The following is a 56,043-nucleotide window of genomic DNA, read 5'->3' as shown; positions in this document are numbered from 1 at the left end:
ACGAGCGCCGGAGACGAGCTCGAGGCGCACCTGGGGCAGGACAACACGAAGGACGTCACCTCGCAGGCGTGGCGCACCGCGCTCGACCCTGAGGGGGAGTGGATGCCCGCGGTGCTGTCGGCCGCCGACCGCCGCCTCACCGAGATCCGCCACCACGTGCCCGATGCCGGCGGGCTCGTGCTCGCGACCGATCAGACGGTGGCGCGGGCCTACGCGAAGATCCTGCATTCGCTCACGGGCCAGCGGCCCACGGTCGTGCTCTCCGACGACGCCACCGCATCCGAGCGCATCGAGAAGTTCAGCGCGTCCGATGATCGCTGGATGGTCGCCGTGCGCATGGTGTCCGAGGGCGTCGACGTGCCGCGGCTCGCGGTCGGGGTCTACGCCACGTCGTCGTCGACCCCGCTGTTCTTCGCGCAGGCCATCGGCCGGTTCGTGCGCGCGCGTCGCCGGGGCGAGGCCGCGAGCGTTTTCGTGCCGAACGTCCCGGTGCTGATGAAGCTCGCCAACGAGCTCGAGAAGCAGCGCGACCACGCGCTCGACCGGCAGTCGAAGGACGATGACGGCCTCGATGACTCGCTGCTGGAGAGTGCGAACCGCGAGGATGATGCGTCGGACGCGCTCACCCAGGAGTTCAGCTATCAGGCGATCTCCTCGCTCGCGCACTTCGACCGGGTCGTCTTCGACGGCAAGGAGTTCGGCCAGCTCGCCGAGCCCGGCACTCCCGAGGAGGAGGAGTTCATCGGGATCCCGGGTCTGCTCGAGCCGGAGCACGTGCACGAGCTGCTCATGCAGCGGCAGTCGCGCCAGTCACGGCTGCGCGAGGCGCGGGAGGCGCAGGCTCCGACAGCGACGACGACGCTGCCCGAGCCCCTGCACCGCACCCTGCGCGAGCAGCGGCAGCTGCTGAACAGCCTCGTCGGCGTCTACGCGCGGCAGACCGGGGAGCCGCACGGATCCGTCCATGCCGAGCTGCGCCGACTGTGCGGAGGACCGGCGGTCGCGCAGGCGACCGTCACCCAGCTGCAGTCGCGCATCGACCTGCTCCGGCGTCGCGTCCGCTCCTGAGCACCGCGCGCGACAGCGCCCGGATCCGGTCCGCGTGACGCGCCCGGGACCGGCCGGTTCGGATCCCCGAAATGCTGTCAATCCGCGTCTCAGCAGGGGGCGGAGCACCACGCATGGATAGCGTGGAACGGTTGCTCCGAACACGAAGGACGCTGATGAACACCCCCGCTCCCGTGCCCGCCGAACCCACCGCGGCCGACCGCCGCCGCTGGGCGCGGTACCTCGTCGACGAGCGCGCCGAGGCGCACGTCTACCAGCAGCTCGCCGCACGGCGCGACGGGGAGGAGCGGGAGATCCTGCTCGAGCTCGCGGCCGCGGAGGGACGCCACGAGGCGCACTGGCTCCAGTTGCTCGGCGGAGAGCCGGCACGGCTGCCTCGGCCGGGTCTGCGCACGAGGGTGCTGGGCTGGATGGCGGGCCGGTTCGGATCCATCTTCGTGCTGGCGCTCGCGCAGAGCGCGGAAGCGCGATCGCCGTACGACTCCGAGGCCTACGCGACGCCCGCCATGCGCGCCGACGAGAAGGTGCACTTCGAAGTGGTCCGCGGCCTCGCGGCGCGGGGTCGCCGCCAGCTGTCCGGATCGTTCCGCGCCGCCGTGTTCGGCGCGAACGACGGACTCGTGAGCAACCTCGCGCTCGTGCTCGGCATCGGCGCCACCGGGGCGAGCAGCGGCTTCGTCCTGTTCAGCGGATTCGCGGGACTGCTCGCCGGCGCGCTGTCGATGGGCGCGGGGGAGTTCGTCTCGGTGCGCTCCCAGCGCGAACTGCTGGAGGCCACCGAGGAGAACGGGCACGGGGCGGCGACCGCGAGCGACCTGGACCTGGACGAGAACGAGCTGGCCCTGGTCTACCGCGCCCGCGGCATGGACACGGAGGAGTCGCTGGAGCGCGCCCGCCGGGTCGTGAGCGCGGCGAAGGCCGGGATGGCCCAGCGCGCGACGGGTCCGCTCCGGGTGGTCGACGACGGCGGGGACGAGCACGAGATCATCGGCAACGCATGGCCGGCGGCGATCTCGAGCTTCCTGCTGTTCGCCTCCGGCGCGATCGTGCCGGTGCTCCCGTGGATCTTCGGCATGCAGGGCACGCCGGCCGTGCTCGTGGCGCTCGCCCTCGTCGGCATCGCTCTGCTGAGCACCGGAGCCACGGTCGGAGTGCTCTCCGGTGGTCCTCCGCTGCGCCGGGGCCTGCGGCAGCTGGCCATCGGCTTCGGGGCCGCCGCGGTCACCTACGTCCTCGGACTGCTGTTCGGCGTCAGCGCCGGCTGAGCCGCCTGCGACGGGCCGCTGTCAACCCCCTGGTGGCCTCCGTGGCAGGGGGTCCAGGCCGGCCGGACGACGACAGGAGGCGCGGTGATGAGCGACAGGGAGAACGGCGAGGAGCGGGACGAGCCGACGGAACGGCCGGACGAGCCGACGACGGAGGAGCTGCGGGAGCCGAGCACGGAGAAGGATCCCGGGGAGGAGCCGAAGGCTCCGCACAGCGGCGATGACGGCGAGCCGGAGCCGAGCCATCGGGCCGAGGGCATCGGGGTCATCGCTCCGGACGGGCCCGACGCCGACGAGGCGCCGGCCTGACCCCCGGGCAGGGACTCGGAGCGGTGCCGACGCGGACACGACGAAGGCCCCGGATCTTCCGATCCGGGGCCTTCATACCAGCGTGCGCGAGGGGGGACTTGAACCCCCACGCCCTATTCGGGCACTAGCACCTCAAGCTAGCGCGTCTACCTATTCCGCCACCCGCGCTGGTGTTTTCGGCTGTTCCCAACCGAGGAATGACACTATCACGTTCCGCAGGCGCCCTCGAACCAGGATGCACGTCGGGCGCGTCGAGCGGGTTCGATAGCCTTGTCCCATGCCCCAGCCGGATGCCGAGATCCCTGAGGTCGCGCGGATCGCCGCCGACCTCATCCGCTTCGACACCTCCAACTTCGGCGGCGGCGACGCGAAGGGCGAACGCGAGGCGGCCGAGTACGTCGGCGCCTATCTGGAGTCGCTCGGACTGGAGCCGGAGTACTACGAGCCGATCCCGCGTCGCACGAACGTCATGGCGCGGGTGCCGGGCCGCGATGCGAGCAAGCCCGCGCTCGTCGTGCACGGTCATCTGGATGTGGTGCCCGCGATGGCGGGCGACTGGAGCGTGGATCCGTTCGCCGGGCTCATCCAGGACGGCATGCTCTGGGGCCGCGGTGCCGTGGACATGAAGAACATGAACGCGATGATCCTCACGTCGATCGCCGAGATCCTGCGAGCGGGGGAACAGCCGGAACGCGACCTGATCCTGGTGTTCTTCGCGGACGAGGAGAACGGGGGCGTGGAGGGGTCGGCCCTGGTCGTGCAGAACCGTCCGGAGTGGTTCGCCGGGGCGACCGAGGCGATCAGCGAGGTCGGCGGGTACTCGATCCCCGTCGGCGATCGGCGCGCCTACCTGCTGCAGGTGGGGGAGAAGGCGCTGCTGTGGATCCGCCTGGTCGCGAAGGGGCGGGCCGGGCACGGCAGCCGCTTCCACCCGGACAACGCCGTGACCAAGCTCGCCGAGGCGGTCGCGGCCATCGGACGCACCCCGTGGCCCATCCATCTGACCGCCACGACCCGCGACTTCCTCGATCGGATGAGCGCGCTCTCCGGTCTTCCGGTCGATGATCCGGATGCCCTGGCCGCGACGGCGGGTCCTGCCGAGGCGTTCCTGCGCTCGACTCTGCGCACCACGACGAATCCGACCGTGCTGCAGGCCGGCTACAAGCACAACGTCATCCCGGAGCGCGCGGAGGCGCTCATCGACGTGCGCGTGATCCCGGGGATGGAGGACGAGGTGCTCGATCAGCTCCGCGCCCTCGTCGGCGAGGACATCGAGCTCGAGATGGTCGTGCAGGACATCGGGATGGAGACGCCGTTCGCCGGCGACCTCGTCGACGCGATGGTGGCGGCCCTGGAGCGGCACGATCCTGGCGTGCCCGTGATCCCGTACCTGCTCGGTGCGGGCACCGACAACAAGGCGCTCGCCTTCCTCGGCATCACGGGCTACGGCTTCGCGCCGCTGAGGCTGCCCGCCGACCTCGACTTCACCGGGATGTTCCACGGGGTCGACGAGCGGGTCCCGATCGACGCGCTGGTCTTCGGGCAGCGCGTGCTGACCGACCTTCTGCGCACCTACTGACCGCACCGCGCGAACCCCGCGGACGACGCGAAAGCGACCCATGCATCTTCTCGAAGCCATCTTCCTGGGGATCGTGCAGGGACTCACCGAGTTCCTGCCGATCTCGTCCAGCGCCCACCTGCGCATCGTGGGCGCGTTCCTGCCGAGCGCGCAGGACCCCGGGGCGGCCTTCACGGCCATCACGCAGATCGGCACGGAGGCGGCCGTCGTCGTGTTCTTCTGGCGCGACATCGTCCGCATCGTGAGCCGCTGGTGGGCGGCGCTGCTCGGTCGCATCCCGCGCAACGACCCGGACGCGCGGATGGGCTGGCTGATCATCATCGGCAGCATCCCGATCGTCGTCCTCGGGCTCGCGTTCAAGGACCAGATCGAGACGGTGTTCCGCTCGCTGTGGATCGTCGCGATCATGCTCATCGTGTTCGGCGTGCTGCTCGGCGTCGCGGACGCGATCGGCGCCCGCCGGCGCACCCTCAAAGATCTGACGCTGGGGCACGGCGTCATCTACGGGCTCGCGCAGTCGCTGGCTCTGATCCCGGGGGTCTCCCGTTCCGGCGGCACGATCACCGCCGGACTCCTGCTCGGATACGAGCGCGAGGCGGCCGCCCGTTACGCGTTCCTGCTCGCGATCCCCGCGGTGTTCGGATCCGGGATCTACCAGGCGGTGAAGAGCATCGGCGAGCCGAGCGTGTTCTCGGCGGGGGAGACGCTTGCGGCGACGGGGATCGCGTTCGTCGTGGGACTCGGCGTCATCGCGTTCTTCATGCGCTGGATCTCGCAGCGCAGCTTCCTGCCGTTCGTCGTGTACCGGATCCTGCTCGGCATCGTGCTCATCATCCTGCTCGCGATGGGCGTGATCAAGCCCTGAGCGCGCCTCGGCCGTGAGGGGGCGCAGGCGCTTCGACGGGGCCCGGCGGCCGACGACTCTCGGAGAACGGGCTCAGCGCTTGTGCTCGCCCGGGCCCTCGCCGTTGCGGCGGAAGAATCGCTCGAAGGCCTGCGCGATGGCCTCGCCGGACGCATCCGGTGAATCCCAGGTGTCGCGCTTGGCCTCGAGCTGCGCGATGTAGGCGGCCATCTCCTCGTCCTCGGCTGCGGCCGCGTCGATCGTGGCCTCCCACATGGCCGCCTCGGTGGCGAGCGTGCCCCGGGGCACGTCCACTCCGGTCACCTCGTGCAGCCGGTCCAGCAGCGCGAGCGTGGCCTTGGGCGAGGCGCTGCCGGTCTGCACGTAGTGCGGGACGTTGGCCCACAGCGAGAGCGCAGGAATGCCGGCCTGCTCCGCCGCATGGTCGAGCGCGGAGAGGATGCCGATCGGGCCCTCGTAGGTCGAGCGCTCGATGCCGAGCGCGTCACGGACCTCGGCGTTCTCGCTCGAGGCGAAGATCGAGATCGGGCGCGTGTGCGGCACGTCGGAGAGCATCGCGCCGAGGGTGACGAAGCCCGTGATGTCCTCGCTCAGCGCCGCGTCGATGAACTCGGCGCTGAACGCCTGCCAGGCGCGGGCGGGCTCGGTTCCGGTGAGCAGCCAGAGGCGCGGCTCGCCATCGCCGGCGGTGCCGGTCGGACGCTGCATCCGGGCCGAAGGCCAGCGCAGGCTGCGATTGCCGTCCTGGTCGCGCTCGAGCGTCGGGCGAGCCCACTGGTAGTCGAAGTACAGCTCGGGGTCCACGGCGTGCACGAGATCGAACGTGCCGTCGTCGATCTGCTCGGCCGCTGCCGACGCGGCCTCGCCCGCGTCGTTCCAGCCGTCGAAGGCGGCGACGAGGATCCGGGATCCGAGTACCTGCACGGTGCTCCTTCCTGCGGCGGCCGGTGCCGCGTGTTCCGTCCAGGCTAGTCCCGCAGCCGGGCGCGAGGCGGCACGCCGGTACGATGGGGGAGTGAATCAGCATCCTCGCGCGGTCCTCTGGGACATGGACGGAACCCTTGTCGACACCGAGCCGTACTGGATGGACGCGGAGACCGACCTCATCGAGTCGTTCGGCGGCACCTGGTCCCACGAGCAGGCGCTCCAGCTCGTCGGCAACGGTCTGATCGACAGCGCGATCATCCTCCAGGGCGCCGGGGTGAAGATGGGCGCCCAGGAGATCGTGGACGAGCTCACCGAGCGCGTGCGCGTGCGTCTGCAGCAGGACGGCGTGCCGTTCCGGCCCGGCGCGAGGGAGCTGCTGCGCGAGCTCCGTGCGGCGGGCGTCCCCACGGCGCTCGTCACCATGTCCCTGCGCCGGATGGCCGAGGACATCGTCTCGCTCATCGGCTTCGATGCCTTCGACGTGGTCGTGGGCGGCGACGACGTCGAGCGGCCCAAGCCCTTCCCGGATCCGTATCTGCAGGCGGCGGATGCGCTCGGCATCGACATCGCGGATGCCGTCGCGCTGGAGGACTCGCCCACCGGACTGCAGTCGGCCCTCTCCGCGCGCGCCGTGGCGATCGGCGTCCCGCACATCGTGGAGCTGGACGGTCTCGGCGCCGATGCCCTCTGGAAGACGCTCTCGGGTCGCGGCGTCGACGACGTCGCCGCGGAGTTCGCGCGAGCGCGCTCCATCCGAACGGAGGCATCGCTGTGACCGCGCAGCGGCCGAGCGGCCCGTTCCGCGAGGGCGACCGGGTTCAGCTGACCGGTCCCAAGGGGCGGATGCACACCATCACCCTGCGCGAGGACGGCGAGCTGCACACGCACCACGGGGTGCTGCGTCACCGTGATCTCATCGGGCTGCCCGACGGGTCCGTGGTGGAGAACAGCTCGGGCAACGAGTATCTGGCCCTGCGTCCGCTGCTGCGCGACTTCGTCATGTCGATGCCGCGCGGTGCCGCCATCGTGTATCCGAAGGATGCGGCGCAGATCGTGACCCAGGCCGATGTCTTCCCCGGTGCGACGGTGGTCGAGGCGGGCGTCGGATCCGGCGCGCTGTCCCTGTCGCTGCTGCGTGCCATCGGCCCGAGCGGCCGCCTGGTCTCCTTCGAGCGGAGGGACGACTTCGCCGAGGTCGCGAGCGCCAACGTGGAGACGTTCCTCGGTGAGCTCCCCGAGTCCTGGCGGATCGTCGTGGGCGACCTGCAGGAGCAGCTTCCCGGCGAGTTCGCGTCCGGCACGGTCGATCGGGTGGTGCTGGACATGCTCGCGCCGTGGGAGTGCATCGACGCCGTCGCCGAGGCTCTGGCGCCCGGCGGCGTCGTGCTCTGCTACGTCGCGACGGCCACGCAGCTCTCCCGGGTCGCGGAGTACGTCCGCGGGACGGGCCTGTTCACCGAGCCCGAGGCGTCGGAGACCATGGTGCGGGGCTGGCACGTCGAGGGACTCGCCGTGCGTCCGGACCATCGGATGGTGGCGCACACGGGTTTCCTGATCACCGCGCGACGGCTCGCTCCGGGGGCGATCCCGCCCGATGTGAAGCGCCGCGCGGCGAAGAAGCCCAGCTACGGCGACGAGGACGTGGAGCTGTGGACCCCGGGTGCCGTGGGCGACCGCGAGATCACCGACAAGAACCTCCGCAAGCGCGTCCGCGAGGCCCAGCGGGCCGCCGGAGGCGCCCGTCTCGCCGCCGCGGGCGACGCGGGTGCGGAAGAGGCCGAGGACGGGGATCCGTCCGCATAGACTGGAGCGCGTGCGTAAGACTGCCGCTGCTCTGATCACCCTCGGCCTCGCCGCCCTCGCGCTGGCCGGCTGCTCCGCCGGACCCTCGTTCGCGGGGCAGGCCTGCTCGTCGAAGGCGACCTCGTCCGTGCTCACCAACTCCGTGACGGTGAAGGGGGACTTCGGAAAGGCCCCCGAGGTGAGCTTCGCGACGCCGACGAAGGTGCAGAAGTCGAGCGTCGACGATCTGATCACCGGAACCGGATCCGCGATCACGGAGAAGAACCAGCCGATCGTCATCGACGTCGCCCTGTACGACGCGAAGACGGGGCAGTCTCTCGGCAGCACCAGCTTCGACGGCTCGACCCAGGTCGCCGACATCAACACGTGGGACGGTCAGCTCAAGACGATCGGCGATGCGCTGGGCTGCGCGACCGCGGGCTCCCGCCTGCTGGTCGGCTTCCCCGCGGGCACGGTCGCCGAGGGCGGAGCGGTCGCGGTGGTCGATGTGCAGAAGGTGTTCCTCCCGCACGCCGAGGGATCGCTGGTGTACAACGACGCGCTCGGGCTTCCGACGGTCGTTCGCGCGCCCGACGGGCGCCCCGGCATCATCATCCCCGACGCGAAGAAGCCCGCCAAGCAGGTCACGCAGACCCTCATCCGCGGCACCGGTGCGAAGGTGACCAAGGACGACGTCCTGCGGGTGCAGCTGACGAGCGTGGACTGGGACACCCGGAAGGTGCTCAAGTCGACGTGGGACGCGCAGTCCGTGGCCATCTCGGCGACCGGGCTGGAGGGCCAGACCGTCGGATCCCAGGTGCTCCTGGTGATCCCGCCCGCTGACGCGAACCAGAGCACCGGCGCGGACGGCAACGGCACCCAGGCGATCGTCGTGGACATCCTCGGCGTCGACACCTCCGCATCCTTGTCCTCGGGGCAGTAGATGGCGGCACGGATCCCCGCGGAGGAGCGCCTGACGAACCTCGTCGTGGCGCTCATGGCGACGGAGATCGGCCTGACGAAGCAGCAGATCCTGGCGTCGGTCTCCGGCTACCGGCAGCGCTCGGAGGGCAGGGCCGACGCGCTGGACAAGATGTTCGAGCGCGACAAGGACGAGCTGCGCGCCCTCGGCATCCCTATCGAGACGCTCGGCGACCACGCGGACCCGAACGATCTCCGCGAGGCCCGATATCGCATTCCGAAGGCGGAATACGACCTTCCGGTCGACATCGAGTTCACCCCTGCGGAGCTCGCGGTGCTGCGTCTGGCCGGGAGCGTCTGGAGCGAGGAGTCGCTGTCCGCCGATGCGCAGGCCGGCGTGCGGAAGATCCGCGCGCTGGGCATCGACGTGGATGAGCCCATCATCGGATTCGCGCCGCGCATCACAGCGCGCGATGCCGCTTTCGCGCCGCTGCAGGGCGCGATCGAGCGCAGTGTCGCCGTCTCCTTCGACTATCTGAAGCCGGGGGAGGAGTCGCCTCGCCGGCGCCGCGTGCAGCCGCTCGCCCTCGTCGAGTACGAGGCGCGCTGGCACGTGTTCGGACGCGACATCGACGCCGACGGCGATCGGATGTTCCTGCTGACCCGCATCGTGGGTGACGTGACGGTCAGCGCGGACACGTTCCCCGCGGAGCTGCGCGAGGGGGCGGGCGAGCGGGCGCTGTCGAGCCTGGGCGCCGTCGCCGCGGCGCATTCGGCGCTGCTCGAGCTCACTCCGGGCACCGAAGCGGCTCTGCGCCTCGGACGGCGCGCCGAACCCGCCGTGCAGGGGATCCGGGTGCCCTACGTCGACCTGCACATCCTGGCGGACGAGCTCGCCTCCTACGGTCCGGAGGTGCGCGTGGTCGAACCCGAGGAGCTCCGCGACGCGGTCGTCGCTCGTCTGCGTGCCGCCGCGGCGACGCACATCGACACGAAGGGCGGCGCGTGATGGCACAGCGCAAGCCGTTGCTGAGCTCCGACCGGGTGCGCGCGTATCTGACGCTCGTGCCGTATCTGCTCGAGCGCGGCGAGGTCTCCCTCGCCGAGGCCGCGGCGGAGTTCGACATGTCCGAGGCGCAGATGCGGGCGATGGTCGAGAAGCTCACGGTCATCGGCCTTCCCGGCGACGAGGGCTACTGGCAGGCGCCGCAGGAGCTCTTCGACATCAACTGGGACCTCCTCGACGAGCAGGGGATCATCGAGATCACCAACGACGTGGGGCTGCGCCGGGTGCCCAAGTTCACCGCCCGCGAGGCGGCGGCCCTCGTCGCGGGGCTCCAGCTGGCATCGGCCGTGCCGGGTGTCGCCTCCTCGGCGGTCGTGCAGGGACTCATCGCCAAGCTCTCGCGCGGTGCGGCGGGTCTTCCGGCCGAGGTCATCGTCGCGCCGGGACCGGTCGACGCGGTCCGCACCGTCGTCGCCACCGCGCTCAAGGAGCACGTCGCCGTCGCGTTCACCTATCGAGCCCCGGACTCCGCGCCCACGACCAGGACGGTCGACCCGGTCACGGTGCTCATCACGAACGGGCAGTGGTATCTGCAGGGCTGGTGCCACCTCCGGCGCGCGATGCGCACCTTCCATCTCGATCGCGTGAGCGAGCCGCGTCTCACCGACATCCCGATCACCCACGGCGACGAACCCGTTCCCGAGCTGTTCGCCGGTGACGGGGACAGCGACAAGGCGGTGATCCGCTTCCCGGCGCGCCTGGCGCCGCTGCTGCGCGATTACCTGCGTCGCGCTGACGCGGTGGTCGAAGGCGATACGATGACGGCGACCCTGCATGTCGGCGACCCCCTCAGCCTCAAGAGACTGGCGGCCCGCTTCGGCGGCGCGGTCGAGATCCTCGAGCCGTCCGGCGCACGCTGCGCGGCCAGGGAATGGGCCACGGCGGCTCTTGCGCTGTACCCCGAACAAACCACCCCGCAGTCACGGTAGACTGTGCGGAACACCCGAACCATCAAGGGAGATCATCATGTTCGCCGGACTCAACGGATGGCATCTGGTCATCATCCTCGCCGTCATCCTGCTGTTGTTCGGCGCGGCGAAGCTTCCTGCGCTCGCGAAGAGCATGGGCCAGTCCGCCCGTGTCTTCAAGGGCGAGATGAAGGCCATGAAGGACGAGGACGCGGCCAGCGACGCCGCAGCCGCCGCGCCGCAGGCGCCGGCGACCACCGCGCTGCCGACGCCCGTTCAGAACGCCTCTGCTGACACCACCGCCGTCACCCCGCCGCACGACGCCGGTACTCAGCGCTGACAGGCGTGACCGACGTGTCACCCGCGACGAAGGGCCGCAAGCCGCGTCGCGATAGCACCATGCCCCTCGCGGGGCATCTGATCGAGTTGCGCCGACGGCTCGTCATCGCCGCCGGCGCACTCGTGCTCGGCATGGTGATCGCGTTCTTCATCACGGATCCGATCCTGCACTTCGTGACCGGCCCCATCCGGCAGGTCGCAGAGGAGCGCGGCAAGGACCTCGTCGGGTTCACGTTCTCCTCGGTGACGGCGCCGTTCGACCTCCGCATGCGGATGGCGTTCTCGATCGGCATCTTCCTCTCCGCGCCGGTCTGGCTGTGGCAGATCTGGGCCTTCATCATGCCGGGTCTGACGAAGAAGGAGATCCGCTACACGATCGGTTTCGTCGCGTCCGCGGTGCCGCTCTTCTTCGCCGGGTGCTACGTCGGCGTGCTCGTGATGCCGCACATCATCGAGCTGATGGCGGGGTTCACGCCCGAGGGCGCCCAGAACCTCTACAACGCGCAGGACTACTACGACTTCGTGTTCAAGCTGATGATCGTCATCGGCGTCTCGTTCATCATCCCCGTCTTCCTCGTGGCGCTGAACTTCGCCGGGATCATGTCGGGACGGGCGATCCTGAAAGCCTGGCGGATCGCGATCCTCATCGCGTGCCTGTTCGCGGCGCTCGCGACCCCGGCGGCGGATGTGGTCAGCATGCTCATGCTGGCCGGAATCCTGATCGTGCTCTACTTCGCCGCGGCCTGCCTCTCGCTGCTCTTCGACCGGCGCAAGCACAAGCGCCAGCAGGAGTTCCTCGAGGAGCCCACGGTATGACGTCGCCGGCGGACCGATACGCCTCCGCCCGCGCCGCTCAGGACCATCCCGCGACCGCTGCCTTCGCGGCCATGCAGCGCTTCCAGCTGGATCCCTTCCAGATCGAGGGCTGTCATGCGCTGGAGCGCGGCAGCAGCGTGCTCGTCGCCGCGCCCACGGGGGCGGGCAAGACGATCGTCGGGGAGTTCGCGATCCATCTGGCGATGTCGACGCCGTCCGACAAGGCGTTCTACACGACGCCCATGAAGGCGCTGTCGAACCAGAAGTTCCGCGAGCTCGTCGACGTGTACGGCGCGGATCAGGTGGGGCTGCTCACCGGCGACGTCAACATCAACGGTTCCGCGCGCATCGTGGTGATGACCACCGAGGTGCTGCGCAACATGATCTACGCGGACTCGCGCGCTCTCGACGACCTCCGCTACGTGATCATGGACGAGGTGCACTACCTCGCCGACCGGTTCCGGGGCGCGGTCTGGGAAGAGGTCATCATCCACCTCCCGCGGAGCGTGCGACTCGTGGCCCTGAGCGCCACGGTCTCCAACGCCGAGGAGTTCGGAGACTGGCTCGACACGGTCCGCGGCGGCACCGAGGTCATCGTCTCCGAGACCCGGCCGGTGCCGTTGGAGCAGCACGTGCTCGTGCGCGACGACTTGCTGCCGCTGTTCGACGATCGCGCGGGCATCGCCACGGCCCAGGTCAATCAGGAGCTGCTGCGGATCCGCTCCTTCGGCGGCGCCAACTACGAGCGCAACCGCGACGCCCAGCAGTACCGGAGCGCGCGCCATGCGGGCGCGCAGGGCCGGCGGCCGCAGCGGGGCGGCAGACGTCCCGTGCGCTCGGCGAACGTGCGCCGCATCGAGCGGCTCGACCGGCCGCAGGTCGTGGATCTGCTCGATCGCGCCAACCTCCTCCCCGCCATCTTCTTCATCTTCAGCCGCGTGGGCTGCGACTCCGCCGTCACGCAGGTGCGCCGTTCCGGCCTGCGGCTGACGACCGCGGAGGAGCGGCATGAGATCCGTGCCATCGTCGAGGACCGCGTGCGCACGCTGCGCGACGAGGACCTCGCGGTGCTCGGGTACTGGGAATGGCTCGACAACCTCGAGCGGGGAGTGGCGGCGCACCACGCCGGGCTGCTTCCGGCGTTCAAGGAGATCGTCGAGGAGCTCTTCCAGCAGCGTCTGCTCAAGGTCGTGTTCGCCACGGAGACCCTGGCGCTCGGGATCAACATGCCGGCGCGCACCGTCGTGCTGGAGCGCATGGAGAAGTTCAACGGCGAGGCGCGGGTCGCGATCACCTCCGGCGAGTACACCCAGCTGACCGGTCGCGCGGGCCGGCGGGGGATCGACGTCGAGGGACACGCGGTCGTGCAGTGGACGGAGGGGATGGATCCGCAGGCGGTCGCCGCCCTCGCCTCCCGGCGCACCTACCCGCTGAACTCGAGCTTCCGCCCCACCTACAACATGGCGGTCAACCTGCTCGACCGGTTCGGGCGGGACAGGTCCCGCGAGGTGCTGGAATCGTCCTTCGCCCAGTTCCAGGCGGACCGCGCAGTCGTGGGGCTCGCCCGCAACGTGCGCGAGGCCGAGACATCGCTCGCGGGTTACCTCTCTTCCATGACCTGCGATCGCGGCGACTTCGCGGAGTACTCCGGCATCCGTCGCGAGCTCAGCGATCTGGAGAAGAAGAACCGCGCCGACCAGCAGGCGCCGCGTGCCGTGCGCGAGAAGCGTCTGCGGCAGATCGAGGGCCTCCGCCGCGCGATGCAGCGGCACGCGTGCCACCGCTGCCCGGACCGCGAGATGCACGCGCGCTGGGCGGAGCGCTACTGGAAGCTCAAGCGCGAGACCGACCGCATCCGCAGGCAGATCGAGAATCGCACCGGCACGGTCGCGCGCGTGTTCGATCGTGTCCTCGACGTGCTCGCCGAGGTGGGATACGTGGAGGGGCGCGGCGACGCCCTGACCCTCACGGACGCCGGGCGCACGATGCAGCGGATCTACGGCGAACGCGACCTCCTCGTGGCGGAGTCGCTGCGGCGAGGCCTCTGGGACGGCCTGGACGCGCCGTCGCTCGCGGCGATGGCCTGCGCCCTCGTCTACGAGCCGCGGCGCGACGACGGCTCCGTCGATCCGCGCGATCTGCCGCGCGGACGATTCCGCATCGCGTGGGAGCGCACGCAGGAGCTGTGGGCCGAGCTCGACGATCTCGAGCATGAGCACCGGCTGCCCGGATCCGACCGCCCCTCCGCAGGCCTCGCCGGGGCGATGCACTCCTGGGCCCGGGGAAGCTCGCTCGACGCGGTGCTGGAGGACGCCGACATGGCCGCCGGCGACTTCGTGCGCTGGGCGAAGCAGACCATCGATCTGCTGGATCAGCTGTCCATCGTCGCGCCGAACGCCGAGACGGCCCGCACCGCACGGACCGCTCTCGACGGCGTGCGCCGCGGCATCGTCGCCTACTCCTCGATGTGACCGGCGACCGCACCCGCATGACCGATCGCTCCGTTCCGCTGCGCGCCGTCCGCACCGCGCCTGTCCTGCCGCTCTGGGCCGCACTGATCTCGGCCGCCGCGGCGGGCGGACTGCTGACCCTGGCATTCCCCGCGATCTCGCTCTGGTTCGCCGCGTTCCCCGCCGTCGGTCTGCTGCTGGTCTCGCTCATCGGCCGCCGCGCGTGGTCGGCGCTGCTGGTGGGCCTCGTCTACGGTGCGGTGTTCTTCCTCATCCTGGTGTCGTGGACCGCGAGGTATCTGGGGCCGATCCCATGGCTCGCCCTCGCCCTGCTGGAGGCCGCTCTGACCGCTGCGGCGCTGGTGCCGATCACGTTGGCCTATCGCTGGATCCCGAGGCTGCCGCTGCCGTCGTACGCCCGCACGGCGCTGCTCGCGGTGACCGTGGCCGCGCTCTGGATCGGTCGGGAGCTCTTCGTCGGGAACTGGCCGTACGGCGGTTTCCCCTGGGCGCGGATCGCGTACACCCTCGCCGACACGGCCGCTGCTCGAGTGAGCAGCTGGATCGGCATCAGTGGACTGGGGTTCCTCATGGTGCTGCTGGTCGCTCTCGTCGTGGAGCTCGCGCGTGCGGGCTCTCGGCCGCGTGCGCTCGGCTTCGTCGCGCCGGTCGTCCTCGGGATCGTCCTCGTGGTGCTGCCGGCGTTCCCCACCACGGCGAACGGCTCGATGCGCATCGGCGCCGTGCAGGGGAACGGCCCGACCGGGTACTTCGACCAGCGTGAGCCGCTGTCGGTGCTGAACGCCCAGACCGAGGCGACGGCACCGCTCTACGGCAAGGGCATGGACCTGCTGGTGTGGCCCGAGGGCGGGCTGGACGGAGACCCGTTCCAGTACCCCGAGCTCGCGGCCGGACTCGACGAGGTCGCCGCCCGCGTGGGCGCCCCCGTCCTGGCGAACGCAGCCACGCAGAAGGGCGAGCTGTTCTACAACACCTCGTTCCTGTGGCCTCAGGGACCCCACCCCCCGCTCGCGCGCGAGGATGTCCAGACGCATGCGAAACGGCACCCGGTGCCGTTCGGCGAGTACGTGCCCGACCGCGGGTTCTTCAATGCGATCGTGCCCGATCTGATCGGTCTCATCGGCCGGGAGTACACGCCGGGCAGCGATGCACCCGTCGTGCGCGTCGGGAGCACGCCGGTGGGCCTCGCGATCTGCTTCGACGTCATCTACGACGAGTTGATCGCCGAGGGCATCCAGGGGGGCGCGCAGGTACTGGTGTTCCAGACGAACAACGCGGACTTCCGCGGCACGGTCGAGAACCTGCAACAGCTCGCCATCGCCCGCATGCGGGCGGTCGAGACGGGTCGCTCGGTCGTGAACATCTCGACGGTGGGAACCAGCCAGGTCATCCGCGCCGACGGATCCACGCAGGCATCGCTGAACGAGGATCGCCCCGGTGCGCTGCTCGAAGACGTCGAACTGCGCACCGGGGCGACGGCGGGTGTCGTGCTCGGGCCCTGGATCGAACAGGTCCTGCTCTGGGGCGGACTGCTCGTCGTCGTGGTCGCCGGCATCGGGAGCCGGCGGCGGGACAGGACTTAGGCGCCGATCCGCTCGCGGGTGGGATCCTCACCCGCGCCGCGGCGGGCGCGGATGAAGGCGAGGCGCTCCTCCAGGAGCTCCTCGAGCTCGGCACGGGTGCGGCGCTCCAGCAGCATGTCCCAGTGGGTGCGGCCGCCCTTGTCGCCGTTGTCCTCGACCTCGACGGACTTGCCGTCGACCTGCAGGCGTGCCTCTGCGCCGCACGCACGGCACTCCCACGTCGTGGGGGGCTCGGCGTCGGCCGCGAACATCAGGGTCGTCACGTGGCCGCAGGAGTCGCAGGTGTATGCGGTCTGCTGGCGTTCCATGAAGACGACGCCCTCTTCGCTCTGAAGGCTCTGGGCGCCGAGTCGGATTCCTCGAAGGCTGCGATCTGCCATTGTGTGGTCCTCTCGTCGCCCTCAGGTATAGCGGCCCGGGCTGTGCAGAAGATGCGAAGGGAGCAAACCATGAACGCTTTCACAGTCGATACCCAGCCCCGCGCCCGGAGGGCGTGCTGCCTGGCACCGGGTACGCAAGAATGCGGGACCGCGTGTCAGCTCGGACGTAGCGTCCTGATCGCGAGATCGGCGCGATCCGTCACGATGCCGTCGGCGCCGGCGGCGATCAGGGACCGCATCCGCTCCGGGTCGTTGATCGTCCAGATGTGCACTTCAGCCCCCGCATCGTGCACGGCGCGGACGAGGCCCGGGGTGAAGACCCGCAGCGCGCCGAACCTCTCGGGGATCTGCACCGCGTCGAGGCCGCGCAGGATCCGCCGGGACCACCGGGTCGCCCCTGCCGTCGAAGCGAGGCGCAACCGGGCGATCGCGGCGCGACCTCCCGAGGAGGCCGGGAGCAGCTCGGCACCCGTCGCACGGACCGCGTCCAGTGCCGCGAGACGGTTGCGATCGTCGAAGCTGGTCAGCAGCACGCGGTGCGCGTCGGCGGCCACAGCGCGTCCGACATCCGCGGCCGCAGCCCGCGCCTTCACGTCCACGTTGAAGCGCAGGGCCGGAAAGGCCTCGAGCGCCTCGCGGAGGGTGAGCAGGCCGCCGTGCGCGGCGAAGAGCGCGGCGAGCTCCTTCGTGGTGACCTCGGCGACCGGGCGCGGATCCCCGAGCAGTCTCTGCAGAGTCTCGTCGTGGAACAGCACCGCATCGCCGTCGGCCGTCGCCCGGCAGTCGGTCTCCACGTACACGGCTCCGGCCGCATCCGCGGCGGCGAGCGCCAGGGCGGAGTTGTCGAACACAGACGAGTCCTCGCCCACCAGACCGCGGTGAGCGAGGACTCGGGGCACGGGTGCGCCCTGGAAATAGGGGTGTGTCACGCGAAGCCGTCGGAGGCCGGGGGCACGGCGGCGGACGCGGCGGCCCGCGTCGTCGGGACGGCGGGAGAGGCCGGGGTGAACGGCGTGGATCCGCCCGATCCCGGCGTGAACGCCCCGCCGAAGTTCTTCAGAGCCTCCGTGAACTCGCTGGGGATGATCCACAGCTTGCTCGACGCGCTCTCGCTGATCTTCGGGAGCATCTGCAGGTACTGGTAGGCGAGCAGCTTGTCGTCGGGCTGCCCCTGGTGGATGGCGTTGAAGACGTTCTGGATCGCCTCGGCCTCACCCTCGGCGCGCAGCACCGCGGCCTGCTTCTCGCCCTCGGCGCGCAGGATGTCCGCCTGCCGCTGACCCTCGGCCTCGAGGATCTGAGACTGCTTCGTGCCCTCCGCGGTGAGGATCGCGGCGCGACGATCGCGCTCGGCGCGCATCTGCTTCTCCATCGAGTCCTGGATCGAGACGGGCGGGTCGATGGCCTTGAGCTCGACCCGGCCGACGCGGATTCCCCACTTCCCGGTGGCCTCGTCGAGCACGATGCGCAGCTGGCCGTTGATGTTGTCGCGGCTGGTCAGCGCCTCCTCGAGGTTCAGACCGCCGACGACGTTGCGCAGCGTGGTGGTGGTGAGCTGCTCGACGGCGCCGAGGTAGTTCGCGATCTCGTAGGTCGCGGCCCGCGCATCGGTCACCTGGAAGTAGACGACGGTGTCGATGGAGACCACGAGGTTGTCCTCGGTGATCACCGGCTGCGGCGGGAAGGAGACGACCTGCTCGCGCATGTCGATGAGCGGGCGCAGGCGGTCGATGAACGGCACCAGCAGGTTCAGACCCGGCATGAGGGTCTTGTGGTACCTGCCGAGGCGTTCGACGACGCCGGCCGTGGCCTGCGGGATGATCCTGACCGATCGCGCGATGGTCACCAGCACGAAGATGATGACGGCGATCGCCAGGATCCAGCCGATGGCGGTGGGGATGAAGGATGCGCTGTCCATGAAGGGCTGCTCCTGTTTCTCCTAGTCGTGGGCGGAACGGACGTATGCGGTGGCGCCCTCGATCCGCTCGACCCGCACCGGTGCGCCGGGGGAGAGGGGAGCGAGCACGGGCGAGTCGGACGCGAGTCGCGCGGTCCACGTGTCGCCGTTGCTGAGCTTGACCTGCCCCATGAGGGAGGTCACCTCCAGCAGCACCGTGCCGTGCAGGCCGATCAGCGCATCCACATTGGAACGGGTCTGATCCTCGCCGCGATGCAGGCGGCGCAGCAGCGGCGGGCGGAGCAGGAAGATGAGCAGCACCGCGGCGAGGGCCGCGATGATCACCTGCACCCACACGGGCCAGCCCGTGAGGGTCGAGAGCAGGCCGACGGCCGAGCCCAGTCCGAGCATGAGGTAGGTCATGTCGAGCGTGAAGATCTCGATGACGAAGAACAGGACCATGAGGACCAGCCAGCCGATCCACGCCCAGTCCTGGAACATCTGCAGGATCGTGTCCATACCGCCCCTTCTTTTTGCCAACCTATCACGGAGCCCGAAGGGCGCATCCGTGTCCCGCGCCGCGGAATCATGCGGATTGGTAGGGTGATTCCGTCCCATCCGCGCGCCCCGGCGCACGCCCTCCGAGGAGTTCCCGTGTCTCAGACCCTTCCCGCCGATTCGCTGACCGGCAAGGTCGCCCTCGTCACCGGATCCTCGCGCGGCATCGGCGCCGACACGATCCGCTACTTCGCCGAGGCCGGGGCCGACGTCGTCATCAACTTCCGCAACAAGGCCCCCCGCGCCGAGAAGCTCGCGGCGGAGGTCCGCGCCCTCGGCCGTCGCGCCCTCGTCGTCGGCGCCGATCTGACCGATCCCGACTCGGTCGCGGAGATGTTCGCGGCGGTGCAGGCGGAGTTCGGCGGTCTGGACGTCCTCGTCCTCAACGCGTCCGGCGGCATGGAGGCCAACATGGGCGAGGACTACGCCCTGCGCCTGAACCGCGATGCGCAGGTCAACGTGCTGGAGACGGCGCTCCCGGTGCTCCGCGAGGGCGGACGCATCGTCTTCGTCACGAGCCACCAGGCGCATTTCATCCGGACCACGCCGACGATGCCGGAGTACGAGCCGGTCGCTCTGTCGAAGCGCGCCGGAGAGGACGCCCTGCGCGAGCTGATCCCCGCGATCGAGGCGAAGGGCCTCGAGTTCGTGGTCGTGTCGGGCGACATGATCGAGGGCACCATCACGGCGACCCTTCTCGAGCGTGCGAACCCCGGCGCGATCTCGCAGCGCCGCGAGTCGGCGGGGCGTCTCTACAACGTGTCGGAGTTCGCCGCCGAGGTGGCGCAGGCGGCGATCGACCCGGTCCCGGCGGACCACACCCGCCTCATCGGCGACGTCAGCGGCTTCGGAGCGGAGTAGCCCGCAGACGCAGAAGGGGCCCGGACGCTTGCGCGCCGGGCCCCTTCTCGTATCCGGTCAGAGGCCGGCGGCCTCCGCGACGGCCTTCGCGTCCTTGGCGATCGTGATCGCACGCACGATCTGCGCGATGCCGAGCACGACGAGCGAGATGGCGAGGAACAGCCAGAAGAACGGGACGGCGGCGAGCCCGAGGCTGATCACCGCGATGCCGGCGACGATGCTGAGCAGGGAGTAGATGAGCGTCCAGGTCTTGGAGCCGTCCTGACCCATGAGGGTCAGGGAGACGACGCCATCGAAGATCCAGCTGACTCCGATGAAGATCACGGTCACGAGCGCGAACGCGATCGCTGCCGTCTGGATGTTCGTGAACGCGATGACGCCGGCGACGATGTAGAGGAGGCCGAGCACGATGTGACCGACGCGCGCCCATCCGGACTTGCCGGCACTGAAGATGCCGAGCCCGATGTACACGACACCGGCGACGATCAGGTAGGCGGCGATGATTCCGGTGAGGACGAAGGCGGTCTTGACCGGCCACACCAGCATGACGATGCCCGCGATCAGCGCGATCACACCGGACACGGCGAGGAAGACGCGAAGTGACTTCACCAGGCTCTTCGCTTCGGCAACTGCTTCGGACATGAGGGGACCCTTTCTGAGTAATCCCTGGGAATCGGGGATGGCCTCATTGTACCGCGGCCCGGGGGACCGGTCGGTGAACCCGCGCCGTCGTGCGAGGATCGGGGGATGAGCCCGACCGCCGACGAGGATCGCCTGCGCGACCTCGCCGCGCTCCGCTCGGTCCGGGACCGCATCGACCGCGAGTACGCGCGTCCTCTCGACGTGGAGGCCCTCGCTGCCGGAGTGCACATGTCGGCAGGCCACCTGAGCCGTCAGTTCAAGCTGGTCTACGGAGAGCCCCCGTACTCCTATCTCATGACCCGGCGGATCGAGCGGGCGATGGCGCTGCTGCGGCGCGGAGACGTCACGGTCACCGAGGCGTGTTTCGCCGTCGGGTTCCAGTCCCTCGGTACGTTCAGCACCCGGTTCAGCGAGCTCGTCGGGGTCTCGCCGAGCCGCTATCGCGCCGACCCGGGACTGGGACCGGGGATCCCCTCCTGGATCGAGAAGCAGGCGACGCGACCGATCAGGAATCGAGAAGCGTCCGCGGATCCGCCCGCGTAGCGTGAGCGGCATGGACATCACGATCAACGCCAGCTTCCTCCCGCACACCGATGCCGAGGAGTCCCTCCGCTTCTACAGAGACGTGCTCGGCTGGGAGCTGCGCAAGGACGTCGGCTACCAGCAGATGCGCTGGCTCACGGTCGGACCGGCGAATCAGCCCGACACCTCCATCGTGCTCACGCCTCCGGCGGTGGACCCCGGTATCAGCGAGGATGAGCGGCGCACCATCCTGGAGCTCATGGCGAAGGGCAGCTTCGGGGGTGTCGTGCTCGCCACCCAGAACGTGGACGCGGCGTTCGCGGAGATCGAGTCGCGCGGGGGAGACGTCGTGCAGGAGCCCATCGACCAGCCGTACGGGATCCGGGACTGCGCGTTCCGCGACCCCGCCGGCAACATGATCCGCCTCCAGCAGGTCGCGTGACCGCCGCGGTGCCCGCCGGAGCGTCGGCGGGCACCGCTAGTGTGTGACCCGCCCCTTTCCGTCCGCCGATGAGGAGGATCCCGCCGATGACCGAGGCCCACGTCGCCGACACCCACGACATGATCAGGGTGCAGGGAGCCAGGGAGAACAACCTCAAAGACGTCTCCATCGACCTCCCGAAGCGGCGCCTGACCGTCTTCACCGGGGTCTCCGGATCCGGGAAGAGCTCTCTGGTGTTCGACACGATCGCGGCGGAGTCCCGCCGCATGATCGACGAGACCTACAGCGCGTTCGTCCAGGGCTTCATGCCGTCGGTGCCGCGCCCCGACGTCGACGTCCTGGAGGGGCTGACCACCGCGATCCTCGTGGACCAGGAGCGGCTCGGCGCCAACCCCCGATCCACCGTGGGGACGGTCACCGATGCGAACGCGATGCTGCGCATCCTGTTCTCGAAGCTCGGTAGCCCCTACATCGGCGGCCCGACGGCGTTCTCCTTCAACATCCCCACGCAGAAGGCCAGCGGCGTGATGACCGGGCCTGGCGGCGAGAAGAAGATCGTGAAGGACGCGATCTATCTCGGCGGCATGTGCCCGCGCTGCGAAGGCAGGGGAGCGGTGTCCGATCTCGACCTGACCCAGATCGTCGACGAGACGAAGTCGCTGAACGACGGCGCGATCATGGTGCCCGGCTACACCGCCGACGGGTGGATGGTGCGACAGTTCGCGGAGTCCGGCTTCTATCCCGCGGACAAGCCGGTCGCGGGATTCACGGAGAAGCAGCGGCACCTCTTCCTCTACGGCGAGGTGACCAAGGTCAAGATCAACGGGATCAACATCACCTACGAGGGGCTCATCCCCAAGATCACGAAGTCGATGCTGTCGAAGGACATCGATGCGCTCCAGCCGCACATCCGTGCGTTCGTGGAGCGGGTCGCCGCGTTCGCGGTGTGCCCGGAGTGCGATGGCACGCGCCTGACGGAGGGGGCGCGCTCGTCGAAGATCGACGGGATCAGCATCGCCGACGCCTGCCGGATGCAGGTGACGGATCTCGCCGCGTGGGTGCGCGGTCTGGATCTGCCGGGCGCCGGTCCGCTCCTCGAGGCGCTCCGGGCGAACCTCGACGCCTTCGTGACGCTCGGACTCGGCTACCTCTCCCTCGAGCGGCCGAGCGGCACGCTGAGCGGGGGAGAGGCGCAGCGGATCAAGATGCTCCGGCATCTCGGCTCCTCGCTCACCGATGTGACCTACGTGTTCGACGAACCCACGATCGGGCTGCATCCACATGACATCCAGCGGATGAACGGACTCCTCGAGCGGCTGCGTGACAAGGGCAACACCGTGCTCGTGGTCGAGCACAAGCCCGAGACGATCGCCATCGCCGACCACGTGGTCGACCTCGGGCCGGGCGCGGGAAGCGCCGGCGGCGAGATCTGCTTCGAGGGAACCGTCGAAGGACTGCGCGCCAGCGGCACCCTGACGGGTCGCCACCTCGACGACCGAGCGGAGCTCAAGCCCTCGGTGCGTGCGCGCAGTGGCGCGATCGCCGTCCGCGGTGCGAGCACGAACAACCTCCGCGACGTGGACGTCGATGTCCCGCTCGGGGTGCTCACCGTGGTCACGGGGGTCGCCGGCTCGGGCAAGAGCTCGCTGATCCACGGCTCCGTGGCGAAGGGCGAGGGGGTGGTGTCGATCGACCAGACCGCGATCAAGGGCTCGCGCCGCAGCAATCCCGCCACCTACACCGGCCTGCTGGAGCCGATCCGGAAGGCGTTCGCGAAGGCGAACGGGGTGAAGCCCGCGCTCTTCAGTGCGAACTCCGAGGGCGCCTGCCCCACGTGCAAGGGCGCCGGCGTGATCGTGACCGAGCTCGGGTTCATGGACACGGTGGAGAGCCCCTGCGAGGACTGCGGCGGAAAGCGCTTTCAGGCGGCGGTCCTGGAGTACAAACTCGCGGGCAAGGACATCACCGAGGTGCTCGACATGCCCGTCGCCGAAGCTCATGAGTTCTTCCGCGGGGGAGAGGCGAAGATCCCCGCCGCCGTCGCGATCCTGAGCAGGCTCGAGGACGTGGGGCTCGGGTACCTGTCGCTCGGTCAGCCCTTGTCGACGCTCTCCGGAGGGGAACGGCAGCGGATCAAGCTCGCGACCCAGATGGCGGACGGCGCCGAGACGTATGTGCTGGATGAGCCGACGACGGGACTGCACCTCGCCGACGTGCAGAATCTCCTCGGTCTGCTGGATCGGCTCGTCGATTCCGGCAAGTCGGTGATCGTGATCGAGCATCACCAGGCGGTCATGGCGCATGCGGACTGGATCATCGACGTCGGCCCCGGAGCGGGCCACGACGGCGGCAGAGTCGTCTACGAGGGCACGCCTGCGGACCTCGTCGCGGCGAAGTCGACGGTCACGGGGGAGCACCTCGCGGCCTACGTGGGGGCGTGAGGGCTTCCATGGCGGATCTCAAGATCAGCACGCGCAACTCACGGTTCCAGTTGCTCGAGGCACTGACGCGCAATCGCAACCATCGCCTGCGAGAGCATCGGTTCGTCGTGCAGGGGGTTCGCCCGATCTCGCAGGCGATCGAGCACGGATGGACCCTCCTCACGGTGATCCACGATGCGGAGCGGTCGCTGTCCTCCTGGGCGCGCGACGTGCTGAAGCAGGCGCCGGAGACCATCGCGATGAGTTCGGCCCTGCTCGCGGAACTCGCCGAGAAGGACGAGGGCGCCACGGAGATCCTTGCCGTGGTCGCGATGCCGGAGGACGAACTGTCGAGGATCCCGGTGCCCGCTGACTTCCTCGGTATGGTCTTCGACCGCCCCACGCAGCCGGGAAACATCGGGGCGATCCTCCGTTCGATGGACGCCCTCGGCGGCCAAGGGCTGATCGTGTCGGGTCATGCGGCGGACCCGTACGACCCGAAGTCGGTCCGCGCCTCGACGGGATCCCTGTTCGCGACGCCCGTCGTCCGCACGGCTTCGGGTGGACCGGTGTTCGACTGGGTGCGCGACATCCGCGCGAGGGGCATCCCGCTGACGCTGGTCGCGACGGACGAGCACGGCGACGTCGACGTCTGGGACTACGACTTCACCCAGCCGTCGCTGGTGCTGATCGGGAACGAGACGGGCGGTCTGGCGCGGGGCTGGCGCGAGGCCGCGGATGTGATGGTGCGGGTGCCTATGGTCGGTGCGGCGAGTTCGCTCAACGCGTCGAACGCCGCGACGCTCATGCTGTACGAGGCGGCGAGGCAGCGCGCGGCGCGCCCCGTCGACCGGCGCGGCGGGCTCTAATGAGGGCACGCCCGCACGCGATTGTTATGTCAGCTTCGGAGCGGGCGCCCCAGGTTAATGGGGCAGCGCTCCGTCAAGGATCGAACGGGAGCGTGAGCATCCCGACGAGCCGACGCGCTGCGTCGTAGGTCGATCATGCGCGCTGTGACGATGTGGCGTCGCGCTCGGGCGACTCGAGGTGCCGTGACCATGCAAAGAGTGGATCATGCGGCGCCCGTTGTGGACTGTGGAGCGGAAACGAGGTGGTTTCGCTTCGCCCCGGACCGCATGTGATTTCGCTGATAATGCACATTATGTCAACTCGTCGGAGGATTGTCGGCATGTTCGAGATCTCCCCCGCCGAGGCCGCCGGCGGCGGGGTCCGGCTGGTCGGCACCCGCCGGCGTGAGGCGGCGATGGCGATCAAAGCCTGCCGGGCGCGATGGGCGCGCGGATGCTGCCTCACCGTAGGCCGTCCTCGCAGTTGCTCCCGAGGCGCTCCTCCCACCAGAGCTCGTGCGTGGACCCTGTGGGCGTGTCGACCTGCCAGCCCGGGAACCTGACGAACTCATCCATCGCCAGGCCCCAGGTTGAGCCCTCCGCAGCGCGATGTGTTTTGGACCACTCGTACATCTGCTGACCAGTCGCGGACCAGTCCTGGTTGTTCATCTGCCTTGCGATCGCGGGAGGCATCGGTGCATCATTCGGAGTGCTGTAGTCGTACGTGCAGGAATACGTTCGCCCGGCATCGTTGAGATAGCTCAGCGAGATCGTGACGTTCGTCGTGTACGTCGCGTTGCGCAAGGTGACGAGGGTCACGACTATGCCGTCGATGAAGATCACCGGCACGGCCAAGACGATGACGACGACCCAGATCCCCACTCTGAGACCCGGCCACCACGCGGGGCAACGAGCGCTCGCACCAACCGGAACCTCGTCAAGATCTGACATGCCTTCAGACTACTAAGTATTGAACACGTTCGAAACATGGGGAAGCTATGAAACCGATGGAGCCTTCGAACCAGATCGCCTTCTTCCCCGACTGGGGCCACAAGTGGCCACTCTGGGGACCGGTTGCTCTACGCCCCGAGCACCTTGGGCTGTCCACAGATCTAGCCCGGCGACTTGCCGAGTGGGTTCGGGTGTGGCAGGAAGAACTTGACCCTGTTGTCGAGATCCGCTGGCCGTCTACTGAGATGGGGGAAGCCTGGATCGCCGAAGGAGAGGCTCTCTGCAATGAGGTGCAGGAGGCTGTGAAGAAGCGGCGAATCATGGTGATCCCCCGCTTCTCTGAGTTTGCGCCTAGCCGAGATGTCTAAGGTCCGTCTCCCAAGTCGCGGGGTGGTCTGTTGTCGGGGATGCTGATGGGGTGGCTCGTGGTCGTGATCTCTAGGATCCGAGGCGATCCCGATCAGGCGGGGACGTCCCGCCTCATGAGCAGCGAACGCCCGTGCGGGCTCTCCTTCGTCACGACGCCCGTGTCGACGAACCCCAGCTTCGTCAGGACGCGGCGTGAGGCGAGGTTCCATTCCCATACGGTCGCCCAGAGCAGCGGATACCCGTGGTCTCGAGCCCAGCCGATGACGATCCGGCCCGCCTCCGTCGCGTAGCCGCGATTGTGCGCCGCCTGCAGCAGTTCGAAGGCCAGCTCGGGCCGTGCGCCATCTCCGTCGAACACCACCCCGCAGTATCCGATCACCTCGTCGGTATCGCGGAGCACGACGGTAAGCAGACCGGGCTGTTCCGGGGCGCGGTCCTGGCGGATCCCCTCCGCGATCTCCGCGACCGTCGGACGTCCGTCCGCGGAGAGCCTGCGGTGCGAAGGCACGCGCTCGTCGCGCTCGGTCCACAGCTGCCGGAACACCTCTGCGTCCGCCTCCCGTTGCGGCCTCAGCACCAGACGATCCGTCGTGAGCATCGCGGTGCGAGGGTCGTCGGGCATGGGCCCATCCTGCCATCGACGGTGTCCCGGTGTCCCGGCACGACGGGGGTGAACGGAACGCTCTCCCCCAGCGACGGACCGGGCCCATCCCCGCAGAGGCATGCGTCTCGTGCCACGATGGCGACATGGACAGGTCGAGGGCGACCCGGATCTTCGGTGCGCTGATGCTGGGTGCAAGCGTCGTGCCCCTGTCGGGTTGCATCGCCTGGTCGCCGGAGGCAGACGCCGAGCACGGCGCCCGGCAAGGACTCGCCTCCTTGGTCGAGGAGTCCCAGGACCGGATCTGGGAATCCCGAGTGGCACTGACTCAGGATCCCGAAGCAGCAGTGGCGACCATCCCCGGGCTGGCGGACGTCCGCCGCGGGAGCGCGGAGGGCACCTGGTTGCTGACCGACCTCCGCCAGGACGCTTCCGGCACAGCCTTGACGCTGACAGCATCAGCCAGCGGAGAGGCCGGCGGTGGCCTGTTCTTCCAGCAGGCCACGCTGCGCACGTGCTGGACGCTGCTGGTGGCGCCGGAGGGCTCGCGGGTGGACACCGCCTCCGCAGACTGCGCCGAGCGCCTCGCCGCGGGCCGATTCCCCGAAGGGCTGGCCGAGGCGAAGATCATGCCGTTCGATGACCTGGGCGTCCGGCATCACGTCGATGAGAGCGACTATCCGGCTGCGCCGTGCCAATGCTCGAGCGGCGAGCCCTGCGATTGCCCGGGCGGCTGATCGCTGACCCGACGCGTGTCCGTCAGCGTCGTGGGGTCCACCCCGTGGGCAGCGGGCCGGAGAGCAGCGCTCGTTCCTCGTCCGCGGCGAGCGACCAGCCCTGAGCGGCGTCGTGGCCGTCGAAGCCGCCGCGCGCCACGCGGAACCCGAGGTCGTCCTGGGCCGTCCGCGGATCCCCTCCCCGGCGTACCGAGGCGCGCACGTTCCAGGCGTCGTCGGCGAAACCACCGCCGCGGAACACCCGGTACTCGCCGTAGCGGGCCGGATCCAGGAGGTCCCAGCACCACTCCCACACGTTGCCGAGAGTGTCGAACAGTCCGTTCAGATTCGGCATCCGCTCCCCCACGCGCTGCGGGTGCCGCACGCCGTCGGCGGACGTCCACGCGATGTCCGGAAGGGGGCCGTAGTGCGGGGTCGTGGAGCCTGCGCGGCAGGCGTACTCCCACTCCGCCTCGGTCGGAAGCCGGAACCCGTCGGCGGAGACGTCCCAGTGCACGTCCGTACCGTCGAACCGATATACCGGATCCAGTCCCTCCCACTCGGATGCGGCGTTGCAGAAGCGCACGGCGCGCTGCCAGGACACGTCCACCGCGGGGCGATCGGGATGTTCGGCCGCGATGCCGAGCAGTTCGGCGACCTGCTCCTCCGTGACCGCGTAGACGCCGATCTCGAAGGGCTGCAAGGACACCTGCCAGCGACGCTTCGAGCGCGCGTCGTGCAATCCGACGGTGCCCCCGGGCAATGCCCGCATCTCGATCTCGCTCATCCCACGGAAGTCTAGGAGACCGTCGCTCGCATCGATCACGCGACCGCTGCCGGGCCGCAACGGATGTCGGCGGCCCCTCGTAACCTCTCCCCCATGACGCGCGCGATCTTCTACACCGCCTCCACTCTGAACGGGTTCCTCGCAGATCCGCAGGATTCCCTCGACTGGCTCCTGACCATCCCGCAGGACGAGGCGACGGCCGATATCGCCGCGTTCAGCGAAGGCATCGGGGTCCTGGTCGAGGGCTCCGCGACGTACGAGTGGGTGCGGAACCATGAGGATCTGATGGCGCATCCCGAGCGCTGGCAGCAGTTCTACGGCGATCGTCCGACGTTCGTCTTCACGCGACGCGAGCCGGAGCCCGTGCCCGGGGCGGATATCCGGTTCGTGCAGGGATCCGTGATCGAGCACTGGCCGGACATCGTGGCGGCGGCCGCGGGCAAGGACGTGTGGATCGTCGGCGGCGGAGAGCTCGTGGGCCAGTTCGTCGATGCGAACCTGCTCGATGAGATCGTCATCACCTTCGCTCCGGCGACCCTCGCCGCGGGCAAGCCGCTGCTCCCCCGCGACCTCGATCACACACAGCTCGAGCTCGTGGGCGCCCGCCGGGCGGGCCCCTTTGCGGAGCTCACCTACCGGCTGCCGCGAGCCGCCCGCGGCGTCTAGCGGTTCGTCGCCTTACGGCGCCGGCGAAGCGGACGGAACGTCTACGCTGAAGCACGTGCCCGACGCCCTCCTGACCGCCGAACGACTCGTGCGCCGGTTCGCCCGCTCGACCAACCTGCTCGTGGCAGGCCGCACCTTCGATGTCGTCGGAGACAGAGAGACGGCCGATGAACTGCGTGCTCTCCTCGTGCGGCTGGGTGCACGTCTCGGCGAGGGCTCGGTCCTCTTCGAACCGGGAGCAACGCCGGAGATCCTGCTGGACGGAGCCGCGCTGCCGCCCCGGGCGACCGCCGACGAGCGCATCGACTTCGCCGGCACGCACATGCCCGTGTCCCGCGGGATCGCCGACGCGCTGCGCGAGAACGGCGTCGTGCGCGGCGTCCGGATCGGCATCGCCATGGTGCTCGAGCCGAAGACCGCGCAGCTCGCGCTCCTGCTCCGCAGCGCCGGCGCCGAAGTCGCCGTGTACGCGCACCCCGATGAGATCGATCCTGCGGTCGCCGCCGCGCTGCGCGGGCGCGGCATCCCGGTCGACGGGGATCCTGCGCTGTCGGGGAGCGCCGAGCGCGATGCCGCAGTCGCCTTCCTTCGTCGAGGTCTCGACCTGCTGCTGGACGACGGGTCGCATCTCATCCGGCTCGCCCACGAGCAGGATGAGCTGGGCACGCTGCGGGGCGCCGCCGAGGAGACGACCAGCGGCCTGACGCCTCTCCGGCGGATGGCCGCGCAGGGCGCGCTGCGCATCCCGGTGATCGCCGTCAACGACGCGCCCATGAAGACGGCGTTCGACAACCGCTACGGCACCGGCCAGTCCTGCGTCTTCGCGATCGCCGATGTGCTGGATGCTGCCGGCATCGGACTGCGCGACCAGCATGCGGTGGTCGTCGGCTACGGCCCCGTCGGCGAGGGCGTCGCCGCGCACCTGCGCGCGCTCGGGACGATCGTCGGTGTGACGGAGACGGATCCGGTGCGCGCGCTCCGCGCGGCGCACGACGGCTACGCGACGGGAAGACTCCGAGACCTCGCTCCGGGCGCCCTCGTGGTCTCCGCGACCGGCGCGCCGCATACGGTCGACGCCGAGACGCTGCGCGTCGCGAGGATCGTGGCGGTCGCCGGGGGTGTGCCGGGCGAAGTCGATGTCGCGGTGCTGCGGCCCGAGGAGCGGGCCGGCGCCCCTCTCCCCCATCTCGATCGCACCGAGGACGGCGCGCTTCTCCTGGCGCGGGGCGGATGCGTCAACCTCGCCGCCGCGGAGGGCAATCCGATCGAGATCATGGATCTGTCCTTCGCGGTGCAGCTGTCGGCGGTGGCGCAGCTGCTCGGGGCGCAGCTTCCGGCCGGCGTGCATCCGTTCCCCGCCGAGGCCGATCAGGCGGTCGCCCGTGCGGCCCTCGCGGCGCGAGGCGAACAGCTCGACGTCCGCAGTGATGCCCAGCGGCTCGCCCAGGACGATTGGCGTTCTCCGCGATACCGGGAGGCGACGGCGTGAGCGACGTCACCCTGTACTCCGCCGGACAGGTGTTCCCCATCACCGCTCCCCCCATCGTCGACGGCGCGGTGGCCGTGCAGAACGGGCGGATCCTGCACGTGGGCGAACGCGCCTGGGTGCGTCGCTCTCTCGACGACCGTGGCCTCGCGTCCACAGAGGTGCACTGGCCGGGCGTGCTGATCCCCGGTCTCGTGAACGCCCACACCCACCTGCAGTACACGGGGATGGCCGAGGTGGGTCGGGGACGATACCAGGGTTTCGAGGACTGGGCGACGGCCTTCGACCCCGTCTACGAGCAGGGGAAGGACTGGGCCGCTGATGCCGCCGATGGCGCCGCCCGGCTGATCCGCACCGGCACGACCGCCGCCGCGGACGTCGTGACGGACCGGTCCGCGGCGTCTGCGCTGCACGATGCGCGCCTGCACGGCATCACCTACTGGGAGGTGATGAGCTGGACCAACGCCGACTGGGCGCGCACGGGGCGACGTCAGGTCGAGGACGCCCTGGACGCTCTTCCCACTCCCCCCGGCACCGGGCTGTCTCCCCATGCGCCGTACTCGCTCGAGATCGAGCCCCTCCTGGAGATCCCGGACATCGTCCGTGAGCGTGGAACGCGGATCCACATCCATCTCGGCGAGGCGGCTTTCGAGAGCGAGTTCGCCCACGATCAGGCCCACGCCTGGCATACCGCAGGGCTCGCGAGCTTCCAGGAGCTGCGCGACGCGGGCTTCGGCACGAGCGCGACCGAGTTCGTGGACCAGCTCGGCGTCCTGGGACCCGACTGTCACATCGCGCACGGCGTGTACATGAGCGCACGCGATCGCGCGATCCTGCGGGAGCGGCACACGAGCGTCGCGCTGTGCCCGCGCTCGAACGCGGTCATCGGCCTGGAGGAACCGCCGATCGCCGCGTACCTGCGCGAGGGCAACGCCATCGCCGTGGGAACCGACTCGCTCTCCTCCAGTCCTTCTCTGGATCTGCTCGCCGACGTCGCCGAGCTGGCCCGCATCGCCCGTTCCCAGGGGTACACCGATCGCGACCTGCACGCGCGCCTGCTGAACGCCGCGACCCTGGGAGGCGCGCATTCCATGGGCATCGACGTCGGCCCTGACCGCACCGGATATCTCGCCGTCGGTGCGCTCGCGGACCTCGCCTTCTTCGACGTCGCGCCCGGGGCGGACGCCGTCGTGGAGCTCGTGGAATCGGGAGCCGGGCGTTCGGCCGCCACCGTCATCACCGGCGAGCTCCGCCACTCGACGACCGCCTTCGAGACTCCCTGACCCGTCCAGGAGACACCCATGACTGAGCCCCTTCCTTCGACCGCGATCCGCCTCGGTCTCGAGCCGCACCCCGAGGGGGGCTGGTTCCGCCGCACCTGGACGAGCCCGAACCCGATCGAGACGCCCGGGGGCACGCGCCCCGCAGCCACCTGCATCCACTACCTGCTGACGCCGGACGAATCCAGCGCCTGGCATGTCGTCTCCAGCGATGAGCTCTGGCTCTGGCACGGTCCCGGCCGCCTCGAGCTCAGCCTCGGCGGATCCGATGCCGCACCGGGAGCGGCCGAGACGATCGTGCTCGGGCACGGCGCCGCCGCGCAGGCGCTGGTCCCGGCCAGCGTGTGGCAGGCGGCGCGTCCGCTCGACGCAGAGGAGGTGCTGGTCTCCTGTTTCGTGGCGCCGGGTTTCGACTTCGCCGACTGGCGGCTCGCCGATTCCTCTACGGTATGAACGGGGCACCTGCGCCCGCAGTCCCACCCGTCCGCCCCCGCACCCGCATCTCAGGAGTTCCCGTGTCCCTCGCACCCGCTCTGCGTCGCGTCGCACTCGTCTCGACGATCGCCGCCGCCGCCCTGTCGCTCGCCGCCTGCAGCGGCTCCTCCGCGTCCGCGCCCTCGGCCGGAGCCGACGCCACCGGCGCGGCGCTGCAGACCGTGACCGCGGGAAAGCTCACGATCGCGACCGGCGACCCCGACTACGAGCCCTGGTTCATCGACAACGACCCGTCCAACGGGAAGGGCTTCGAGGGCGCGGTCGCCCACGCCGTCGCTGCCGAGCTCGGTTTCTCCGACAAGCAGATCGTCTGGACGCGCACCGGCTTCGACGCCGCGATCGCCCCCGGCCCCAAGGACTGGGACCTCAACATCCAGCAGTTCTCGATCTCGGACGACCGCAAGAAGGCCGTCGACTTCTCCTCCTCGTACTACACGACCACGCAGGCGGTCGTCGCGGCGAAGGGCAGCCCTGCCGCGTCGGCCACGAGCGTCGCGGACCTGAAGAAGGCCAAGGTCGGCGTGGCGACCGGCACGACGAGCTACACCGTCGCGAAGGCGCAGCTCGGCACGGGCGACCTCAGCGTCTTCAACTCGGTCGACGATGTGGTGCAGGCCCTCAAGGGCGGCCAGATCGATGCGATGATCACCGACCTGCCCGGTGCGTTCTACGTGACGGCGTCGCAGTTCGAGAACGGCACCGTCGTCGGGCAGTTCGCCGACGACAAGGGCGGCGACCAGTTCGCGTTCGTCCTCCCGAAGAACTCCCCGCTCACCCCGGCCGTCACCAAGGCGGTCGACGCGCTGCAGAAGGACGGAACGATCGCGGAGCTGCAGAAGAAGTGGCTCAGCGAGGCCGTGAACGTCCCCGTCCTGAAGTGACCTCTCCCCTGGTCGATGCGGCGTGGCAGCCGAGCGCGCTCGAGCTGTCCCGCCGCGATCTCCGTCGCCGGGCGACGACGCGCTCCGTCCTGATCGCGCTGCTGAGCAGCCTCGCGGTCGCGGCGGTGATCATCGTCGTCCTAGCCAACACCCCGGGGTGGAAGGTGGTCCGCGAGACCTTCTTCGACCCGAAGGTCGCCCTCGAGAGCGTCGGGCCGATCTTCCAGGGCCTGCTCGTCAACCTCCTGGTCCTGGTGATCGCAGCCGTCTGCGTGGCGCTGCTCGGTACCCTGCTCGCCGTCCTGCGCTCCCTGCGCGGCCCGGTGTTCTTCCCGCTGCGACTGCTCGCCGCGGCGTACACCGACTTCTTCCGGGGCGTGCCGCTGCTCATCGTGCTGTACCTGGTGGGCTTCGGCATCCCCGCGCTCATGATCTTCCCCCGGATGCCCGCGATGTTCTGGGGCACGATCGCCCTCGTGATCAGCTACTCCGCGTACGTGGCTGAGGTGCTGCGGGCGGGCATGGAGGCGGTGCATCCGTCGCAGCGGGTGGCCGCCCGATCGCTCGGTCTCACGCACGGCCAGACCCTGCGGATCGTGGTCATCCCCCAGGGCGTGCGCAAAGTCGTCCCTGCGCTCATGAACGACTTCGTGTCGATGCAGAAGGACGTCGGTCTCATCTCCGTGCTCGGTGCGATCGACGCGGTCCGCGCGGCACAGCTGCAGGTGGCCGAGACCTTCAACTTCACGCCGTACATCGTCGCCGGGCTCTTCTTCGTGATCCTGAGCTGGCCGATGATCCGGTTCACCGACGTCGTCACCGCACGACTGAACAAGCGCGAGCAGGCCGGAGGAATCCTATGACCGCGCCCGTGATCGAAGCGGTCGGCGTCCGCAAGCGCTTCGGCGATCATGACGTGCTCCGCGGCATCGACCTCGCCGTCGACGCGCACGAGGTCGTCGTGCTGATCGGGGCGTCCGGATCCGGGAAGTCCACGCTGCTGCGCACGATGAACCTCATCGAGCGCGTCGACGACGGGCAGATCCTGCTGTCGGGAACCGACATCACGGATCCGCGGATCGACGCGGACGCGATCCGCGCACGGATCGGGGTCGTCTTCCAGCACTTCAACCTGTTCCCGCATCTCACCGTGCTCGACAACGTCACGCTCGCAGCGCGCCGCGTGCACCGCCTGCCGAAGGCGGAGGCCGCCCGGCGCGGCCGCGAGCTGCTGACGACACTGGGGCTGGGCGACAAGGCCGATGCCTACCCCGACCGTCTTTCCGGCGGGCAGCAGCAGCGTGTGGCGATCGTGCGCGCGATCCTCACGGATCCGGAGCTGCTGCTCCTCGACGAGATCACGAGCGCACTCGACCCGCAGCTCGTGGGCGAGGTGCTCGATCTCGTCCGGGAGCTCAAGGGGCGCGGCACGACGATCCTCATGGCGACGCACGAGATGTCCTTCGCGCGCGAGGTCGCCGATCGCGTCGTGTTCCTCAAGGACGGAGTGCTCGTCGAGCAGGGGCCGCCCGCGCAGATCTTCGACGCTCCTCAGCACCCCGCCACGGCGGAGTTCCTCTCCCGCGTGACGCGCTGACCCGCGCCGCGGGCTGCGGCGGTTCCGATCGCGCTCAGCCCGCAGACGACGGGCGGATCTCGGTCCAGTCGGCGAACTTGGGTCGACGGCCGTCACCCGAGGAACGCCGCGTCACGCGGCGTTTGATCCACGGGCCGACGTGTCGGCGGTAGTAGGCGGCCGTGCTGAGCGGCTCCTCCTCCGGCACCTCATGGGCATGCCACCACTCCTCGGGCGCTCCGGCGCCGACGGCGTCGAGCACCCGCGCGGCGACGCGGTGGTGCCCGTTCGCGTTCATGTGCAGCCGGTCCTCCGCCCAGTACTCGGGCCTGCTGAGCTCGCGGTCCGGCCAGTTCAGGGCCTGCACCACATCGGGGCGGTCCTGGATCCGTCGCAGCACGGCGGCGGAGAGCTCGTCGCCTCGGCGCTGGATGAGCGAGGTCAGCGGGAGCTGGGCGGACGGGTTCGCTCCGGAGAGGACGATGAGCGTGGCGCCGGCCTCGTCGCACCGCCGGAGCACGCGCGTGAACGCGTCGGCGATGTGCTCGATGTCGGCTTTCGGGCGCAGCATGTCGTTGCCCCCGGCGTTGAAGGACAGGTGCGTCGGGTTCAGCGCCAGCGCGGGCTCCAGCTGCTCCTCGACCACAGGCCATGCAAGGCGTCCGCGGATCGCGAGGTTGGCGTAGGAGATCGGTTCGCCGAGCGCCTCCGCCCAGCCCAGCGCCGCGAGGTCGGCCCAGCCGCGCACGGTGCCGTCGGGAAGCTCGTCGCCGACCCCCTCGCTGAAGGAGTCTCCGATGGCGACGAATCGAACAGCGCTCATCCTCTCAGCCTACGACGACGGGGCCGCGCGGACGTGCGTCCGTGCGGCCCCGTCGAGCCGAGATCAGTCGGCGGCGAGCAGCTTCCGCACCCGCGGGATGACTTCGGTGCCGTAGAGCTCGATGCTGCGCATGAGAGCCTCGTGCGACGTCGTGCCGGTGGCGTACTTGAGGTCGAAGCGGCCGATGCCGAGCGTGCGCACGGTGTCGGCGATCTTGGCGGCGACGCGCTCCGGGGAGCCGGCGTAGACGGCCCCCTCGGGTCCCACCTCGTTCTGGAACTGGGCGCGGCTGTAGCCCGTGCCCCAGCCGCGCTCGGCGCCGATCGTGTTGCGCATCGTCTCGAAGCCCGGGTAGGCGGTGGACCACGCCTCGTCGTCGGTGTCGGCGATATGGCCCGGCGAGTGCACCGCGACGGGGAGCGCCGGGTTCCCGAAGGCGTCGACGGACCGGTGGTACAGGTCGACGAACGGGCGGAAGCGCGCCGCCGGTCCGCCGATGATGGCGAGCATGAGCCCGAGCCCGTGCCGTGCGACGCGCACGACCGATTCGGGAGACCCGCCGACGCCCACCCAAGTCCGCATGCCCTTCTCTGTCTTCGGGAAGACATCGGCGTTCTCGAGCGGCGGGCGGACCGTCCCCCGCCAGTTCACGGGCTCTTCCTTGAGCAGCTCGACGAACAGCTCCAGTTTCTCCTCGAAGAGCCGGTCATAGTCGCGCAGATCGAAGCCGAACAGCGGGAAGGACTCCGTGAAGGATCCGCGACCCAGCACGACCTCGGCGCGACCGCCGGACAGCGCGTCGAGGGTTGCGAAGCGCTCGAAGACGCGCACGGGGTCGTCCGAGCTCAGCACCGTCACGGCGGTACCCAGGCGGAGACGCTCCGTGCGCGAGGCGATCGCCGCCAGCACCATCTCCGGGCTCGACACGGCGAAGTCGCGCCGGTGGTGCTCCCCCACCCCGAAGAAGTCGACGCCGACCCGATCGGCCAGGGCCGCCTGCTCCACGATGTTGCGGATGGTCTGCGCTGCGCTGAGAGTGTTGCCGTCCGCGTCGACGGTGATGTCGCCGAACGTGTCCAGTCCGAACTCGATCTCCATGCTGAGTCCCTTTCTATTCACCTGAATAAAGGCGAAAGGGGTCGCGGACATTCCCGCGACCCCTTCCCAGAACGAGAAGGCGCTCAGCCGACCTGGAACACGCTGCGCAGCGTGTCCAGACCGACACCGCCCATGTCGAGGGCGCGCTTGTGGAACGTCTTGATGTCGAAGGCGTCGCCCTCGCGCTCCTTGACGGCGTCACGCACCTGCTCCCAGATGCGCTGTCCGACCTTGTACGACGGCGCCTGCCCCGGCCAGCCGAGATAGCGGTTGACCTCGAACTGACGGAACTCATCCGACATGTTGACGTTGCGGCGCATCATGTCGAGCGCGTAGTCGTGATCCCAGACGCCGTCGCCGTCGAGGCGGGGCTTTCCGAGGTGAACGCCGATGTCGAGCACCACGCGCAGCGCGCGCATGCGCTGGCCGTCCAGCATGCCGAGCCGGTCCGCGGGGTCGTCGAGATAGCCGAGCTGTTCCATGAGGCGCTCGGCGTAGAGGGCCCATCCCTCGGCGTGGCCCGAGGTGCCGGCGAGCACGCGCCGCCAGGTGTTCAATTCGGCGCGGTTGTAGGTGGCCTGCGCGATCTGCAGGTGATGCCCCGGCACGCCCTCGTGGTAGACGGTCGTGAGCTCGCGCCAGGTGTCGAACTCCGTCACGCCCTCGGGCACCGACCACCACATCCGGCCGGGACGGGAGAAGTCGTCGGTCGGGCCGGTGTAGTAGATCCCGCCCTCCTGGGTCGGCGCGATCATGCACTCGAGCTCGCGGATCTGCTCGGGGATGTCGAAGTGCGTCGCGCCCAGCTCGGCGATCGCACGGTCGCTGGTCTCCTGCATCCAGCGCTGCAGCGCGTCTGTCCCGTGGAGCTTGCGGGCGGGATCCGCTTCGAGATGCGCCACGGCCTCTTCGACGGTGGCACCGGGCAGGATCTCGTTCGCGATGGCCGTCTGCTCGGCGACCATCCTGGCGAGCTCCTCACGGCCCCATTCGTAGGTCTCGTCGAGATCGATGGTGGCGCCCAGGAAGCGCCGCGATGCGAGAGCGTACAGGTCTCGTCCGACCGCATCCTGCTGACCGGCGGCGGGCGCGAGCTCCGCGCTGAGGAAGGTGCGCAGCTCGTCATAGGCCACCCTGGCCGCGGCGGAGCGGTCGGCGAGGTCTCGGGCCAGGCTCGCCGGGAGCTGCCCCTCCTCCGTGGCGGCGTCGGCGACGAACGAGGCGAAGAAGCCGTCGTCGGCCGTGTAGCGGGCGATCTGGGTCGCGACCTCCACCACCTGACGGCGGGCGGGCACGACCCCCTTGTCGATGCCCTCGCGCAGCGTCGCGACATAGCCCTCGAGGGCGGCCGGGACCGCGCCGAGCCGCTCGGAGATCACGCGCCAGTCCTCGGCGGTGCCGGTCGGCATGAGGTCGAAGGACTGACGGATGTCCTGCGCCGCCGAGGCGATCACGTTCAGGTCGCGGAGATGCCACTGCGCCTCGCTCTGCTCCAGCGACAGCCGCAGTTCGGCGGAGAGGTCGGTCTTGGTGACACGGTCGATCTCATCGACGGGCTCCTGCGCGTCGAGCTCGGCGAGCACCCGCCGCGTCTCTGCGACCGATCGCTCATGACCGGACGGGCTGTAGTCGTCGAGTCGGTGGTTGACCTCGTTGCGCCCGATGTAGGTGCCGAGGATCGGAGAGAGGTCGGTGAGGGTGTCGACCCAGCCCTCGGCGATCTGATCGATGGCGGAGGGCGTGCGCGTCGTGGGCTGCTCTGCGGTCATCCCCCGAGCCTATCCGCGGAAGGCGCCCGGCCCCAGGGAACGACGCGTCAGGGTCGCCGCGTCATTCCCCGGAGTCAGGCTGCGCGGCTCAGTGCGCCGCTTCGTTCCAATCGGCGCCGCGACCGACCTGCACGTCCAGCGGCACCGACAGATCCGCCGCGCCGGCCATGCGATCGCGCACGATGCGCTCGGTCGCTTCCCACTCGCCCGGCGCGACCTCGACCACGAGTTCGTCGTGGATCTGCAGCAGGACGCGGGATGCGAGGCCCTGATCGTGCAGGTCGGCGTGGATGCGGAAGAGCGCGATCTTCATGATGTCGGCCGCGCTCCCCTGGATCGGGGCGTTGAGCGCCGCGCGCTCGGCGTTCTCGCGGAGGACGCGGTTCGGGCTCACCAGGTCCGGGAACGGGCGGCGACGGCCGAAGATCGTCTCCGTGTAGCCGACCTCCTTCGCCGCGATCACCGAGGCGCGCAGATAGTCGCGCACGGCGCCGAAGCGGGCGAAGTACTCCATCATGAGCTGCTTCGCCTCGGACTGCTCGATGCGCAGCTGCTTGGACAGGCCGAAGGCGCTCAGCCCGTAGACCAGGCCGTAGGACATCGCCTTCACCTTGGTGCGCATCGCGGGCGTGACCTCGTCGGGCTCGACCCCGAAGACGCGTGCGCCCACGAAGCGGTGCAGGTCCTCCCCGGAGTTGAAGGCTTCGATGAGACCCTCATCGCCGGAGAGGTGCGCCATGATGCGCATCTCGATCTGCGAGTAGTCCGCGGTGAGCAGCGTCTCGTAGCCGTCGCCGACCCGGAACGCGCTGCGGATCCGCCGCGACTCCTCGGTGCGCACCGGGATGTTCTGCAGGTTCGGGTCGGTGCTGCTCAGCCGCCCGGTCTGGCTGCCCGTCTGCACGTACGTCGTGTGGATGCGATGGTCGGAGCGGATCGCCGTGTCGAGGGACTCGATGATCTGCCGGAGCTTCGTCGCCTCGCGGTGCTGCAGCAGCAGATCGAGGAACGGGTGCGGGTTGCTCTCCTGGAGGTCTGCGAGGACGGCCGCGTCGGTCGAGTACCCGGTCTTCGTCTTGCGCGTCTTCGGCAGCTCGAGCTGCTCGAAGAGCACCTCCTGCAGCTGCTTCGGCGAACCGAGGTTCACCTCGCGGTCGATGATCGCGAAGGACTCCTCGGCGATGCGGGCCGCGCGCTCCCCCAGCTCCTGGGAGAAGCCGGAGAGGATCTCGTGGGAGACGGCGACGCCCGCGAGCTCCATGTCCGCGAGCGTGAGGAGGGTGGGCAGCTCGATCTCGCGCAGCACGCGATCCACGCTCTCCGGCACATCGGCACGCAGCGCGGTGGCCACGCGGCTGGCGAACCAGGCGAGCTGTGCGGGCGACGCCCCCTCGGTCTCGGGCACCAGCTGGCTCGGATCCGACTCCGGCAGCTTCTCCCCGAGATAGCGGTCGACGAGGTCGGCAAGCGTCTTGTCCGGGTAGCTCGGACGGAGCAGCCAACCCGCGAGGTTCGTGTCGTAGGAGACGCCGGCGATGCGGACCCCCGCGGTGCTCAGCGCCTTGATCTGCGGCTTCGCGTCGTGGAAGACCTTCGGGGCGTCGGACTCCAGCCAGTCGCCCAGGGCGGCCTGCACCGCCGGATCCCAGGACAGCTCGGCCAGGGCGTCGCCGTGGGCGAGTCCGACACGACGCGGCAGACCGCCCGAGACCGTCACTTCCACGGCGACTTCGCCGGTCGCTGCGGCCAGCCAGGCGGCGAGGCCCTCGGCGGCGAGCTCGGCCGCGGCGGGCACGGCGACGGCCGTGGACTCCTCCTCCGGAGCCTCTTCGCCGACCGCCTCGAAGACGCGCGGCAGCAGCGTGCGGAACTCGAGGCGCGCGAAGATGTCGCGCACGGCCTGCGCATCCATCGGCATCACGGCCAGGTCGGCAGGACCGACCGGCAGCTCGACGTCCTGCAGGAGACGGTTCAGCTTGCGGTTGCGACGCACGTCCTCGATGTGCTCGCGCAGGTTTCCGCCCACGACGCCCTTGATCTCGCCGGCGCGTTCGAGCAGCTCGTCCAGCGACCCGAACTGGGTCAGCCACTTCACCGCGGTCTTCTCGCCCACCTTCGGCACGCCCGGCAGGTTGTCGCTGGTCTCGCCGACGAGCGCGGCGATGTCGGGATACTGCTCCGGGCGCACCCCGTAGCGCTCCTGCACGGCGACCGGGTCGTAGCGCTTGAGCTGGGACACGCCCTGCACGTTCGGGTAGAGAAGGGTGACCTCGTCGTTCACGAGCTGGATCGTGTCGCGGTCGCCCGACACCACGAGCACGTCGTACCCCTGGGCGGAGCCCTGTGCGGCGAGCGTGGCGAGGATGTCGTCGGCCTCGATCCCCTCCTTGGTGAGCACCGGGATCGACATCGCTGCGAGGCAGTCCTGCAGCAGCGGGATCTGCCCGCGGAACTCCGACGGCGTCTCCGAGCGCGTCGCCTTGTACTCCGGATACTCATCGGTGCGGAAGGAGTGCCGCGACGTGTCGAAGGCGATCGCCATGTGGGTCGGCCGCTCAGCCTTGATGAGGTTCACCAGCATGGACAGGAAGCCGTAGATGGCGTTCGTGTGCTGGTTGTCCTTGGTGGTGAAGTTCTCCACCGGAAGGGCGAAGAACGCCCGATACGCGAGCGAATGGCCGTCGACGACCATGAGGGTAGGCTTTGCGGAGTCCGTCACCACTTCAGCCTAACGACACCGACGGACATCGAATCGAGGAGGATCCGCGTGAGCGACCCGGCCGACATCGATGCAGTGCCGGCCAGCCCCGGACTCGATTGGGCGGCGGAGCGCGGCATGGGCGCCCTCGCCGAGAGGATGGGGCTCCGCTGGGTCGAGTTCTCCGTCGACCGCTGCGTCGCGACGATGCCGGTCGAGGGGAACACGCAGCCGGTGGGCCTCATGCACGGCGGCGCCTATGTGGTGCTGGGCGAGTCGCTCGGCTCGATGGCGGCGAACCTGCACGCCGGTCCCGGGAAGCTCGCCGTGGGCGTCGACATCAACGCCACGCACACCCGCTCGGCGACCAGCGGCGTGGTGACCGGCGTCTGCACGCCGGTGCACCTCGGCCGCAGCCTCACGGTTCACGAGATCGTCGTGAACGACGATCAGGGCCGGCGCTGCTCGACCATCCGCATCACGAACATGATCAAGGATCTTCCCGGCGCGTGAGCGCTCAGGGCCGGTGATCCGGAGCGTCCTCCAGGATGCGCTCGAAGAGCAGATGGTCCTGCCACTCCCCCGCGATCCTCAGATAGCGTTCCGCACGGCCGATCTCGCGGAAGCCGTTCGCCTGGAGGACACGCTGCGAGGCCGCGTTGTGCAGGAGGGCGGCGGCCTGCACGCGATGCAGGCCGAGGTCGTCGCGCGCCTGGTCGCAGACGGCTCGGACCGCCCGGCGCATGGTGCCCCGTCCGGTCACCGCGCCGTCGATCCAGTACCCCAGATGGGCGCTCCAGAACGCACCGCGGACGATGTCGCTGAGGTTCAGTCGGCCCACGATGCGCTCGCCGGCATCCGTCAGCACGAAGGCGCAGCTGCGACCGGCATCGACGGCGCGCAGCGTCTCGTCGACGTGGCCCTGCTGCCAGCGCACCGTGAAGAACTCCTCGGAGCGCAGCGGCTCCCAGGGCGCCAGGTGCTCGCCGTCGCCCGCCAGAAGCGGACGGAGGCGGATCCCGTCTCCGAGATCCACGCCCTTACTTCTTGGGGGCGAGCTGCTCGATGATCGCCTTCGCCACGTCCTGCATGGTGAGGCGACGGTCCATCGACGCCTTCTGGATCCAGCGGAAGGCCTCGGGCTCGCTGAGGCCCATCTTCTCGTTGAGCAGGCCCTTGGCCCGGTCGACGAGCTTGCGGGTCTCGAAGCGCTCGACCATGTCGGCGACCTCGGCCTCGAGCGTGATGATCTGCTCGTGGCGGGCCAGGGCGATCTCGATCGCGGGCAGGAGGTCGTTCGGGGTGAAGGGCTTCACGACGTAGGCCAGCGCACCGGCCTCGCTCGCGCGCTCGACGAGCTCCTTCTGGCTGAACGCCGTGAGCAGCACGACCGGGGCGATGTTGCCCTTGTGCAGCTTCTCCGCGGCGCTGATGCCGTCCAGCTGCGGCATCTTCACGTCCATGATGACGAGATCGGGACGCAGTTCGGTGGCCAGCTGCACCGCGGTCTCGCCGTCGCCGGCCTCGCCGACCACGTCGAAGCCGTTGTCGCGGAGGATCTCGACGATGTCGAGGCGGATCAGCGACTCGTCCTCGGCGACGACGACGCGTCGCGGGGCGGACGAGGCGGGCTGCTCAGGCTGCTGCTCTTCAGTCACGGATCCATCCTACTGGACAGGAGTTTCGGATCTCGTGAACCCTGGTGCCGGCGGTGGGACTCGAGTCCCACCGGGCCTTCTCCGCACGTCGCATTCGCGACGCACGGAGCCTCTGGCCGGCGGGGCCCTGGGGCTCGAGGCGCCCCACACCGAAACAGAAGAGCGTCCCGGAGCGACCTGGCGGCCGCTCCGAGACGCTCCTGGTGCCGGCGGTGGGACTCGAACCCACACGTCCTCTCGGACAAAGCATTTTGAGTGCTCCGCGTCTGCCATTCCGCCACGCCGGCCCGGATCGACTGTAGCGCACCCGGAGACACGACGAGGGCCGGTCCCCCAGGGGAACCTGCCCTCGTCGGCGCGTCCTACTTGGCCTGGTAGGCCGGAGCGGCACCGTGCACGGTGTCGCCCACCCGGTGGATGCGCAGGTCGTTCGTGGAACCGACGATCCCGGGAGGGGAACCGGAGATGACCACGACCTTGTCGCCCACCTCTGCGAGGCCGGATCCGAGCAGGTGCTCGTCGACCTGGTGGAACATCATGTCGGTGTGCGGCACGAAGTTCACGAGACTCGTGCGGACGCCCCACGTGACGGCCAGACGACGGCGGATGGCCGGGTCGGGCGTGTACGCGAGCATCGGGATCCGCGAGCGCAGCCGCGAAAGGCGCCGCGCCGAGTCGCCGGACTGGGTGAACACGCACAGGAACTTGGCCTCGACGAACTCGGCGACCTCCAGGGCCGCGAGCGTGATCGCGCCGCCCTGCGTGCGCGGCTTGGTCGTGAGCGGGTGGATGCGCTCCAGCCCGTGATCCTCGGTGGACTCGATGATCCGCGCCATGGTCTCCACGACGATGACGGGATACTCGCCCACGCTGGTCTCGCCCGAGAGCATGACCGCGTCGGCGCCGTCGAGGACGGCGTTGGCGACGTCGGACGTCTCGGCGCGCGTCGGCACCGGGCTCGAGATCATCGACTCGAGCATCTGCGTCGCGACGATGACCGGCTTCGCCATGCGACGCGCGAGCTCGACGGCCCGCTTCTGCACGATCGGCACCGCCTCCAGTGGCAGCTCCACGCCGAGATCGCCGCGGGCGACCATGATCCCGTCGAACGCGTCGACGATCTCCTCGAGGTTGTCGACGGCCTGGGGCTTCTCGATCTTCGCGATGACCGGGATCTTCACGCCCTCTTCGGCCATGATCTCGTGCACGCGGGACACGTCCGCCGCATCGCGCACGAACGACAGCGCGATGAGGTCGGCGCCGGTGCGCAGACCCCAGCGCAGGTCGTCCTCGTCCTTCTCGCTCAGGGCGGGGACGCTGACCGCTACCCCGGGCAGGTTGATGCCCTTGTTGTTGGACACGGCGCCGGCGACGACCACTCGCGTGGTGACGACGGTGCCGTCGGTGTCCACCACCTCGACGCGGACCTTGCCGTCGTCGATGAGGAGGAAGTCGCCCGGCTTGACGTCCTGCGGAAGGCCCTTGAAGGTCGTGCCGCAGATGTCCTTGTTGCCGAGGATGTCCTCGGTCGTGATCTTGAAGATGTCGCCGACGGCGAGCTCGTAGGGTCCGGCCTCGAACTTGCCGAGGCGGATCTTCGGGCCCTGCAGGTCGACGAGGACGGCGACCGCGCGCCCGGAGTCCTCCGCGGCGCGGCGGACGTTCGCATAGTTGTTCTCGTGCACGGAGTAGTCCCCGTGGCTGAGGTTCAGTCGGGCGACGTCGACTCCGGCATCGATGAGGGCCCGCACCGTCTCATACGTCGAGGTTGCGGGGCCGAGTGTGGCCACGATCTTGGCACGTCTCAATGCGTTCTCCGATAAGTGTCAGGGGGATGGAATAAAGGGCCACGCTGCCGGGGCCAGCCTACGCGGGCTGGACCCCGATCGCGACATCCGACGGACGGACCGGCGCGGGCAGCACCGTCTCCCCCATGAGATGACGGTCGACGGCGGCGGCCGCGGCGCGACCCTCGGCGATGGCCCACACGATGAGCGACTGACCGCGCCCCGCGTCTCCCGCGACGAACACGCCGGGGAGCGTCGAGGCGTAGTCCTCGTCGCGGCGGAAGGCGCCGCGGTCGGTGCGCTGCGGCGCCTCTTCGCCGAACGTGTCGTGCTCGGGACCGGTGAAGCCCATCGCGATGAGGACGAGATCGGCCGGGATCTCGCGCTCGGTGCCGCTGCGGGGCACACGACGGCCGTCCACGAACTCGGTCTCGGCCACGCGCAGGGCGCGCACCTCGCCGGCCTCGTTGCCGAGGAACTCGACGGTCGACGCGAGGTACTCGCGCGCGCCGCCCTCCTCGTGGGCGGAGGAGACCTCGAACACGGTCGGCATCATCGGCCACGGCTGGTGGTCCGGCCGATGCGCGGACGGCTGGCGCCCGATCGCGAGGTTGGTGACGCTCAGCGCGCCCTGGCGGTGCGCCGTGCCGATGCAGTCCGCTCCGGTGTCGCCGCCGCCGATCACGATGACGTGCTTGCCCTCGGCCGAGATCTGGTTCGAGACCGGGTCGCCGGCGACGGCCTTGTTCGACTCGACCAGGTACTCCATGGCGAAGTGCACCCCGTCGAGGTCCCGCCCGGGGATCGCGAGCTCTCGGGGCAGCGTGGCCCCCGTCGCGATGACCACGGCGTCGTAGCGGGTGCGCAGGTCGTCCCACGTGATGTCGACGCCGATGTTCACGCCGGCACGGAACCGGGTGCCTTCCTCCGACATCTGCCGCAGGCGCGCGTCCAGGTGCGACTTCTCCATCTTGAAGTCCGGGATCCCGTAGCGCAGCAGTCCGCCGATGCGATCGTCGCGCTCGAAGACGGCCACCGTGTGGCCCGCCCGGGTGAGCTGCTGCGCCGCGGCGAGCCCCGCGGGACCGGATCCGACGACCGCGACGGTCTTGCCCGTCAGGCGCTCCGGGGGCTGGGCCTCGACCCAGCCCGAGGCGAACGCCTGGTCGATGATCGACACCTCGATCTGCTTGATCGTGACGGCGGGCTGGTTGATCCCCAGCACGCAGGCGCTCTCGCAGGGCGCCGGGCACAGCCGCCCGGTGAACTCCGGGAAGTTGTTCGTCGCGTGCAGACGCTCGATCGCGGCCCGGCCCTCGCCGCGCCAGGTGAGGTCGTTCCACTCCGGGATGAGGTTGCCGAGCGGGCACCCCTGATGGCAGAACGGCACACCGCAGTCCATGCATCGGCTGGCCTGGCGGCGGAGCACGGCCGAATCGCCCGGCTCGTACACCTCCTTCCAGTCCATGATGCGGACCGGAACGGGCCGGCGGGCGGGGAGCTCGCGCTCCGTGACGTTCAGGAAGCCCTTGGGATCAGCCACCGGTCACCTCCAGGATGCGGGTCCAGACAATGGAGCCGTCGGGGTCGATCCCCTCGGCCTCTGCCTCTGCCCTGGTCCGCAGCACGGCCGCGTAGTCCCGGGGCAGGATCTTCGTGAAGGAGGCGGCGAAGTCGTCGTCCCCCAGGATCTCCGCGGCGAGCGGGGATCCGGTGCGCTCCACGTGCTGGGCGAGCAGCTCGCGGAGCTCCTGCGCATCCACCTCGTCGAGCGGGAGCAGCTCCAGCTCCCCCGCGTCCAGCGACAGCGGGTTCACGCGCTCGGTGTGCAGGTCGCGCACGTAGGCGATGCCGCCGGACATGCCGGCTCCGAGGTTACGACCGGTGCTGCCGAGGATCACGGCGACGCCGCCGGTCATGTACTCCAGCGCGTGGTCGCCCACGCCCTCGGCGACCGCGGTCGCGCCCGAGTTGCGGACCAGGAACCGCTCGCCGACGACGCCGGAGATGTGGATGGTCCCGCTCGTCGCGCCGTAGCCGATCACGTTGCCCGCGATGACGTTGCGGTGCGGCTCGAAGTCCGCGCCGCGGTGCGGACGGATCGCGATCTCGCCGCCGGAGAGGCCCTTGCCGACGTAGTCGTTGGCATCTCCCTCGAGGGAGATCGAGATGCCCCGTGGCAGGAACGCTCCGAGCGACTGGCCGGCGGTTCCGCGCAGCGAGATCCCGATCGTCCCCGACGGCAGGCCCTCTCCCCCGTGGCGCACGGTCACGGCATGGCCGAGCATCGTCCCGACGGCGCGCTCCGTGTTGCGGATCGGCAGATCGAAAGAGACCGGCGTGCCGTTCTCGATCGCCTCGCGCGCCGCTTCGAGCAGCGGAGTGTCGAAGTGCTTCTCGAGCTCGTGGTCCTGCGTGCGCGCGCTGCGGCGCGGTTCGTGCGCAGGGAACGCCGGGCCCTCGAGCATCGGGGCGAGGTCGAGGCCGTCCGCCTTCCAGTGCCGGATGGCGGCATCGGTGCGGAGCAGATCGGCGCGGCCGATGATCTCGTCGAGACTGCGGAAGCCGAGGGCGGCCAGGAGCTCCCGCACCTCCTCCGCGATGAACTCCATGAAGTTCACGACGAACTCCGGCTTGCCGGTGAACCGCTCGCGGAGCACCGGGTTCTGCGTGGCGACGCCGACCGGGCAGGTGTCCAGGTGACACACGCGCATCATGATGCAGCCCGAGACGACGAGCGGAGCGGTGGCGAAACCGAACTCCTCGGCGCCCAGGAGCGCCCCGATGATAACGTCGCGGCCGGTCTTCAGCTGGCCGTCGACCTGCACGACCACGCGGTCGCGCATGCCGTTGAGCATCAGCGTCTGCTGGGTCTCGGCCAGACCGAGCTCCCAGGGGGTGCCGGCGTGCTTGAGGGAGTTCAGCGGGCTCGCGCCCGTGCCTCCGTCATGGCCGGAGACGAGCACGACGTCGCTGAGCGCCTTCGCGACGCCCGCCGCGACCGCGCCGATGCCGGACTGACTCACCAGCTTGGTGTGGATCCGCGCGTTCGGGTTGGCCCGCTTCAGATCGAAGATGAGCTGCTTGAGGTCCTCGATCGAGTAGATGTCGTGGTGCGGCGGCGGGGAGATGAGCCCGACGCCCGGCGTCGCGTGGCGGGTGCGCGCGATCCACGGGTAGACCTTCTGCGGAGGCAACTGACCGCCTTCACCGGGCTTCGCGCCCTGGGCGAGCTTGATCTGGATGTCGTCGGCCGCGGTGAGGTACTGGCTCGTGACGCCGAACCGGCCGGAGGCGACCTGCTTGATCGCGCTGCGGCGCTCCGGGTCGACCAGGCGCTCCGGATCCTCGCCGCCCTCGCCCGTGTTCGACTTCGCGCCGAGGCGGTTCATCGCGATCGCGAGAGTCTCGTGCGCCTCCTGGGAGATCGAGCCGTAGCTCATCGCCCCGGTGGAGAAGCGCTTGACGATGGCGGAGACGGGCTCGACCTCGTCGATCGGCACTGCCGGACGCTCCCCGGTGCGCAGCTCGAACAGCCCGCGCAGGGTCTTCAGCTCCCTGGCCTGGTCGTCCACGAGCTTGGTGTACTCGCGGAAGATGTCGTACCGCCGGGTGCGCGTCGAGTGCTGCAGGCGGAACACGGTGTCCGGGTTGAACAGGTGCGGCGAGCCGTCGCGGCGCCACTGGTACTCGCCGCCGGTCCAGAGACGCTCGTGCGCACGCGCCGCCGCGTCCTCCGGGTAGGCGAAGTCGTGCCGCGCCTGGTTCTCTGCGAAGAGGTCCTCGATGCCGATGCCGCCGAGCTTGGTCTCGGTGCCGGTGAAGTAGGCGTCGATGAGCTCCTGGCTGAGGCCCACGGCTTCGAAGACCTGCGCCCCGGCGTAGGAGCCGACGGTGGAGATGCCCATCTTGGACATGATCTTCAGCACGCCCTTGCCGAGCGCGTAGATGAGGTTGCGGACCGCCTTCTCCGGCGTGATGCCGGTGATGTAGCCGGTGCGCACGAGGTGCTCGACCGTCTCCATCGCGAGGTACGGGTTCACCGCGGACGCGCCGTAGCCGATGAGCGTGGCCACGTGGTGCACCTCGCGCACATCACCGGCCTCCACCACGAGACCGACCTTCATCCGGTCCTCGCGGCGGATGAGGTGGTGATGCACGGCCGACAGCATCAGCAGCGACGGGATCGGCGCGAGGTCCTTATTGGAGTCGCGGTCGCTGAGGATGATGAGCTCCGCGCCGCGCTCGATGGCCTCGTCGACCTCTGCGCACATCTCCTCGAGGCGGCGAGCCAGCGAGTCGGGCCCGGCGTCGAAGTGGTACAGGCCCTTGATCGTCGCGCTGGAGCGCTCCGGCCGGGACTTGTCGATGTGGCGGATCTTGGCGAGCTCGTCGTTGTCGATGACCGGGAAGTCCAGCACGATCGTGCGGGCGTGGTCCGGGCCCCAGTCGAGCAGGTTGCGCTCCGGGCCGAGGCCCAGGGACAGGTTGGTGACGACCTCCTCGCGGATGGCGTCCAGCGGCGGGTTGGTCACCTGGGCGAACTGCTGCACGAAGTAGTCGAAGAGCAGGCGGGGACGCTCGGAGAGCACCGCGATCGGCGTGTCGCTGCCCATGGCGCCGAGCGGCTCGGCGCCGGTCTGCCCCATCGGCGTGAGCAGGATCCGCACCTCCTCCTCGGTGTAGCCGAAGGTGCGCTGGCGCCGGGTGATGGAGGCGACCGGGTGCACGATGTGCTCGCGCTCCGGGAGGTCGGCGAGGCGCACGCGCCCCTCCTCCAGCCATTCCTGCCACGGGTGCAGGTTCGCGAGGTCGCGCTTGACCTCGTCGTCCTCGACGATGCGGCGCTGCGCCGTGTCGACGACGAACATCGTGCCGGGCTGCAGGCGCCCGCGGCGCTTGATGCGCTCGGGCTCGAACTCGAGCACTCCGGTCTCGCTGCCGATGACGACGAGACCGTCGGTCGTCTCGGTCCACCGGCCCGGGCGCAGCCCGTTGCGGTCGAGGGTGGCGCCGACGAGCGTGCCGTCGGTGAAGATGAGGGCGGCCGGACCGTCCCACGGCTCCATCTGGTTCGCGTGGTACTCGTAGAACGCACGCAGATCCGGATCCAGATCCGTCTGGCGCTCCCAGGCTGCGGGCACCATCATCATGATCGCGTGCGGGAGGCTGCGTCCCGTGAGGGTGAGCAGCTCGAGCACCTCGTCGAACGATGCCGAGTCGCTGGCGCCGTCGGTGCAGATCGGCAGGAGCGGGCGGATGTCGCCGAGCAGTTCGGACTCGAGCTGCGACTGCCGGGCGCGCATCCAGTTGCGGTTGCCGCCGACGGTGTTGATCTCGCCGTTGTGGGCGAGCATGCGCAGCGGCTGCGCGAGCGGCCACGACGGGAACGTGTTGGTCGAGTAGCGCGAGTGCACGACCGCGAGCTCCGAGGCGAAGCGCTCGTCCTGCAGGTCGGGGTAGAACGGCTCCAGCTGGAGGGTCGTGACCATGCCCTTGTAGCCGAGGGTGCGCGCCGACAGCGAGACGAAGTAGGCGTCGAGCTCGTGACCCGCGCGCTTGCGCAGCCGGTAGGCGACGCGATCGAGCGCGATGCCGGAGAGCGCCTCGGCGGAAGCCGACGCGGGACGCGAGACGAAGAGCTGCTCGAACGCGGGACGCGCCTCGTCGGCGAGCTTGCCGAGATGCTGGTTGGCCGTGGGCACCTCGCGCCAGCCGAGGACGGTGAGGCCCTCCTCCGCGGCGATCTTCTCGATGCCGGCCTTCTGCGTGCGGCGGGTGCGGGAGTCGAGCGGCAGGAAGGCGAGTCCGGCGGCGTACTCGCCGACCGGGGGAAGCTCGAAGGAGACGACCTCCCGCAGGAACGCATCCGGCATCTGCGTCAGGATCCCGGCGCCGTCGCCGGTGCCCGCATCGGAGCCGATGGCGCCGCGGTGCTCCAGGTTGCGCAGCGCCTCGAGCGCGAGCGCGATGATGTCGTGGCCCGGCTCCCCGCGCAACGTCGCGACCATGGCCAGGCCGCAGGCGTCCTTCTCGAACGCAGGGTTGTACATCCCCTGCTTCGGGGGGTAAGCGCCGGAAGCGCCGTAGGGAGGCTGGAAGTACACCAGTCACCGTCCTCAGATTTCAGATGAACCCGGGGACATCATCGGCCCGCTCGTTCAGTGCGTGGTTCGCGGTGGACGTGCGTCCACCGCAGCGAGGCTCCTGTCGGCGCCGTTCTCAGGGGCGGGAAGCGGCGCTCGTGGCGTCCGCCTCCACGCGATCGTCGTCGGACTGAGGCTCACTCAGGTCGACGAAATCATCGGGGTTGTGCGATTCTACAGCAGCGTCGCTCGGCTCCCGACCGGGCTGGTAGGCGGAGGGCTCGAAGCCCGGGTGACGACGCGTCTGGACGAAGAGGATCACGATGCCCAGCACCACGCCGAACAGCGCGGCCCAGACGTTCGTGCGGAGGCCGAAGTAGATCTCGCTCGGGTCGATGCGGATCGACTCCCAGACCATGCGTCCGGCGCCGTACCAGATGAGGTAGACGGCGAACAGCTTGCCCCACTGCAGACGCAGCCTGCGGCCCAGCCACAGCAGGAACAGGCAGCCGAGCGTGTTCCAGATGACCTCGTACAGGAACGTGGGGTGGAACAGGGTTCCCGGGGCGAGTCCCGCCGGGAAGGCCGAGTTCGTGGACTCGATCTCCAGGCCCCACGGAAGGTCGGTGGGCAGACCGAAGAGCTCGTGGTTGAAGTAGTTGCCGAACCGGCCGAACGCCTGCGCGAGGATGAGACCCGGGGCCAGCGCGTCGGCGAAGGCCGAGAAGCGCACCCCGGTCCACTTGCAGCCGAGCCAGGCGCCGATCGCACCGCCGATGAGCGCGCCGAAGATGGCGATGCCGCCCTCCCAGATGGCCCAGACCGAGCCGGGCTCGAACGGGTTCCAGGTGTTCTTGCCCGGGCCGAAGTAGAAGCCGGGGTGGGTCAGCACGTGGAAGATGCGCGCGCCGATGATCGCCAGCGGCACCGCGATGATGCAGATGTCGACGACGACCCAGCGCTCCGCCCCGCGCTTCGTGAGGCGGTGGTTCGTCATCAGCGTGGCCACGATGATGCCGGCGATGATGCACAGCGCGTAGAAGTGGATCTGCAGCGTCCACCCGAAGATGTTCAGCGTGAAGTAGCTGACCGGCGGGCTCGGGATGCTGGCGTGCACGCCGATGAGGGCGTTCTGGAGCGCGAAGGGCATGATCACGAGTCTACGACGTCAGGGCGCCGTCACCGTGCGCGCGGCGTGCCGGTGGCGAGCTCGCGGGTCACCTCGGCGAGGCGTTCCACTCCCCCGTCCCGGAGGGCGCGCACGAGGGCGGTGCCGACGATCGCGCCGTCGGCGTACTCCAGCACCCCGGCGATCTGGTCGGCCGTGGAGATGCCGATGCCGACGCAGGCGCGTCCTGCCCCGTGCGCGCGGAGCCGTCCGACGAGGGTGCGGGCCGCCTTGTCCAGTTCGGCGCGCTCACCGGTGATCCCCATGGTCGAGACCGTGTACACGAAGCCGGTCGAGCTCGACGCGACCAGGTCGAGCCGCTCGTCGGTCGAGGTCGGCGCGGCCAGGAAGACGCGGTCCAGCCCGGTGCGCTCGCTCGCGGCGATCCACTCGGGTGCGGCCTCGGGCGTGATGTCCGGCGTGATGAGCCCCGCACCGCCCGCGGCGAGGAGATCGTCGGCGTAGCGGTCTACGCCGTACTGCAGCACCGGGTTCCAGTACGTCATGACGACGACGGGCGCCTCGACGGCGTCCGTGATCGCCTTGACCGCGGTGAACAGGTCGCGCATCCGGAAGCCGTTCGCGAGCGCCGCCTGCGTGGCCTCCTGGATGATCGCGCCGTCCATGACGGGGTCGCTGTAGGGCGGGCCCAGCTCGATGATGTCGACGCCGTTGCGCGCGAGCGCGATCGCGGCGTCGATGCTGGTCTGCAGGTCCGGGTAGCCGACCGGGAGGTAGCCGATGAAGGCGCCCCGCCCGGCGTCGTGCGCGCGACGGATGGCCTCTTCGACGCGGCTCATGCGCCGGCTCCGTTCTCTGCGGCGCCCTCGTCGTACAGTCCGAAGTACCGCGCCGCGGTGTCCATGTCCTTGTCGCCCCGTCCGGAGAGGCACACCGCGAGGATCGCATCGGGTCCGAGGTCTTTGCCGATCCGGATCGCGCCCGCGAGGGCGTGCGCCGACTCGATCGCCGGGATGATGCCCTCGGTGCGGCTGAGCAGGCGCAGCGCCTGCATCGCCTCGTCGTCGGTCGCCGGGATGTACTCGGCGCGCCCGATCGCACTGAGCCAGGAGTGCTCGGGACCGACGCCCGGGTAGTCCAGGCCGGCCGAGATCGAGTGCGACTCGATCGTCTGCCCGTCCTCGTCCTGCAGGACGTAGGTGCGGGCGCCGTGCAGCACGCCCGGTCGGCCGCGCTCGATCGAAGCGGCGTGCTTCGGGGTGTCGACGCCGTCTCCGGCCGCCTCCACGCCGTAGAGGCGCACGGCCGCGTCGTCCAGGAACGCGTCGAACATGCCGATCGCGTTGGATCCGCCTCCGACGCAGGCCAGCACCGCGTCGGGCAGCCGCCCCGCCTCGTCGAGCAGCTGCTGACGCGCCTCTTCGCCGATGATCTTCTGGAAGTCGCGCACCATCGCCGGGAACGGGTGCGGGCCCGCCGCCGTGCCGAAGATGTAGTTGGTGGTCTCGACGGTGGCGACCCAGTCGCGATACGCGTCGTTGATCGCGTCCTTGAGCGTGCGCGAGCCGGTGGTGACGGGCACCACCTCTGCGCCGAGGAGGCGCATGCGGGCGACGTTGAGCGCCTGGCGCTCGGTGTCGACCTCGCCCATGTAGATCGTGCACTCCAGGCCGAACAGCGCGGCAGCGGTCGCCGTGGCGACGCCGTGCTGGCCCGCCCCGGTCTCCGCGATGACGCGCGTCTTGCCCAGACGCTTGGTCAGCAGCGCCTGGCCGAGCACGTTGTTGATCTTGTGCGAGCCGGTGTGGTTGAGATCCTCGCGCTTGAGGAAGATCCGCGCCCCGCCGGCGTGCTCGGCGAACCGGGGCACCTCGGTGATCGGCGACGGACGGCCGGCATAGGAGTGCAGGAGGGTCGCGAGCTCGGATCGGAACTCCGGATCCTCGATCGCCTCGTGGTACGCGACGGTGAGCTCATCGATCGCCGCGATGAGCGATTCGGGCATGAACCGTCCGCCGAAGTCGCCGAAGAACGGCCCCGGCTGATCGCGCAGGCTCTGGGTCGCTGCCCGCTCCGTGCTTGTCATGATCCGGCCTCCAGGAAGGAATGCAGGGTGGCGACGGGGTCGCCGGTGACGAGGGCCTCGCCGATCAGCACCGCATCGGCGCCGGCGGCGCGGTAGTGCGCGACGTCGGCGGGGGTCAGCACCGCGGACTCCGCGATCTTCACGGACGTCGAGGGGATCCGGTCCACGAGACGTCCGAACAGGTCGCGGTCGAGCTCCAGCGTGGTGAGGTCACGGGCGTTGACGCCGATGAGGTGGGCCCCCAGGTCGATCGCGACCTCGAGCTCCTCGGCCGAGTGCGTCTCGACCAGCGGCGTCATCCCCAGCTCGAGGATGAGGGCGTACAGGCGCTCCAGGTTCGCGCGCTCCAGGCCCGCGACGATCAGCAGCGCAAGGGAAGCCCCGGCGGCGCGGGCCTCGAACACCTGATACGGCGTGGCGATGAAGTCTTTGCGGAGCACGGGGATCTGCACGGCGGCGGTCACGGCCTCGAGATCGCCGAGGCTTCCGCCGAAGCGGCGCTCCTCGGTGAGGACGCTGATCGCGGAGGCCCCGCCCTGCTGGTACAGGGACGCCTGCAGCGCCGGATCCGGGATCTCGGCCAGGGCCCCGCGGGACGGGCTCGCCCGCTTCACCTCGGCGATGATCTTCACCCGGTCGGCGGGGGCCAGCGCGGCGCGCACGTCCAGCGCGGGGGCGCGATCGAGGGCGGCACGCTCCACGATCGCGAAGGGGCGCTCCCGCTCGCGACGGGCGGCGTCCTCGACTGCGCCGGCCGTGAGGTCGGCGAGCACCATTAGTGCGCCTTCGGCTGGTACTTCGGGCCCTTCGCGCCGTAGCCGGCCTTGGAGAGCACCCAGCCGGAGATCGCTCCGATCACGATCAGCGCGACGCCCACCCAGACCACGACCGGGATGTCGAGGAAGAAGGCGGTGGTGCCCACGGTGAAACCGAGCAGCATGATCACCACGGCGGTCCAAGCCGCAGGCGAGTGTCCGTGGCCGGGATCTGCGATGGGGTTGCTCATGTTCTCCTCCGAGCGTCGGGTGGTGTGGTTGAAGTCTATCGGGATCGGGCTTCTCGCCGCGGACGGCGCCCGGAGCCGAGGGAGGTCCGCGTCAGCGGGTGGGGTCGGTGCCCCGGCTGAGCTCGTCCCAGCTCTCCACCGCATCCACCGGCCCCTCGTGCGGCACCGGCGTCGTGCGGTAGCGGCGTCCGCCGCTGCGCCACCGTCCGGCGGTGAACAGGGCGAGCGCCCCTCCGGCCAGCAGCAGGAGCCAGCTCGCGAGCGCGACCCAGGGCCAGGCCGTCACCGTGATGCCGTCGACGAGGCCCTTCAGTGCAGCGTCGCCCGCCAGCCCCGTGACCTTGGTGAGCGCGGGGCCGACCGCATCGAGCGGCTGCAGCAGGAGCACCCGTGCGGTGAGCACCAGCAGCAGGCCTCCGACCATCACGGCGATCCCCGCGAAGATCCGGCGCATCACCGGGCCGACGAGGGCGAGGGCCGCTCCGAGTGCGAGAGCGGTGAGGCTGAGCGGCGCGAGCACCGGGAGCGCGGCGTTTCCGGCGACGTCGAGCGCCTCCCCGCCGTCGGCGCGCGCGACGATCAGCCAGGTCTGGGTCGACGACAGCACGCCGAGCGCGCCTGCGACCAGGATCAGCAGCAGGCTCGTGGACTTCGCGCGCCGGGTGAGCATCAGCGGCTCGCCTCGCCGTCCTCGGAGACGACGGCGCTCAGGTCCCGCCCGTCGAAGCAGGTGCGGGTGCCGGTGTGGCAGGCGACGCCGATCTGGTCCACGAACAGCAGCACGGTGTCGCCGTCGCAGTCCAGTCGAGCGCCGTGCACGTGCTGCACGTGACCCGAGGTGTCTCCCTTGCGCCAGTACTCCTGACGGGAGCGCGACCAGTAGGTGGCCCGTCCCGTGGTGAGGGTGCGCCGGAGCGCCTCCTCGTCGGCCCAGGCCATCATGAGCACCTCGAGCGTGTCCCACTGCTGGACGATCACCGGGACGAGTCCCTGATCGTTCCAGCTGACCCGGGCCAGCTCGACCTCGATGGTGTCCTCGCTCATCGCACCAGCACCCCCGCCGCGCTCAGGGCGGCCTTGACGTCCCCCACGGTCAGCTGACCGGAGTGGAACACGCTCGCGGCGAGCACGGCGTCGGCACCGGCCGCGATCGCCGGGGCGAAGTCCTCCGCCGTGCCGGCGCCGCCCGACGCGATCACCGGCACGCTGGAGATCTCCCTCATGAGGGCGACCAGCTCCAGGTCGAAACCGTCCTTGGTGCCGTCGGCGTCGATGGAGTTGACCAGCAGCTCCCCCGCGCCGCGCTCGATGGCCTCGCGGGCCCAGTCCAGGGCGTCCAGCGACGTCTCCGTGCGTCCGCCGTGCGTCGTCACGGCGAAGCCGGACGCCGTGCGCGGGCTGCGCTTGATGTCGAGCGAGAGCACGAGCACCTGGGCGCCGAAGCGGTCGGCGATCTCGCCGATGAGGTCGGGCCGCGCGATCGCTGCGGAGTTCACCCCGACCTTGTCGGCGCCCACCCCCTGCAGTCGTGCGACGTCGTCGACCGAGCGCACGCCGCCGCCGACGGTGAGCGGCACGAACACCTCCTCGGCGGTGCGGCGCACCACGTCGTAGGTCGTGGCGCGC

At 69.9% G+C, this 56,043-nt stretch carries 54 protein-coding genes and 2 tRNA genes (2 of these 56 running past the window's edge); 28 read left to right on the top strand and 28 right to left on the bottom strand.

Translation table 11 applies throughout. The annotated features are described in order from the left end of the window. The 3 genes from WFJ17_RS08420 to WFJ17_RS08410 form a co-directional block, all read left to right on the top strand. Positions 1-1,068 carry the 3' portion of a DEAD/DEAH box helicase gene (locus WFJ17_RS08420; protein ID WP_292887006.1) on the top strand. 675 nt of this gene lie to the left of the window's left edge, so the window shows 1,068 of its 1,743 coding nt (coding positions 676-1,743); its start codon lies off the left edge, out of view; the stop codon is at positions 1,066-1,068. Positions 1,069-1,223: 155 nt separating this feature from the next. Beyond that, positions 1,224-2,333, top strand: a complete 1,110-nt coding sequence (locus WFJ17_RS08415; RefSeq protein WP_251440024.1) for a VIT1/CCC1 transporter family protein — start codon at positions 1,224-1,226, stop codon at positions 2,331-2,333. Positions 2,334-2,420: 87 nt separating this feature from the next. Next, positions 2,421-2,642, top strand: coding sequence for a hypothetical protein (locus tag WFJ17_RS08410; protein WP_336648147.1), 222 nt, complete (start codon positions 2,421-2,423; stop codon positions 2,640-2,642). Between the two features lie 83 nt (positions 2,643-2,725). Here WFJ17_RS08410 and WFJ17_RS08405 read toward each other — a convergent pair. Continuing rightward, positions 2,726-2,810: transfer RNA gene (locus tag WFJ17_RS08405), tRNA-Leu, on the bottom strand. Between the two features lie 109 nt (positions 2,811-2,919). On the opposite strand from WFJ17_RS08405, the gene WFJ17_RS08400 reads away from it, so the two are divergent. Together WFJ17_RS08400 and WFJ17_RS08395 are read left to right on the top strand one after the other, a co-directional pair. Next, entirely contained in the window at positions 2,920-4,221 is a 1,302-nt protein-coding gene (locus tag WFJ17_RS08400) for a M20/M25/M40 family metallo-hydrolase (protein WP_251440006.1), read from the top strand. Between the two features lie 40 nt (positions 4,222-4,261). Next, positions 4,262-5,086, top strand: a complete 825-nt coding sequence (locus WFJ17_RS08395) for an undecaprenyl-diphosphate phosphatase (RefSeq protein ID WP_251439999.1) — start codon at positions 4,262-4,264, stop codon at positions 5,084-5,086. 72 nt (positions 5,087-5,158) lie between these two features. Here the strand turns inward: WFJ17_RS08395 and WFJ17_RS08390 are convergent, their stop codons facing one another. Then, entirely contained in the window at positions 5,159-6,010 is an 852-nt protein-coding gene (locus WFJ17_RS08390) for a PAC2 family protein (RefSeq protein WP_251439997.1), read from the bottom strand. A gap of 91 nt (positions 6,011-6,101) precedes the next feature. On the opposite strand from WFJ17_RS08390, the gene WFJ17_RS08385 reads away from it, so the two are divergent. From WFJ17_RS08385 to lnt, 9 genes are read left to right on the top strand one after another with little or no spacing between them, the layout of a single operon-like run. Next, positions 6,102-6,788 carry an HAD family hydrolase gene (locus tag WFJ17_RS08385; protein ID WP_336648146.1) on the top strand — a complete coding sequence of 229 codons (687 nt, stop codon included), beginning with the start codon at positions 6,102-6,104 and terminating at the stop codon, positions 6,786-6,788. Next, positions 6,779-7,816, top strand: coding sequence for a tRNA (adenine-N1)-methyltransferase (locus WFJ17_RS08380; RefSeq protein ID WP_374208764.1), 1,038 nt, complete (start codon positions 6,779-6,781; stop codon positions 7,814-7,816). Before WFJ17_RS08385 ends, WFJ17_RS08380 begins: the two co-directional genes overlap by 10 nt. Positions 7,817-7,826: 10 nt before the next feature. Next, on the top strand, positions 7,827-8,738 hold the full coding sequence (locus WFJ17_RS08375) for an FKBP-type peptidyl-prolyl cis-trans isomerase (RefSeq protein ID WP_336648145.1): 912 nt from the start codon (positions 7,827-7,829) through the stop codon (positions 8,736-8,738). Next, complete coding sequence (locus WFJ17_RS08370; protein ID WP_336648144.1) at positions 8,739-9,725, top strand: helix-turn-helix transcriptional regulator; 987 nt, start codon at positions 8,739-8,741, stop codon at positions 9,723-9,725. Next, positions 9,725-10,711 (top strand): helix-turn-helix transcriptional regulator, encoded by a 987-nt coding sequence (locus WFJ17_RS08365; protein ID WP_251439972.1) that lies wholly within the window; start codon positions 9,725-9,727, stop codon positions 10,709-10,711. The genes WFJ17_RS08370 and WFJ17_RS08365 overlap by 1 nt, the downstream gene beginning before the upstream one ends. Before the next feature lie 37 nt (positions 10,712-10,748). Further along, on the top strand, positions 10,749-11,030 hold the full coding sequence (tatA, locus tag WFJ17_RS08360) for a Sec-independent protein translocase subunit TatA (protein ID WP_292887033.1): 282 nt from the start codon (positions 10,749-10,751) through the stop codon (positions 11,028-11,030). 59 nt (positions 11,031-11,089) lie between these two features. Further along, a complete protein-coding gene (tatC, locus tag WFJ17_RS08355) occupies positions 11,090-11,845 on the top strand; it encodes a twin-arginine translocase subunit TatC (RefSeq protein ID WP_336648193.1) in 756 nt (251 codons plus the stop codon). Next, the gene (locus tag WFJ17_RS08350) at positions 11,842-14,316 is read left to right on the top strand and encodes a DEAD/DEAH box helicase (RefSeq protein WP_292887036.1); all 2,475 of its coding nucleotides are present in this window, start codon (positions 11,842-11,844) and stop codon (positions 14,314-14,316) included. Before tatC ends, WFJ17_RS08350 begins: the two co-directional genes overlap by 4 nt. Positions 14,317-14,333: 17 nt before the next feature. Next, on the top strand, positions 14,334-15,899 hold the full coding sequence (lnt, locus tag WFJ17_RS08345) for an apolipoprotein N-acyltransferase (RefSeq protein ID WP_336648143.1): 1,566 nt from the start codon (positions 14,334-14,336) through the stop codon (positions 15,897-15,899). Here lnt and WFJ17_RS08340 read toward each other — a convergent pair. The 4 genes from WFJ17_RS08340 to WFJ17_RS08325 all read right to left on the bottom strand — a co-directional run bounded on the left by WFJ17_RS08340 (position 15,896) and on the right by WFJ17_RS08325 (position 18,695). After that, entirely contained in the window at positions 15,896-16,279 is a 384-nt protein-coding gene (locus tag WFJ17_RS08340; protein WP_251439945.1) for an RNA polymerase-binding protein RbpA, read from the bottom strand. The two genes, lnt and WFJ17_RS08340, sit on opposite strands and share 4 nt — an antisense overlap. A gap of 155 nt (positions 16,280-16,434) precedes the next feature. Further along, positions 16,435-17,208 carry a glycerophosphodiester phosphodiesterase family protein gene (locus WFJ17_RS08335; protein WP_336648142.1) on the bottom strand — a complete coding sequence of 258 codons (774 nt, stop codon included), beginning with the start codon at positions 17,206-17,208 and terminating at the stop codon, positions 16,435-16,437. Next, positions 17,205-18,197: an SPFH domain-containing protein gene (locus tag WFJ17_RS08330; protein WP_336648141.1), complete on the bottom strand. Its 993-nt coding sequence runs from the start codon at positions 18,195-18,197 to the stop codon at positions 17,205-17,207. The genes WFJ17_RS08335 and WFJ17_RS08330 overlap by 4 nt, the downstream gene beginning before the upstream one ends. Before the next feature lie 21 nt (positions 18,198-18,218). After that, on the bottom strand, positions 18,219-18,695 hold the full coding sequence (locus tag WFJ17_RS08325) for an NfeD family protein (protein WP_336648140.1): 477 nt from the start codon (positions 18,693-18,695) through the stop codon (positions 18,219-18,221). Between the two features lie 135 nt (positions 18,696-18,830). Here WFJ17_RS08325 and WFJ17_RS08320 point away from each other — a divergent pair, with 135 nt between their 5' ends. Continuing rightward, positions 18,831-19,595: an SDR family oxidoreductase gene (locus tag WFJ17_RS08320; RefSeq protein ID WP_251439932.1), complete on the top strand. Its 765-nt coding sequence runs from the start codon at positions 18,831-18,833 to the stop codon at positions 19,593-19,595. Positions 19,596-19,652: 57 nt separating this feature from the next. On the opposite strand, the gene WFJ17_RS08315 is transcribed toward WFJ17_RS08320, so the two are convergent. Then, positions 19,653-20,237 (bottom strand): HdeD family acid-resistance protein, encoded by a 585-nt coding sequence (locus WFJ17_RS08315; protein ID WP_251439929.1) that lies wholly within the window; start codon positions 20,235-20,237, stop codon positions 19,653-19,655. Positions 20,238-20,342: 105 nt separating this feature from the next. On the opposite strand from WFJ17_RS08315, the gene WFJ17_RS08310 reads away from it, so the two are divergent. The 4 genes from WFJ17_RS08310 to WFJ17_RS08295 all read left to right on the top strand — a co-directional run bounded on the left by WFJ17_RS08310 (position 20,343) and on the right by WFJ17_RS08295 (position 24,490). Further along, the gene (locus WFJ17_RS08310) at positions 20,343-20,780 is read left to right on the top strand and encodes a helix-turn-helix transcriptional regulator (RefSeq protein WP_251439926.1); all 438 of its coding nucleotides are present in this window, start codon (positions 20,343-20,345) and stop codon (positions 20,778-20,780) included. A gap of 10 nt (positions 20,781-20,790) precedes the next feature. Continuing rightward, positions 20,791-21,201, top strand: a complete 411-nt coding sequence (locus WFJ17_RS08305; protein ID WP_251439912.1) for a VOC family protein — start codon at positions 20,791-20,793, stop codon at positions 21,199-21,201. Between the two features lie 86 nt (positions 21,202-21,287). Next, positions 21,288-23,642, top strand: a complete 2,355-nt coding sequence (locus WFJ17_RS08300) for an excinuclease ABC subunit UvrA (protein WP_336648139.1) — start codon at positions 21,288-21,290, stop codon at positions 23,640-23,642. Positions 23,643-23,650: 8 nt separating this feature from the next. After that, positions 23,651-24,490, top strand: a complete 840-nt coding sequence (locus WFJ17_RS08295; RefSeq protein WP_336648138.1) for a TrmH family RNA methyltransferase — start codon at positions 23,651-23,653, stop codon at positions 24,488-24,490. A 441-nt stretch (positions 24,491-24,931) separates the two neighbouring features. Here WFJ17_RS08295 and WFJ17_RS08290 read toward each other — a convergent pair whose 3' ends face one another. Together WFJ17_RS08290 and WFJ17_RS08285 are read right to left on the bottom strand one after the other, a co-directional pair. Beyond that, positions 24,932-25,420, bottom strand: coding sequence for a hypothetical protein (locus WFJ17_RS08290; protein ID WP_336648137.1), 489 nt, complete (start codon positions 25,418-25,420; stop codon positions 24,932-24,934). A gap of 460 nt (positions 25,421-25,880) precedes the next feature. After that, positions 25,881-26,411: a GNAT family N-acetyltransferase gene (locus WFJ17_RS08285; protein WP_336648136.1), complete on the bottom strand. Its 531-nt coding sequence runs from the start codon at positions 26,409-26,411 to the stop codon at positions 25,881-25,883. Between the two features lie 125 nt (positions 26,412-26,536). Between WFJ17_RS08285 and WFJ17_RS08280 the strand changes: the two genes are divergently transcribed. Next, positions 26,537-27,127, top strand: a complete 591-nt coding sequence (locus WFJ17_RS08280) for a hypothetical protein (RefSeq protein WP_336648135.1) — start codon at positions 26,537-26,539, stop codon at positions 27,125-27,127. Positions 27,128-27,149: 22 nt separating this feature from the next. Here the strand turns inward: WFJ17_RS08280 and WFJ17_RS08275 are convergent, their stop codons facing one another. After that, entirely contained in the window at positions 27,150-27,893 is a 744-nt protein-coding gene (locus WFJ17_RS08275; protein WP_251439807.1) for a formylglycine-generating enzyme family protein, read from the bottom strand. A gap of 93 nt (positions 27,894-27,986) precedes the next feature. Between WFJ17_RS08275 and WFJ17_RS08270 the strand changes: the two genes are divergently transcribed. From WFJ17_RS08270 to WFJ17_RS08240, 7 genes are all read left to right on the top strand, one after another. Beyond that, positions 27,987-28,559 (top strand): dihydrofolate reductase family protein, encoded by a 573-nt coding sequence (locus tag WFJ17_RS08270; protein WP_251439803.1) that lies wholly within the window; start codon positions 27,987-27,989, stop codon positions 28,557-28,559. 55 nt (positions 28,560-28,614) lie between these two features. Beyond that, positions 28,615-30,048 carry an adenosylhomocysteinase gene (locus WFJ17_RS08265; RefSeq protein WP_336648134.1) on the top strand — a complete coding sequence of 478 codons (1,434 nt, stop codon included), beginning with the start codon at positions 28,615-28,617 and terminating at the stop codon, positions 30,046-30,048. After that, a complete protein-coding gene (locus tag WFJ17_RS08260; protein WP_251439796.1) occupies positions 30,045-31,328 on the top strand; it encodes an amidohydrolase family protein in 1,284 nt (427 codons plus the stop codon). Before WFJ17_RS08265 ends, WFJ17_RS08260 begins: the two co-directional genes overlap by 4 nt. 18 nt (positions 31,329-31,346) lie before the next feature. Next, positions 31,347-31,778 (top strand): cupin domain-containing protein, encoded by a 432-nt coding sequence (locus WFJ17_RS08255; protein ID WP_336648133.1) that lies wholly within the window; start codon positions 31,347-31,349, stop codon positions 31,776-31,778. Between the two features lie 62 nt (positions 31,779-31,840). Continuing rightward, complete coding sequence (locus WFJ17_RS08250; protein WP_251439791.1) at positions 31,841-32,701, top strand: ABC transporter substrate-binding protein; 861 nt, start codon at positions 31,841-31,843, stop codon at positions 32,699-32,701. After that, entirely contained in the window at positions 32,698-33,564 is an 867-nt protein-coding gene (locus WFJ17_RS08245) for an amino acid ABC transporter permease (protein ID WP_336648132.1), read from the top strand. The genes WFJ17_RS08250 and WFJ17_RS08245 overlap by 4 nt, the downstream gene beginning before the upstream one ends. Then, entirely contained in the window at positions 33,561-34,298 is a 738-nt protein-coding gene (locus WFJ17_RS08240; protein WP_251439785.1) for an amino acid ABC transporter ATP-binding protein, read from the top strand. Before WFJ17_RS08245 ends, WFJ17_RS08240 begins: the two co-directional genes overlap by 4 nt. Before the next feature lie 34 nt (positions 34,299-34,332). Here the strand turns inward: WFJ17_RS08240 and WFJ17_RS08235 are convergent, their stop codons facing one another. The 4 genes from WFJ17_RS08235 to polA form a co-directional block, all read right to left on the bottom strand. Continuing rightward, positions 34,333-35,100: an SGNH/GDSL hydrolase family protein gene (locus WFJ17_RS08235; RefSeq protein WP_251439782.1), complete on the bottom strand. Its 768-nt coding sequence runs from the start codon at positions 35,098-35,100 to the stop codon at positions 34,333-34,335. A 63-nt stretch (positions 35,101-35,163) separates the two neighbouring features. Then, positions 35,164-36,198: an LLM class flavin-dependent oxidoreductase gene (locus WFJ17_RS08230; protein ID WP_336648131.1), complete on the bottom strand. Its 1,035-nt coding sequence runs from the start codon at positions 36,196-36,198 to the stop codon at positions 35,164-35,166. An 83-nt stretch (positions 36,199-36,281) separates the two neighbouring features. After that, positions 36,282-37,967, bottom strand: coding sequence for a DUF885 domain-containing protein (locus tag WFJ17_RS08225; protein ID WP_251439776.1), 1,686 nt, complete (start codon positions 37,965-37,967; stop codon positions 36,282-36,284). 88 nt (positions 37,968-38,055) lie between these two features. Then, positions 38,056-40,686, bottom strand: a complete 2,631-nt coding sequence (gene polA, locus WFJ17_RS08220) for a DNA polymerase I (RefSeq protein WP_336648130.1) — start codon at positions 40,684-40,686, stop codon at positions 38,056-38,058. A gap of 117 nt (positions 40,687-40,803) precedes the next feature. Here polA and WFJ17_RS08215 point away from each other — a divergent pair, with 117 nt between their 5' ends. After that, entirely contained in the window at positions 40,804-41,178 is a 375-nt protein-coding gene (locus WFJ17_RS08215; RefSeq protein WP_251442348.1) for a hotdog fold thioesterase, read from the top strand. Between the two features lie 4 nt (positions 41,179-41,182). On the opposite strand, the gene WFJ17_RS08210 is transcribed toward WFJ17_RS08215, so the two are convergent. The 14 genes from WFJ17_RS08210 to hisF all read right to left on the bottom strand — a co-directional run. Further along, positions 41,183-41,701, bottom strand: a complete 519-nt coding sequence (locus WFJ17_RS08210) for a GNAT family N-acetyltransferase (protein WP_336648129.1) — start codon at positions 41,699-41,701, stop codon at positions 41,183-41,185. A gap of 4 nt (positions 41,702-41,705) precedes the next feature. Beyond that, a complete protein-coding gene (locus WFJ17_RS08205) occupies positions 41,706-42,323 on the bottom strand; it encodes an ANTAR domain-containing response regulator (protein WP_045252013.1) in 618 nt (205 codons plus the stop codon). A gap of 201 nt (positions 42,324-42,524) precedes the next feature. Beyond that, positions 42,525-42,610 (bottom strand) — tRNA-Leu (locus WFJ17_RS08200). A 75-nt stretch (positions 42,611-42,685) separates the two neighbouring features. Beyond that, positions 42,686-44,131: a pyruvate kinase gene (gene pyk / locus WFJ17_RS08195; protein ID WP_251439768.1), complete on the bottom strand. Its 1,446-nt coding sequence runs from the start codon at positions 44,129-44,131 to the stop codon at positions 42,686-42,688. Between the two features lie 58 nt (positions 44,132-44,189). Then, positions 44,190-45,653, bottom strand: coding sequence for a glutamate synthase subunit beta (locus WFJ17_RS08190; protein WP_251439765.1), 1,464 nt, complete (start codon positions 45,651-45,653; stop codon positions 44,190-44,192). Beyond that, positions 45,646-50,163, bottom strand: coding sequence for a glutamate synthase large subunit (gene gltB, locus WFJ17_RS08185; protein ID WP_251439761.1), 4,518 nt, complete (start codon positions 50,161-50,163; stop codon positions 45,646-45,648). The genes WFJ17_RS08190 and gltB overlap by 8 nt, the downstream gene beginning before the upstream one ends. A gap of 169 nt (positions 50,164-50,332) precedes the next feature. Next, positions 50,333-51,346, bottom strand: a complete 1,014-nt coding sequence (gene lgt / locus WFJ17_RS08180; protein WP_336648128.1) for a prolipoprotein diacylglyceryl transferase — start codon at positions 51,344-51,346, stop codon at positions 50,333-50,335. 29 nt (positions 51,347-51,375) lie between these two features. Next, positions 51,376-52,164: a tryptophan synthase subunit alpha gene (trpA, locus tag WFJ17_RS08175; protein WP_251439755.1), complete on the bottom strand. Its 789-nt coding sequence runs from the start codon at positions 52,162-52,164 to the stop codon at positions 51,376-51,378. Next, positions 52,161-53,411 carry a tryptophan synthase subunit beta gene (gene trpB / locus WFJ17_RS08170; RefSeq protein ID WP_336648127.1) on the bottom strand — a complete coding sequence of 417 codons (1,251 nt, stop codon included), beginning with the start codon at positions 53,409-53,411 and terminating at the stop codon, positions 52,161-52,163. Before trpB ends, trpA begins: the two co-directional genes overlap by 4 nt. Next, a complete protein-coding gene (trpC, locus tag WFJ17_RS08165; protein WP_251442338.1) occupies positions 53,408-54,184 on the bottom strand; it encodes an indole-3-glycerol phosphate synthase TrpC in 777 nt (258 codons plus the stop codon). The genes trpB and trpC overlap by 4 nt, the downstream gene beginning before the upstream one ends. 2 nt (positions 54,185-54,186) lie before the next feature. Continuing rightward, positions 54,187-54,417: a DUF6704 family protein gene (locus tag WFJ17_RS08160; RefSeq protein ID WP_251439750.1), complete on the bottom strand. Its 231-nt coding sequence runs from the start codon at positions 54,415-54,417 to the stop codon at positions 54,187-54,189. 91 nt (positions 54,418-54,508) lie between these two features. Further along, the gene (locus tag WFJ17_RS08155) at positions 54,509-55,087 is read right to left on the bottom strand and encodes a Trp biosynthesis-associated membrane protein (protein ID WP_251439747.1); all 579 of its coding nucleotides are present in this window, start codon (positions 55,085-55,087) and stop codon (positions 54,509-54,511) included. Beyond that, positions 55,087-55,461 (bottom strand): phosphoribosyl-AMP cyclohydrolase, encoded by a 375-nt coding sequence (hisI, locus tag WFJ17_RS08150; RefSeq protein WP_251439746.1) that lies wholly within the window; start codon positions 55,459-55,461, stop codon positions 55,087-55,089. Before hisI ends, WFJ17_RS08155 begins: the two co-directional genes overlap by 1 nt. Continuing rightward, positions 55,458-56,043: the 3' portion of an imidazole glycerol phosphate synthase subunit HisF gene (hisF, locus tag WFJ17_RS08145; protein WP_251439745.1), read on the bottom strand. The gene runs 176 nt beyond the window's last position; only the last 586 of its 762 coding nucleotides appear in the window; its start codon lies beyond the right edge, outside the window; it ends in the stop codon at positions 55,458-55,460. The genes hisI and hisF overlap by 4 nt, the downstream gene beginning before the upstream one ends.

The sequence above is a fragment of the Microbacterium sp. MMO-10 genome, from assembly GCF_037148715.1.
Taxonomy (GTDB): domain Bacteria; phylum Actinomycetota; class Actinomycetes; order Actinomycetales; family Microbacteriaceae; genus Microbacterium.
The sequence above is the reverse complement of the archived record's forward strand: the minus strand, read 5'-3'. Positions and strand labels throughout refer to the sequence as shown.

What these genes read in the sequence shown, in the direction of transcription:
- WFJ17_RS08415 (WP_251440024.1), top strand. Translation starts at nt 1,224, where the DNA reads ATGAACACCCCCGCTCCCGTGCCCGCCGAACCCACCGCGGCCGACCGC.
- WFJ17_RS08410 (WP_336648147.1), top strand. Translation starts at nt 2,421, where the DNA reads ATGAGCGACAGGGAGAACGGCGAGGAGCGGGACGAGCCGACGGAACGG.
- WFJ17_RS08400 (WP_251440006.1), top strand. Translation starts at nt 2,920, where the DNA reads ATGCCCCAGCCGGATGCCGAGATCCCTGAGGTCGCGCGGATCGCCGCC.
- WFJ17_RS08395 (WP_251439999.1), top strand. Translation starts at nt 4,262, where the DNA reads ATGCATCTTCTCGAAGCCATCTTCCTGGGGATCGTGCAGGGACTCACC.
- WFJ17_RS08370 (WP_336648144.1), top strand. Translation starts at nt 8,739, where the DNA reads ATGGCGGCACGGATCCCCGCGGAGGAGCGCCTGACGAACCTCGTCGTG.
- WFJ17_RS08365 (WP_251439972.1), top strand. Translation starts at nt 9,725, where the DNA reads ATGGCACAGCGCAAGCCGTTGCTGAGCTCCGACCGGGTGCGCGCGTAT.
- tatA (WP_292887033.1), top strand. Translation starts at nt 10,749, where the DNA reads ATGTTCGCCGGACTCAACGGATGGCATCTGGTCATCATCCTCGCCGTC.
- tatC (WP_336648193.1), top strand. Translation starts at nt 11,090, where the DNA reads ATGCCCCTCGCGGGGCATCTGATCGAGTTGCGCCGACGGCTCGTCATC.
- WFJ17_RS08350 (WP_292887036.1), top strand. Translation starts at nt 11,842, where the DNA reads ATGACGTCGCCGGCGGACCGATACGCCTCCGCCCGCGCCGCTCAGGAC.
- lnt (WP_336648143.1), top strand. Translation starts at nt 14,334, where the DNA reads ATGACCGATCGCTCCGTTCCGCTGCGCGCCGTCCGCACCGCGCCTGTC.
- WFJ17_RS08340 (WP_251439945.1), bottom strand. Translation starts at nt 16,279, where the DNA reads ATGGCAGATCGCAGCCTTCGAGGAATCCGACTCGGCGCCCAGAGCCTT.
- WFJ17_RS08330 (WP_336648141.1), bottom strand. Translation starts at nt 18,197, where the DNA reads ATGGACAGCGCATCCTTCATCCCCACCGCCATCGGCTGGATCCTGGCG.
- WFJ17_RS08325 (WP_336648140.1), bottom strand. Translation starts at nt 18,695, where the DNA reads ATGGACACGATCCTGCAGATGTTCCAGGACTGGGCGTGGATCGGCTGG.
- WFJ17_RS08315 (WP_251439929.1), bottom strand. Translation starts at nt 20,237, where the DNA reads ATGTCCGAAGCAGTTGCCGAAGCGAAGAGCCTGGTGAAGTCACTTCGC.
- WFJ17_RS08310 (WP_251439926.1), top strand. Translation starts at nt 20,343, where the DNA reads ATGAGCCCGACCGCCGACGAGGATCGCCTGCGCGACCTCGCCGCGCTC.
- WFJ17_RS08305 (WP_251439912.1), top strand. Translation starts at nt 20,791, where the DNA reads ATGGACATCACGATCAACGCCAGCTTCCTCCCGCACACCGATGCCGAG.
- WFJ17_RS08300 (WP_336648139.1), top strand. Translation starts at nt 21,288, where the DNA reads ATGACCGAGGCCCACGTCGCCGACACCCACGACATGATCAGGGTGCAG.
- WFJ17_RS08295 (WP_336648138.1), top strand. Translation starts at nt 23,651, where the DNA reads ATGGCGGATCTCAAGATCAGCACGCGCAACTCACGGTTCCAGTTGCTC.
- WFJ17_RS08290 (WP_336648137.1), bottom strand. Translation starts at nt 25,420, where the DNA reads ATGTCAGATCTTGACGAGGTTCCGGTTGGTGCGAGCGCTCGTTGCCCC.
- WFJ17_RS08285 (WP_336648136.1), bottom strand. Translation starts at nt 26,411, where the DNA reads ATGCCCGACGACCCTCGCACCGCGATGCTCACGACGGATCGTCTGGTG.
- WFJ17_RS08280 (WP_336648135.1), top strand. Translation starts at nt 26,537, where the DNA reads ATGGACAGGTCGAGGGCGACCCGGATCTTCGGTGCGCTGATGCTGGGT.
- WFJ17_RS08275 (WP_251439807.1), bottom strand. Translation starts at nt 27,893, where the DNA reads ATGAGCGAGATCGAGATGCGGGCATTGCCCGGGGGCACCGTCGGATTG.
- WFJ17_RS08270 (WP_251439803.1), top strand. Translation starts at nt 27,987, where the DNA reads ATGACGCGCGCGATCTTCTACACCGCCTCCACTCTGAACGGGTTCCTC.
- WFJ17_RS08255 (WP_336648133.1), top strand. Translation starts at nt 31,347, where the DNA reads ATGACTGAGCCCCTTCCTTCGACCGCGATCCGCCTCGGTCTCGAGCCG.
- WFJ17_RS08240 (WP_251439785.1), top strand. Translation starts at nt 33,561, where the DNA reads ATGACCGCGCCCGTGATCGAAGCGGTCGGCGTCCGCAAGCGCTTCGGC.
- WFJ17_RS08235 (WP_251439782.1), bottom strand. Translation starts at nt 35,100, where the DNA reads ATGAGCGCTGTTCGATTCGTCGCCATCGGAGACTCCTTCAGCGAGGGG.
- WFJ17_RS08230 (WP_336648131.1), bottom strand. Translation starts at nt 36,198, where the DNA reads ATGGAGATCGAGTTCGGACTGGACACGTTCGGCGACATCACCGTCGAC.
- WFJ17_RS08225 (WP_251439776.1), bottom strand. Translation starts at nt 37,967, where the DNA reads ATGACCGCAGAGCAGCCCACGACGCGCACGCCCTCCGCCATCGATCAG.
- WFJ17_RS08215 (WP_251442348.1), top strand. Translation starts at nt 40,804, where the DNA reads ATGGGCGCCCTCGCCGAGAGGATGGGGCTCCGCTGGGTCGAGTTCTCC.
- gltB (WP_251439761.1), bottom strand. Translation starts at nt 50,163, where the DNA reads ATGTACAACCCTGCGTTCGAGAAGGACGCCTGCGGCCTGGCCATGGTC.
- lgt (WP_336648128.1), bottom strand. Translation starts at nt 51,346, where the DNA reads ATGCCCTTCGCGCTCCAGAACGCCCTCATCGGCGTGCACGCCAGCATC.
- trpA (WP_251439755.1), bottom strand. Translation starts at nt 52,164, where the DNA reads ATGAGCCGCGTCGAAGAGGCCATCCGTCGCGCGCACGACGCCGGGCGG.
- trpB (WP_336648127.1), bottom strand. Translation starts at nt 53,411, where the DNA reads ATGACAAGCACGGAGCGGGCAGCGACCCAGAGCCTGCGCGATCAGCCG.
- WFJ17_RS08160 (WP_251439750.1), bottom strand. Translation starts at nt 54,417, where the DNA reads ATGAGCAACCCCATCGCAGATCCCGGCCACGGACACTCGCCTGCGGCT.
- WFJ17_RS08155 (WP_251439747.1), bottom strand. Translation starts at nt 55,087, where the DNA reads ATGCTCACCCGGCGCGCGAAGTCCACGAGCCTGCTGCTGATCCTGGTC.
- hisI (WP_251439746.1), bottom strand. Translation starts at nt 55,461, where the DNA reads ATGAGCGAGGACACCATCGAGGTCGAGCTGGCCCGGGTCAGCTGGAAC.